The sequence below is a fragment of the uncultured Senegalimassilia sp. genome, assembly GCF_902464545.1.
GTDB lineage: Bacteria > Actinomycetota > Coriobacteriia > Coriobacteriales > Eggerthellaceae > Senegalimassilia.
In genome coordinates, this window is record NZ_CABQJR010000004.1 from 53,186 (window position 1) to 110,639 (window position 57,454).

The 57,454-nt window shown below is 64.2% G+C and carries 48 protein-coding genes, 2 tRNA genes and 1 pseudogene (1 of these 51 only partly in view); 19 read left to right on the top strand and 32 right to left on the bottom strand.

Annotation, left to right across the window (positions count from 1 at the left end):
* The 4 genes in view from RDW26_RS02080 to RDW26_RS02095 are tightly spaced (at most 11 nt apart) and all read left to right on the top strand, a layout consistent with a single transcriptional unit that may run on beyond the window.
* Positions 1–102 carry the 3' end of a hypothetical protein gene (locus RDW26_RS02080; protein WP_294418226.1) on the top strand. 240 nt of this gene lie to the left of the window's left edge, so 102 of the gene's 342 nt are visible here — the last part of the coding sequence; the start codon falls outside the window, past its left edge; its stop codon occupies positions 100–102.
* 11 nt (positions 103–113) lie between these two features.
* Positions 114–422, top strand: a complete 309-nt coding sequence (locus tag RDW26_RS02085) for a hypothetical protein (protein WP_294418223.1) — start codon at positions 114–116, stop codon at positions 420–422.
* A gap of 2 nt (positions 423–424) precedes the next feature.
* Positions 425–1,075 carry a C39 family peptidase gene (locus tag RDW26_RS02090; RefSeq protein WP_307982318.1) on the top strand — a complete coding sequence of 217 codons (651 nt, stop codon included), beginning with the start codon at positions 425–427 and terminating at the stop codon, positions 1,073–1,075.
* A gap of 1 nt (position 1,076) precedes the next feature.
* Positions 1,077–2,105 carry a GH25 family lysozyme gene (locus RDW26_RS02095; protein WP_307982319.1) on the top strand — a complete coding sequence of 343 codons (1,029 nt, stop codon included), beginning with the start codon at positions 1,077–1,079 and terminating at the stop codon, positions 2,103–2,105.
* A 324-nt stretch (positions 2,106–2,429) separates the two neighbouring features.
* Here the strand turns inward: RDW26_RS02095 and RDW26_RS02100 are convergent, their stop codons facing one another.
* Complete coding sequence (locus RDW26_RS02100; protein WP_294416675.1) at positions 2,430–2,840, bottom strand: GtrA family protein; 411 nt, start codon at positions 2,838–2,840, stop codon at positions 2,430–2,432.
* 335 nt (positions 2,841–3,175) lie between these two features.
* On the opposite strand from RDW26_RS02100, the gene RDW26_RS02105 reads away from it, so the two are divergent.
* From RDW26_RS02105 to RDW26_RS02125, 5 genes are all read left to right on the top strand, one after another.
* Entirely contained in the window at positions 3,176–4,153 is a 978-nt protein-coding gene (locus tag RDW26_RS02105) for a glycosyltransferase (protein ID WP_307982320.1), read from the top strand.
* A gap of 256 nt (positions 4,154–4,409) precedes the next feature.
* A tRNA-Glu gene (locus RDW26_RS02110) sits at positions 4,410–4,484 on the top strand.
* A 73-nt stretch (positions 4,485–4,557) separates the two neighbouring features.
* A complete protein-coding gene (locus tag RDW26_RS02115; RefSeq protein ID WP_307982321.1) occupies positions 4,558–5,901 on the top strand; it encodes a glycosyltransferase in 1,344 nt (447 codons plus the stop codon).
* A gap of 32 nt (positions 5,902–5,933) precedes the next feature.
* Positions 5,934–7,448 carry a DEAD/DEAH box helicase gene (locus RDW26_RS02120; RefSeq protein ID WP_307982322.1) on the top strand — a complete coding sequence of 505 codons (1,515 nt, stop codon included), beginning with the start codon at positions 5,934–5,936 and terminating at the stop codon, positions 7,446–7,448.
* Between the two features lie 90 nt (positions 7,449–7,538).
* Positions 7,539–7,871, top strand: coding sequence for a NifB/NifX family molybdenum-iron cluster-binding protein (locus RDW26_RS02125; protein ID WP_118350218.1), 333 nt, complete (start codon positions 7,539–7,541; stop codon positions 7,869–7,871).
* Between the two features lie 268 nt (positions 7,872–8,139).
* On the opposite strand, the gene rplT is transcribed toward RDW26_RS02125, so the two are convergent.
* From rplT to RDW26_RS02150, 5 genes are all read right to left on the bottom strand, one after another.
* Positions 8,140–8,493, bottom strand: a complete 354-nt coding sequence (gene rplT, locus RDW26_RS02130; protein ID WP_042434636.1) for a 50S ribosomal protein L20 — start codon at positions 8,491–8,493, stop codon at positions 8,140–8,142.
* Positions 8,494–8,517: 24 nt separating this feature from the next.
* Entirely contained in the window at positions 8,518–8,715 is a 198-nt protein-coding gene (rpmI, locus tag RDW26_RS02135; RefSeq protein WP_042434638.1) for a 50S ribosomal protein L35, read from the bottom strand.
* Complete coding sequence (gene infC, locus RDW26_RS02140; protein ID WP_042434641.1) at positions 8,708–9,313, bottom strand: translation initiation factor IF-3; 606 nt, start codon at positions 9,311–9,313, stop codon at positions 8,708–8,710. The genes rpmI and infC overlap by 8 nt, the downstream gene beginning before the upstream one ends.
* A gap of 399 nt (positions 9,314–9,712) precedes the next feature.
* Entirely contained in the window at positions 9,713–10,855 is a 1,143-nt protein-coding gene (locus tag RDW26_RS02145; protein WP_307982323.1) for a hypothetical protein, read from the bottom strand.
* 29 nt (positions 10,856–10,884) lie between these two features.
* Positions 10,885–11,295, bottom strand: a complete 411-nt coding sequence (locus RDW26_RS02150) for a hypothetical protein (protein ID WP_307982324.1) — start codon at positions 11,293–11,295, stop codon at positions 10,885–10,887.
* Between the two features lie 177 nt (positions 11,296–11,472).
* Here RDW26_RS02150 and RDW26_RS02155 point away from each other — a divergent pair, with 177 nt between their 5' ends.
* Positions 11,473–14,427, top strand: a complete 2,955-nt coding sequence (locus tag RDW26_RS02155) for an insulinase family protein (protein ID WP_307982325.1) — start codon at positions 11,473–11,475, stop codon at positions 14,425–14,427.
* A 161-nt stretch (positions 14,428–14,588) separates the two neighbouring features.
* On the opposite strand, the gene larC is transcribed toward RDW26_RS02155, so the two are convergent.
* The 3 genes and pseudogenes from larC to RDW26_RS02165 all read right to left on the bottom strand — a co-directional run bounded on the left by larC (position 14,589) and on the right by RDW26_RS02165 (position 17,397).
* Positions 14,589–15,185, bottom strand: a complete 597-nt coding sequence (larC, locus tag RDW26_RS09105) for a nickel insertion protein (protein WP_374110304.1) — start codon at positions 15,183–15,185, stop codon at positions 14,589–14,591.
* Positions 15,180–15,941: pseudogene (gene larB, locus RDW26_RS09110) on the bottom strand (nickel pincer cofactor biosynthesis protein LarB); the annotation flags it as partial. The pseudogene larB and the gene larC, both read right to left, overlap by 6 nt.
* Before the next feature lie 409 nt (positions 15,942–16,350).
* Positions 16,351–17,397 carry a transporter substrate-binding domain-containing protein gene (locus RDW26_RS02165; protein WP_307982327.1) on the bottom strand — a complete coding sequence of 349 codons (1,047 nt, stop codon included), beginning with the start codon at positions 17,395–17,397 and terminating at the stop codon, positions 16,351–16,353.
* Positions 17,398–17,755: 358 nt separating this feature from the next.
* Between RDW26_RS02165 and RDW26_RS02170 the strand changes: the two genes are divergently transcribed.
* Positions 17,756–18,511 (top strand): phosphoribosyltransferase family protein, encoded by a 756-nt coding sequence (locus RDW26_RS02170; RefSeq protein WP_307982328.1) that lies wholly within the window; start codon positions 17,756–17,758, stop codon positions 18,509–18,511.
* A 96-nt stretch (positions 18,512–18,607) separates the two neighbouring features.
* Here RDW26_RS02170 and RDW26_RS02175 read toward each other — a convergent pair whose 3' ends face one another.
* The 8 genes from RDW26_RS02175 to RDW26_RS02210 all read right to left on the bottom strand — a co-directional run bounded on the left by RDW26_RS02175 (position 18,608) and on the right by RDW26_RS02210 (position 27,568).
* A complete protein-coding gene (locus RDW26_RS02175) occupies positions 18,608–19,924 on the bottom strand; it encodes a glycosyltransferase family 2 protein (protein WP_307982329.1) in 1,317 nt (438 codons plus the stop codon).
* Positions 19,925–20,374: 450 nt separating this feature from the next.
* A complete protein-coding gene (locus tag RDW26_RS02180) occupies positions 20,375–22,234 on the bottom strand; it encodes a hypothetical protein (RefSeq protein WP_307982330.1) in 1,860 nt (619 codons plus the stop codon).
* Between the two features lie 185 nt (positions 22,235–22,419).
* Positions 22,420–23,349 (bottom strand): 4Fe-4S binding protein, encoded by a 930-nt coding sequence (locus tag RDW26_RS02185; protein ID WP_307982331.1) that lies wholly within the window; start codon positions 23,347–23,349, stop codon positions 22,420–22,422.
* A 14-nt stretch (positions 23,350–23,363) separates the two neighbouring features.
* Positions 23,364–24,005, bottom strand: a complete 642-nt coding sequence (locus tag RDW26_RS02190; protein ID WP_307982332.1) for a 4Fe-4S dicluster domain-containing protein — start codon at positions 24,003–24,005, stop codon at positions 23,364–23,366.
* Positions 24,006–24,073: 68 nt separating this feature from the next.
* The gene (locus tag RDW26_RS02195; RefSeq protein WP_307982333.1) at positions 24,074–24,787 is read right to left on the bottom strand and encodes a molecular chaperone TorD family protein; all 714 of its coding nucleotides are present in this window, start codon (positions 24,785–24,787) and stop codon (positions 24,074–24,076) included.
* A gap of 12 nt (positions 24,788–24,799) precedes the next feature.
* Positions 24,800–25,720: a hypothetical protein gene (locus RDW26_RS02200; protein ID WP_307982334.1), complete on the bottom strand. Its 921-nt coding sequence runs from the start codon at positions 25,718–25,720 to the stop codon at positions 24,800–24,802.
* A 78-nt stretch (positions 25,721–25,798) separates the two neighbouring features.
* Positions 25,799–26,713 (bottom strand): hypothetical protein, encoded by a 915-nt coding sequence (locus RDW26_RS02205; RefSeq protein ID WP_307982335.1) that lies wholly within the window; start codon positions 26,711–26,713, stop codon positions 25,799–25,801.
* A gap of 9 nt (positions 26,714–26,722) precedes the next feature.
* Positions 26,723–27,568 carry a hypothetical protein gene (locus RDW26_RS02210; protein ID WP_307982336.1) on the bottom strand — a complete coding sequence of 282 codons (846 nt, stop codon included), beginning with the start codon at positions 27,566–27,568 and terminating at the stop codon, positions 26,723–26,725.
* 187 nt (positions 27,569–27,755) lie between these two features.
* Here RDW26_RS02210 and RDW26_RS02215 point away from each other — a divergent pair, with 187 nt between their 5' ends.
* Together RDW26_RS02215 and RDW26_RS02220 are read left to right on the top strand one after the other, a co-directional pair.
* On the top strand, positions 27,756–28,958 hold the full coding sequence (locus tag RDW26_RS02215) for a 4Fe-4S binding protein (protein ID WP_307982337.1): 1,203 nt from the start codon (positions 27,756–27,758) through the stop codon (positions 28,956–28,958).
* A 23-nt stretch (positions 28,959–28,981) separates the two neighbouring features.
* Entirely contained in the window at positions 28,982–30,274 is a 1,293-nt protein-coding gene (locus RDW26_RS02220) for a trigger factor (protein ID WP_307982338.1), read from the top strand.
* Positions 30,275–30,344: 70 nt separating this feature from the next.
* On the opposite strand, the gene RDW26_RS02225 is transcribed toward RDW26_RS02220, so the two are convergent.
* On the bottom strand, positions 30,345–32,171 hold the full coding sequence (locus RDW26_RS02225) for a LuxR C-terminal-related transcriptional regulator (RefSeq protein WP_307982339.1): 1,827 nt from the start codon (positions 32,169–32,171) through the stop codon (positions 30,345–30,347).
* Between the two features lie 387 nt (positions 32,172–32,558).
* Here RDW26_RS02225 and RDW26_RS02230 point away from each other — a divergent pair, with 387 nt between their 5' ends.
* The 4 genes from RDW26_RS02230 (at position 32,559) to RDW26_RS02245 (ending at position 38,711) form a co-directional block, all read left to right on the top strand.
* Complete coding sequence (locus tag RDW26_RS02230) at positions 32,559–36,197, top strand: molybdopterin-dependent oxidoreductase (RefSeq protein WP_307982340.1); 3,639 nt, start codon at positions 32,559–32,561, stop codon at positions 36,195–36,197.
* A gap of 1 nt (position 36,198) precedes the next feature.
* Complete coding sequence (locus tag RDW26_RS02235) at positions 36,199–36,861, top strand: 4Fe-4S dicluster domain-containing protein (protein ID WP_307982341.1); 663 nt, start codon at positions 36,199–36,201, stop codon at positions 36,859–36,861.
* A 3-nt stretch (positions 36,862–36,864) separates the two neighbouring features.
* Positions 36,865–37,746 carry a DmsC/YnfH family molybdoenzyme membrane anchor subunit gene (locus RDW26_RS02240; RefSeq protein WP_307982342.1) on the top strand — a complete coding sequence of 294 codons (882 nt, stop codon included), beginning with the start codon at positions 36,865–36,867 and terminating at the stop codon, positions 37,744–37,746.
* A gap of 329 nt (positions 37,747–38,075) precedes the next feature.
* Entirely contained in the window at positions 38,076–38,711 is a 636-nt protein-coding gene (locus RDW26_RS02245) for a GNAT family N-acetyltransferase (RefSeq protein WP_307982343.1), read from the top strand.
* 180 nt (positions 38,712–38,891) lie between these two features.
* On the opposite strand, the gene RDW26_RS02250 is transcribed toward RDW26_RS02245, so the two are convergent.
* The 3 genes from RDW26_RS02250 to RDW26_RS02260 form a co-directional block, all read right to left on the bottom strand.
* Entirely contained in the window at positions 38,892–39,368 is a 477-nt protein-coding gene (locus tag RDW26_RS02250) for a hypothetical protein (protein WP_307982344.1), read from the bottom strand.
* On the bottom strand, positions 39,365–41,272 hold the full coding sequence (locus RDW26_RS02255; protein ID WP_307982345.1) for an HAD-IC family P-type ATPase: 1,908 nt from the start codon (positions 41,270–41,272) through the stop codon (positions 39,365–39,367). The genes RDW26_RS02250 and RDW26_RS02255 overlap by 4 nt, the downstream gene beginning before the upstream one ends.
* A 101-nt stretch (positions 41,273–41,373) precedes the next feature.
* Positions 41,374–41,448 (bottom strand) — tRNA-Thr (locus RDW26_RS02260).
* Between the two features lie 468 nt (positions 41,449–41,916).
* Between RDW26_RS02260 and RDW26_RS02265 the strand changes: the two genes are divergently transcribed.
* Positions 41,917–43,032, top strand: a complete 1,116-nt coding sequence (locus tag RDW26_RS02265) for a putative ABC transporter permease (protein WP_307982346.1) — start codon at positions 41,917–41,919, stop codon at positions 43,030–43,032.
* Between the two features lie 137 nt (positions 43,033–43,169).
* Here RDW26_RS02265 and RDW26_RS02270 read toward each other — a convergent pair whose 3' ends face one another.
* The 11 genes from RDW26_RS02270 to RDW26_RS02320 all read right to left on the bottom strand — a co-directional run bounded on the left by RDW26_RS02270 (position 43,170) and on the right by RDW26_RS02320 (position 56,248).
* Positions 43,170–44,087, bottom strand: coding sequence for a TIGR03915 family putative DNA repair protein (locus RDW26_RS02270; protein ID WP_307982347.1), 918 nt, complete (start codon positions 44,085–44,087; stop codon positions 43,170–43,172).
* Positions 44,084–45,556 (bottom strand): putative DNA modification/repair radical SAM protein, encoded by a 1,473-nt coding sequence (locus RDW26_RS02275; protein WP_307982348.1) that lies wholly within the window; start codon positions 45,554–45,556, stop codon positions 44,084–44,086. The genes RDW26_RS02270 and RDW26_RS02275 overlap by 4 nt, the downstream gene beginning before the upstream one ends.
* Positions 45,557–45,644: 88 nt before the next feature.
* A complete protein-coding gene (locus RDW26_RS02280; protein ID WP_307982349.1) occupies positions 45,645–46,604 on the bottom strand; it encodes a 4Fe-4S cluster-binding domain-containing protein in 960 nt (319 codons plus the stop codon).
* A gap of 339 nt (positions 46,605–46,943) precedes the next feature.
* Positions 46,944–47,915, bottom strand: a complete 972-nt coding sequence (locus RDW26_RS02285) for an NAD(P)-binding domain-containing protein (protein WP_307982350.1) — start codon at positions 47,913–47,915, stop codon at positions 46,944–46,946.
* Between the two features lie 3 nt (positions 47,916–47,918).
* Positions 47,919–48,854 carry a DegV family protein gene (locus tag RDW26_RS02290; RefSeq protein WP_307982351.1) on the bottom strand — a complete coding sequence of 312 codons (936 nt, stop codon included), beginning with the start codon at positions 48,852–48,854 and terminating at the stop codon, positions 47,919–47,921.
* Positions 48,855–48,914: 60 nt separating this feature from the next.
* Complete coding sequence (locus RDW26_RS02295) at positions 48,915–49,817, bottom strand: DegV family protein (protein WP_294396544.1); 903 nt, start codon at positions 49,815–49,817, stop codon at positions 48,915–48,917.
* Between the two features lie 51 nt (positions 49,818–49,868).
* Positions 49,869–51,332 carry a nicotinate phosphoribosyltransferase gene (locus tag RDW26_RS02300; protein ID WP_307982352.1) on the bottom strand — a complete coding sequence of 488 codons (1,464 nt, stop codon included), beginning with the start codon at positions 51,330–51,332 and terminating at the stop codon, positions 49,869–49,871.
* Positions 51,333–51,392: 60 nt separating this feature from the next.
* The gene (gene ricT / locus RDW26_RS02305; RefSeq protein WP_307982353.1) at positions 51,393–52,994 is read right to left on the bottom strand and encodes a regulatory iron-sulfur-containing complex subunit RicT; all 1,602 of its coding nucleotides are present in this window, start codon (positions 52,992–52,994) and stop codon (positions 51,393–51,395) included.
* Positions 52,995–53,008: 14 nt separating this feature from the next.
* On the bottom strand, positions 53,009–54,184 hold the full coding sequence (locus RDW26_RS02310) for a DNA polymerase III subunit delta' (protein WP_307982354.1): 1,176 nt from the start codon (positions 54,182–54,184) through the stop codon (positions 53,009–53,011).
* 5 nt (positions 54,185–54,189) lie between these two features.
* Positions 54,190–55,089 carry a dTMP kinase gene (tmk, locus tag RDW26_RS02315; RefSeq protein ID WP_307982355.1) on the bottom strand — a complete coding sequence of 300 codons (900 nt, stop codon included), beginning with the start codon at positions 55,087–55,089 and terminating at the stop codon, positions 54,190–54,192.
* A gap of 4 nt (positions 55,090–55,093) precedes the next feature.
* Positions 55,094–56,248, bottom strand: a complete 1,155-nt coding sequence (locus tag RDW26_RS02320; protein ID WP_294380158.1) for an NADP-dependent malic enzyme — start codon at positions 56,246–56,248, stop codon at positions 55,094–55,096.
* Between the two features lie 503 nt (positions 56,249–56,751).
* Here RDW26_RS02320 and RDW26_RS02325 point away from each other — a divergent pair.
* Positions 56,752–57,454 (top strand): fumarate hydratase (locus tag RDW26_RS02325; RefSeq protein WP_307982356.1); only part of this gene is annotated, 703 nt, incomplete at its 3' end.

Consider the following 57,454-nt stretch of genomic DNA (forward strand, 5'->3'; position numbering starts at 1 on the left):
AAACACCTCGAAAACGTCTACGCCGCCTACCACGGGCTGGGCGGCAACGGCACCGGAACGCGCCTCTACGAAGACGCCATGAAGATGCCCGTAATCGACTAAAGGAGCAGACCATGACCACGATCCAGGCGGCTCTCGCCGTTATCTCTTCCGTAATCCTTCCGTTCATCATCCAGGCGATCAAGTCCGAGGCCATGGGCGGCAACGCCGCGCGTTGGCTCGCCATCGCCGCTTCGGCGCTCTTCGGCGCCCTAACCGCAATGGCCAACGGAATCCCGACCGACCCCGGCGCGTGGGTCACCGCGATCTTCGCCTGCGTCGGCGGCGTGCAGGTGGCATATGCGGCCTTCAAGGCGGTCGGCGTGACCGACAAGTGGCTCGACGCACTGCTTGCCATGGGCGCTCCGAAGAAGGACGACTAGGAATGGGCGGCAAGCGCCTCGCACGCATCGCCGCCACCGTCTCGCTGCTGGCCCTGCTCGCCGCCTTCGCCGACGTGGCGCTTATAGCCTCTAACGTGCCGAAGGTGCCGAGGGAGGAGCCTTTGCCCGTCATCTATGACAAGCCGCTCGACAAGCCCGCCGAGGTGCCCGTCTACCTCCAAGCAGACGAGCGCTGGGGCGGGCTTTCGTATGCGGGCGAAGACCTGGCCGCTGCCGGCTGCGGCCTCACGTGCGCGGCCATGGCGTGGGAATGGCTCTACGGCCAGACGTGCACGCCGGCACAAATGCTGGGATTCGTTGGCGAATCGTGCCTCACGGACGGCGTGAACGACATGGAAAAGTTCTGCCGTTGGATGAACGCGAACGACCAGGCTTTGGGCTACACGCCTATCCACGACAACGCCGACGACGCCTTGGACGAGGCGGCTGGCGGATGGATGGTGTTTTGCAGCCTAACTGGCCAGCTCCGCGACGGCGGCAAGAGCTACGGCGGCCACATCGTCCTGCTCTACGGGTGGGACGGCGAGACGGCGACCTTCCACGACCCCTACGAGGGCGTGGTGCGGCTGAGCCGCGAACGGTACGAACAAGTTGATTGGGCTTATTTCATAGCGATAGGGAGCGCTGAATAGAATGAACGGAATCGACATCAGCAATTGGCAGAACGGCATCAACCTCGCGGCTGTCCCGTTCGACTTCGTTATCTGCAAGGCTACCGAGGGCACGCGCTACGTGTCGCCAGACTGCGACCGCCAGATTCAGCAGGCGATCGGCCTTGGCAAGCTCGTGGGCGTGTACCACTATGTCAACGGCGGCGATGCCGAGGCGGAGGCCGAGTACTTCTACGAGCACTGCAAGGGCTACGTCGGCAAGGCCGCGTTCTTCATCGACTGGGAGGATCAGGGCAACAAGGCATGGGGTGACACGTCCTACCTCAAGGCCATGGCCGAGCGCCTGGCCGAGCTTCTTGGCGTGAGCGTGGATCGCATCGGCATCTACGCCAGCAAGAGCGTGTTCCCGTGGAACCTCACCGACGCCAAGACGTGGGTGGCGCAGTACGCCGACATGAACGCCACGGGCTACCAGGACGCGCCTTGGAACGAGGGCGCTTACGATTGCGCCATCCGCCAGTACTCCTCATGCGGGCGCTTGGACGGCTGGGCGGGCAACCTCGACATCAACAAGTGCTATATCTCCCGCGCGGAGTGGGAGGCCATGGCTGGCGGCTCCAACGGCGATCCCGACTCGCTTATCCACGGCATCGACGAGACGCCAACGGCAGACCTCGCGGCGAAAGTGCTCGCTGGCGAGCTCGGAGACGGCGACGACCGCAAGCACGCGCTTGGCGACCGCTACCAGGAGGTGCAGTCGCTCGTGAACCACATCCTCACGGCATCCGCCGAAGATCTGGCCGCTGAGACATGGGCGGGCGATTACGGCAACGGCAGCCGCCGCAAGGCCGTGCTGGGGCCGCGCTACGACGAGGTCATGGCGGTAATCAACGGCCAGACCGAGACCGAGCAGGTGTACGTGGTGCAGAGCGGTGACACGCTTTCAGCTATCGCCGCCAAGTACGGCACGACCTATCAGGATCTCGCCGCCAAGAACGGCATCTCAAACCCGAACCTGATTTATCCCGGCATGCGCCTGGTTGTTTCCTAGGCCGCTCGTGGTATCCTAACGAAAACGATTGTGCCGACTGCGCATACCTCGGTTCGAGGAGATGCGCAAACGGTGCACCATTCCGGTTTTCCTCGAACCCGCCAGGTACCAAGCCTGGCGGGTTCGTCGTTTCTCGCGTCGTGGTTCAGCGTCGCCGGCATGTCTTCACCCGACGCGCTCACTTACCAGACGAAGGCCTTGATCAGCGTCAGGCACTTCACCTCCCAACGCACACACCTTTAGCGTGGGGCACTCCATCGCCCGACGCACGTACCCGCCAGACAATAGCCTTGAGCGAAGCGCGCCTTCGGGCGTAGCGCCGCGTTACGCCTGCTGCCCCTGCGGGGCATCGCCGGCATCCAGAAAGATCTTGCGGGTGACGAAGTTCCACACCATGACCACCGCCGTGGCGAAGATCTTGGTGATCAGGTAGTGCACGCCCAGAAGCTCCACGCCGGCCCACATGCAGGCGTTGTTGATGCCCAGGCCGATGACCGACAGCACCACGAAGATGATGAACTCACGGCGACGGGACATGCCTTCTTTATGGGTAAACACGTAGCGCATCGACGCCACGTAGTTGAACACCACCGACACCGTGAACGAGATGGTGGCGCTGACCAGGTAGTTCACACCGAACGCCTCGGTAAGCAAGGCCAGCAGGCCGTAGTCGATGACGAACGCAATCACGCCGACCACGCCGAACTTCATAAGCTGCGCGATAAGCTTCTTCACGCAGGGCTCCTCTCCATCGCAAGCGGGGGCATCCCGCATCCGCTGGGCCTTCGACCAAGGCCCGGCTCGGTACATTCCCAAATGCCGTCACGCACGCGCCGCCAACCTTGCATGCCGGAACACGGCGCCGGCAGCAGGCCGAGCAACCCATGAGCAAGGCGAAAGGCACTCTCAGCGCAACCCGTCGATTATGGCACCCCTTGCCCCATCGGCACAACAATCCCACGCCATCCGCGCATATACTGCGGAAAGCACAGCATTCACGTAGCGAAACCGCGCGGTTTCGAGTAGCATGCCTAGTAATTGTGCATTCAACTTTCACGAAGGAGCGCCCGGTGACTGAAACCGATAAGGCCGCCCTCACGGGCAAAGGCGTGGCCGTCATCATACCCTGCTACAACGAGGCCGTCACCATCGGCAAGGTGGTCGACGACTTCCGCCGCGTGCTGCCCGAGGCGGACGTGTACGTCTACGACAACAACTCCTCCGACGGCACCGGCGACATCGCGCGCGCCCACGGGGCCACGGTCAAGGTGGAGCGCCGCCAGGGCAAGGGCAACGTCGTGCGCCAGATGATGCGCGACATCGACGCCGAGGCCTACCTCATGGTCGACGGCGACGACACCTACCCCGCCGAGGCCGCGCCGGCCCTGCTCGCGCCGCTTTTCGCCGACGAGGCCGACATGGTGGTGGGCGACCGCCTCTCGAACGGCACCTACGGCGAGGAGAACGACCGCGCCTTCCACGGCTTCGGCAACGACCTGGTGCGCTTCCTCATCAAGGCCATCTACGGCTTCGAGTTCTCCGACGTCATGACGGGCTACCGCGCCTACAACAAGGTGTTCGCCAAGACCATGCCCGTGCTCTCGCCGGGCTTCGAGATCGAGACCGAGCTTTCGATCCACGCCGTCGACAAGCGCTGGCGCATCGCCGAGGTGCCCATCGACTACCGCGACCGCCCCGAGGGCTCGGAGTCGAAGCTGTCCACCTTCTCCGACGGCTTCAAGGTGCTCATGATGATCATGTCGCTGTTCAAGGACTACAAGCCGCTGGCGCTGTTCTCCTGGGTGGCGCTGCTGTTCGTGGTGCTGGGCCTGGTCGCCGGCGTGCCGGTCATCGCGCAGTTCGCCGCCACGGGCCTGGTACCGAAGCTGCCCACGGCGCTTCTGGCGGTGGGCCTGGTGTTCGTGGGCCTGCTGTGCTTCGCGTGCGGGCTCATCTTGGACACGGTGGTCAAGGGCAACCGCAAGCAGTACGAGATCGAGGTCACGGAAGCCTACGAGCGTTACGGGCGCTCAAGCGCCGCGAAGTAGGCCGACGGCTTCCCGTGTCCCCCTTTTCCCGTCGAGAAGGGCGTCCCCCATCAGCGCAGGCCAATGCACCCGATCGTTTCACGCCCTCATCGACGATCATCAGTTTACGGGGATTTGCGCCGAGCGAGCCCATCCGGTCTGTTGAAATGGGGCCAAGTTGTGTAAGAAATATGCACAACCCCGCAATCGGGTCTTGCGAATCGGATTGCTTTTTGGCATACTGAACGGGCTGCTTTTCGACACGGAAGCGCAACCCGTCCCCATAGTCTAGAGGTCAGGACGCGGCCCTTTCAAGGCTGAGACACGAGTTCGATTCTCGTTGGGGGCACCATTCGAACGCTAGGGCTGGTCGAGTACCGGCCCTTTTTGTTAGCAAAAGCCGGTTCGCCGGCTTTTTCGCTATCTTGAAGGGAAAGGCATCCATCATCGCTACCCCCGCAGAAACCGATCCGCACAACGAGCAGGCCGCACCGCTGGTCATCGTCATGCACGCTTCGGTGGGCTCGGGGCATCGCAGCGCGGCCAACGCCGTGGCCCAAGCCTTCGAATATATGAAAGCCGAGCAGGCCGAAGGGCGCGAGCAGCCCACGGAGGCCTTCCCCGTTGTGCCGAAGCTCCCCGACGGTCTTGAGGTCAAGGTGCTCGATGTGCTCGATTACGGCCGCGTTGTGTTCAACGGCGACAAAACCGCTTCCATGTTCACCGGCCCCACCCGTCCTATCTACGACCTGACGTGGCGCTTCACGCTTACCGGCAGGCTTTTGTGGGGAGGCGGCAGCATCTGGTCGCACCTGATGTACGGCAAGTTCACCGAGCTGGTGCGCAAGCGCCGTCCGCTTGCCATCATATGCACGCACATCACCGCAGCCAACGTCGCCGTGGCAGCGCGCATGCTCACCGGGCAGCACTTCCCCATCGTGTGCGTTCCCACCGACTACGAGACCGAGGGGCTGTGGCCGCATCTGTCCACCGACCTGTTCTGCGTCGCCACGGAGAGCATGGCCGAAACGCTGCGCCCGCGCCTGGTGCCTGAACAGCGCATCCGCATTACCGGCATCCCCACGCGCGAGGACTTCCGCACAAGCTACGACCGCGCGCAAACCCGGCAAAGTCTGGAACTGCCGCAGGGCAAGCGCATCGTGCTGGCGCTTGCCGGAGCCTATCTACCCCGGCCCTACGTGCACTTCCGCACGGCGCTCGATAACCTGCTGCCGTATCTGCACACGTTCAGCGACACGCTGCACTTCGTGTTCGTCGCGGGAAACGATGCCGAATATGCCGGCCATCTGCGAAGGGCCTGCAGCGACCTGGGCATTTCTGATTGCGTGACGGTGCTCGAATACGTCGAGGGCATGGCAGGCCTTATGGCGGCATCGGATTTGGTCATCTGCAAATCCGGCGGCCTTACCGTCACCGAGTGTCTGTGCGCGAAGGTGCCCATGATCTTGCTCGGCCGTGCATACGGCCAGGAAAACGCCAACGTCAGGCTGCTTACCGCACACGGTGCCGCCATGCACGTCACCACCTGGCGAGAGCTGCTTGAAGCGCTCCGGCACATCTCCCGCAGCCCCGAAAGCGCACGTTCGATGTTGGTCAACGGCAGCTTCCTTCGCCACCCCGACGCCGCACGCGACATAGCGTGCGCCGCCATGGAGCTTGCCAACGCCGAGAAAGACCCAGCCAACCCGCTGTACAAGAAGCACTTCCTCCATTTCTATTGGGGGCATAAACCCGCGCACGTGCGATAGAGCCGCGCGCATCTGGAAAGGATCTACCTTATATGACGCATTTCGACGACCTCGGCCTTTCGGGCCAGGCATTGCAGGCTGTGGCCCAGCTGGGTTACAGCACCCCCACTCCCGTGCAGGAGCAGGCCATCCCCAAGGTGCTGGAGGGCCGCGACCTGATCGCCGCCGCGAAGACCGGCACCGGCAAAACCGCCGCGTTCAGCTTGCCCACCATGGACAAGCTCGGCCACGCCAAGGGCAACAAAGGTCCGCTCATGCTGGTGGTCACTCCCACGCGCGAGCTTGCCGAGCAGATCGGCGAGGTGTGCGGCACCATCGCGAAGAACACGCACCATCGCATCCTCACCGTAGTCGGCGGCGTTTCCTACAACCCGCAGATCCAGGCGCTCAACCGCGGCATCGACGTGCTCATCGCCACGCCGGGCCGTCTGGTGGACCTTATGGACCAAGGAGCCGCTCATCTGAGCAGCGTGGAGGTGCTCGTGCTCGACGAGGCCGATCGCATGCTCGACATGGGCTTTTGGCCTGCCATGCGCAAGATCATCGGCGCCACGCCGCACAACCGTCAAACCCTGCTGTTCAGCGCCACCATCGACCGCACCATCATGAGCACGGCCGGCAAGCTGTTGCACGACCCCGCCATGGTCGAGATCGCTCACAAGGGCGAGACGGCCGACACGGTGGAGCAATACGTCATGCACGTGCAGCAAGCGGTGAAGCCCGAATTACTCAAGGGTCTCATGAAGGAGCGCGGCCACAGGCGCGTCATCGTGTTCTGCCGTACGCGCAGCCGCGCAGACGCTACGTGCCGCCGCCTGAAGAAGGTCGGTTACTCCGTCGAGGCCATCCACTCCAGCCGCAGCCAGAACCAGCGTCGTCGCGCCCTTGAGAACTTCGCCAACGGCACCACCGACGTGCTGGTTGCCACCGACGTGCTCGCACGCGGCATCGATGTGGAGGAAGTCGAGTACGTGGTGAACTACGACCTGCCCACACAGCCCGAGGACTACGTGCACCGCATCGGCCGCACGGGCCGCGCAGGCGCGTCCGGGTTCGCCGTCAGCTTCGTCAGCCCCGAAACCGCCGATGCGCTTCGCGACATCCAGAAGCTGCTCAAGCGCACCATCCCCGAGCTTGAGCTTGAGAACTTCGATATGCACGAAGCCGAGAACGAGGCCGCTGCCAGGGCGCAGCGCGCCGAGGCACGTCGCGATCCCGAGATCCAGCAGGCTAAGAAAGAGCAGGCTGCCCGCACGCGCAGGAAGAACAAGGCGCGCGAGGCCGCACAGGCCGAAGAGGTGAACACCCGCCGCGCCAAACGGGGCGGCCGCAAAGTCGCCGAAAAGCCCGCCAGCGGGACGGCGCACGCCGCAAGGAAGCACAGCAACGCCGATCACAGCTCGCAACAGAAGCGCGGCAACGGCTCTAGGAACGCTTCCGCCCACCGCGCCAAGACCAGCAATGCGTCCGGTGCGCAAGGCGGCGATTTCCGCCCTGGACGCGCCCATCGCGCCCAAGTTGCGCACCAGCGCAACAGGCGCCGCTAACAGTTGGTTATGCGCCGGTTAAGGGGCCGGCGCATAACAGCCCGGTAATCTATCGGTAAAGTGTATATCGTCTTTAGGAGGGAGGACGCCATGCGCATAGCGGTAGCTTGCCAGGGGCTTGATGTGGCGCCAAGATTTGCACGCAGTTCAAGTTTCATGTGCTATCGCGTTGACCGTGGCATGTTCGCCGATTGCCAGAATATGCCCAACCTTTCGTTCCCTCCGGCTCAGCTGGCTCAGGTATTGAAGGACCTTGATGTCAGCGTTATGATCGTCGACAGGATCGACCCAACCTCGGAGACGGCCCTGAAAGCAGCCGGCATCGAGGTTCAAACCGGCTATACCGGCACCGCATCCGCCGCTGCGCGCACCTATATCGGGCGCACGCTGTCCGGAACGCACGAAGAGCTGGAGGCATCGTAAGCGCTTTAGCGCTACGCGATAGCATGGCACGTGGAAAGCGCCTTGGGGCGCTTTTTTCGTATCTACAGCCGTGATGCCGCGGCACAGCAAACCTGGTTCGACGGCATGCAGCCTTCGTATCGCGCAGTCTTTTACCATAGCGGCATGCAAGCACTTCTTTGCACGCGTGCGGCAGTGGGAATCGACCGATGTGAAACCCATGCCCTAACGCAAAACACCCCGCTTGGATTCCCAAGCGGGGTGTTATACATTTGAAGCTTGAAACAGCTTACAGGGCCTTCTTGGCGACCTCGACGATTGCGGTGAAAGCCGCGGGGTCGTTGATGGCCATGTCGGAGAGCACCTTGCGGTCCAGCTCCACGCCGGCCTTCTTCAGGCCGTTCATGAAGGCGGAGTAGCTCATGCCGTTCAGACGGGCGCCGGCGTTGATGCGGGTGATCCACAGACGACGGATCTCACGCTTCTTGTTGCGGCGATCGCGGTACTGGTACTGCAGGGAGTGCTGGACCTGTTCCTTGGCAGCGGTGTAGGAACGGGACTTGGCACCATAGTAGCCCTTTGCACGGTTAAGGACGGTGCGGCGCTTCTTCTTGGCGTTGACTGCACGCTTGATACGAGCCATTGATTATCACTGCTCCTTTAAAACTTAGCGAAGGCCGAGGTTGCGGGCCACGACGCGACGGTCGGCGGCAGCCAGCTCGGTCTCGTGACGGAAATTACGCTTACGCTTCTGAGACTTCTTCGTCAGAATGTGGCTCTTGTAGGCCTTAGCACGCATGATCTTGCCGGAGCCGGTAACGCGGAAGCGCTTTGCCGTACCGCGATGGGTCTTCATCTTAGGCATTGCCTTCGTCCTTTCCTTCGTCTTTCTTGTCGTTTGCCTTCTTTTTCTTCGCCGCCATGCTTGCGGGAAGCGGGGCGATGAGCATGTGCATGTTGCGGCCTTCCATCTTCGGCTGGCTCTCGATGACCGCAATGTCCTTCAGGTCGTCGGCCAGGCGCTCCAGGATGGTCAGGCCCTGTTCCGGATGGGCCATCTCGCGGCCGCGGAACATGATGGTGATCTTGACCTTGTTGCCAGCGGAGAGGAAGCGAAGCACGTGCTTCTTCTTCGTGGTGTAGTCCCCCACGTCGATCTTCGGGCGGAACTTCATTTCCTTGGTCTCGATCTTGCTTTGGTTCTTGCGAGCCTGCTTCGCCTTGATGGCCTGATCGTACTTGAACTTGCCGTAGTCCATGATGCGGCACACGGGCGGTTCCGCATTCGGGGCGATTTCAACAAGATCAAGCCCCTGGTCGTCAGCAACGCGCTGCGCCTGGGCAACCGGGTAGATACCCAACTGCGTTCCGTCGAACCCGATCAGGCGGCACTCGCGCACCGTGATCTGTTCGTTGAGCCTAGGCTCTTGAGCGGCTATCGCACTCACCTTCCTTCCTTGCATGCGGTATCGCATGGCATAAAAAAACCCACAGCTTCAAGCATGCGGGCGTGATGAACGAACCATGTTCAGGTATTCATACGACCCATCAGCAGCTTGAAAGCGCCGAACTAGGTGGGAGGCGCTACGCCCCCGCTTGTGAACAGCTCGTTTATTATAGCGCGAACGCCGTCCGGTGCAAGGGACCGCCCTTCTCACCGGCCGGCGTTCACAAGATGGACACAAGAAGCGAAAGCCGCGGGCAGGAACCAGGCTCGCCGATCGCCGACACGCGCTGCGGAAGGCCCACCCAGCTCCAGCCCCAGGCCATCAACCGAGCCCTTGCGTTCCGACATGCCCAGCGCACGGCCCCGGGTCCCTGGTCGAAATAGCACCGGCGGCCATTCGGCCGCCGGTTACCTGCTACGCGTTGATGTAGATATAGATGATGCGCACGGTGTCGGCCAGGTTTCCCGAAGCGTTGGCCGTGCTGTAGTCGTACATGAGCACGCTCGACCAGGTGTGGGCGGCGCCGTTGATGTCCACGGTGCCGTTGAACGAGCAGTTCTCCTTCACCAGCGTGGTGCCGTCCGATGCGTACGTGGAGTACGAAGTCTTGTCGGTAGGCAGCTTGGCCGAGCCGTCTGCCACGTTCACGCCCGCCTCGCGCAGCGTCTTCTCGACGATGTGCTCGTTCTTCACGGCGTCGGCGAAGCTGAGCGAGCCGTAGCCGAGCGACGCGGTGGCGGCGGAGTAACCGGCCTGGATGACCTTGCCGTCGGCGTCAAGCCCCAAATAGACCGTGGGCGTGCCCGAACGGGAATCGGCAGGCTCGGCGGTCAGGGCCACCGTGACGCTTTTCTTCACGGAATTGCCCTCTTCGTTGACGTCCTTGGAGGACGTGACCGTGGCACCGTGCGCAAGCGCGGTGATGGCCGCATCCTGGGTTTGCCCCAGCACGCCGACCAGGTTGGGAACCTCGGTCTTCTTGGTGGTGGTGGCGCTTGCCGCGTCCTTGCCGGAGTTTTCCTGGGAAAGGTTGCCCACGTCAGTGGACTGCTGCTGGGCCTGGGTCTGCTGCACCATGGCGCGGCTGGACTCGTTCCACAACTGGAAGGCGAAATACCCCAGTGCGCAGGCGAGCACCACAAGCAGGGCCACGATGATCACGAGCACGCGGCGGACACGACGCGACTTCTTGAGGTGCGGATGCTCCAGCGGCTCGGGCCTGCCGTGGCGGCCACGGTTCTGGGCAGGCGCGGCGGCAGGGATCTCGTCGCCGAACACGGGCTCATCGCGCGGCTCGAGGCTCTCTACCGGGTCGGAATAGTCCTCCGAGGTGTCGCCTTGATAGCTGAAGCCGGCGGCATGCGCGCCGTGGGAGGCCGCGACGGGCGCGAACGCCTCGGTCAGGCCAAGCGACGTATCGCCGTCGGCCGCGCCGCGCTGCCCATCGGCGCCGGCGGCGCCGATGGGCGCGAACGCCTCGGTCAGACCCAGGGACGCGTCGCCTTCGGGCTGCTGCTTGCGGGCGCCGCGGGCGATGTTGAAGCTATGTTTGGACATGGTCAGGCCTTTCTCTTGAAAACAGCCGATCAGCGCATGAACAGGGCGAAGTAGACGATCGCCGCGATGATGACGACTCCGACGCCGACGAGCACCGCCTTCTGCATACCCGACATGGGGCCGGCGTCCAGGTCCTCGAGCGTCTGCTCGGCGCAATGGACAGGCTGCGAACGGCTATCGGACGCAACGGTTTCCGGCTTGCGGGCGTGCGCGGCATGCGGCTTGGCGGCATGGGCATGGTCCTGAGCAGGCGCCTGCTGGGCCGCATGCTGCGGGCGGGACGTCTCAACGGAAGCGATTTGCGGCTCGGGTTCTGCGTAAACGGCCTCTTCGAGAACATCTTCGCCCTGATGACGGCCGTAGGCTCCCGCCTGGATGACCACGTCGTCGTCATCGGCGGCATTGACCGTGATATGAGAGAAGCGCTGGTCTTGCGCCATGCCGTACCTCCTGCCTTGTGCGTTTCCATGCTGTGTATGCCATTGATTATATAGGATTGGCCGACAGGCCCCGGCACCTAGGTAGAAAAACCACGGAGCAGCCCCGGCACCTTGCCCGGCTACGCCACCAGTGTGCGACAATAGCGGGCGAAACCAGTAAAGAGAAAGGCGGCTTGCATGAACCTTGAACAAGGCCAGGAACTGCACGGGTTCACCGTGCTCACGGCCGAGCCCTTGCCCGAGATCGACGGCGATGCCTACACGCTTTCCCATCCGGTAAGCGGGGCGAAGCTTCTGTACCTGCGCAACGACGACCACAACAAGGCGTTCTCCATCGCCTTCCGCACCCCTCCCGCCGACGACACCGGCGTGTTCCACATCCTGGAGCACTCGGTTTTGTGCGGTTCGGAGAAGTTCCCCGTCAAGGAGCCCTTCGTCAACCTGCTGAAAACCAGCATGCAAACGTTTTTGAACGCCATGACCTTCGGCGATAAGACGCTCTACCCCGTAGCATCCACCAACGACCAGGACCTCATGAACCTGGCCGACGTGTACATGGACGCGGTGCTGCACCCCGACATCTACCGCAAGCGCCAGGTGTTCGAGCAGGAAGGCTGGCACCTTGAGGTGGCCGACGCCGATGAGGCCCAGGCCAAGACCGGCCGCCAGCTTACCTATAACGGCGTGGTATACAACGAGATGAAGGGCGCGCTGTCCGATTCCACCAGCGTGCTGTACGACCAGCTGCAGGCAAGCCTGTTCCCCGACACCCCCTACGCGTTCGAGTCCGGCGGCACCCCCGAGGCCATCCCCACGCTCACCTATGAGCACTACCTCGAGGAACACGAGCGGCACTACCGTCTGGACAACAGCTACATCGTCTTGTACGGCAACCTGGACCTTGACCGCATGCTGGCGTTCCTGGATGGGCGCTACCTGACGCCCGTGGCCGCCGAGCAGGCGAAACGCCGCGAGCAGCGCGCAGCCGAGGGGCTTGCGGAGCTTGCACCGCGCACCTTGCCCGTGCAAGGGCCCGTGCGCGCCCTGGGCGTGCGCCGCGAGATGGCAACCGCGCCGGAAAACGCCTGCATGGGCCTGGGCTGGGTCATCGGGCACGTGCGCGAGCGCACGCGCATCGTGGCCGTCGATATCTTGCTCGACGCCATCGCCGGCAGCAACGAGGCACCGCTCAAGCGCGCGCTTCTGGACTCCGGTATAGCCGGGGACGTGCAGTCCTACCTGGCAGATTCCGTGCAGCAGCCCTTCGCCGTGCTGCAGGTGCGCGACCTGGGCGAAGACGCCGCGAAGCGTTTGCGCCCTGCCGTGGATGCCGAGCTTGAGCGCCTGGCCGCCGGCGGGCTTGACCACGCGCTCGTGGAGGCGTCCATCTCCCGCGCCGAGTTCGTCATGCGCGAACGCGACTTCGGCATGGCCGACGGCGTGGCGCTTGCCATGACGTCGTTGTGCGGCTGGCTCTACGACGACGATCTTGCCACAGCCTATCTGCGCTACGAGGACGACTTCGCCTACCTGCGCCGCGCGCTTGACGAGGGGTATTTCGAGGGCCTCATCCGCGAGGTGTTCCTGGACAGCGCCCACATGGCCGAGGTGGAGGTTGTCCCCGTCGAGCAGCAGGACGACCCCGGGCAGCGGCACCTGGCCGAACTGGCAGCCGGCTTCACCGATGACGACTTCCAGCGCGTCGAGGACGAGGTCGCGCTGCTTCGCCGCATGCAGGAGACGCCCGATGCGCCCGAGGATGTGGCGAAGCTGCCGCAGCTGACGGTCGCCGACATCGGGCCCGCGCCCATCGAGCCCGCCTACGGCCTGGCCGAGGGCACGCCCGTTCCCTGCATCCGCCATCACCTGCCCACGCGCGGCCTGGTCTTCGCCTACCGCTACTTCGATATGAGCTGCCTTGATTTCGAGGACCTGCCCTATGCGGCGGTGCTCGGCATCGTGCTGGGAAAGCTGGGCACCGACGCGCATTCGGCGGCCGAGATCGACACGCTCACCAACGGCAAGCTGGGCAACTGCTCGTTTTTCTGCGAGGTGTACGAGGACGAGCACGACCCCGATGCCGTGACACCCACGTTCGTGGCGAGCGCATCGGCTTTGGCCGAGAACGTCGAATGGCTGGCCGAGCTGCCAAGCGAGATCTTGGCGAGGACCGACTTCGCCGACACCGGCAAGATCCGCGACGCGCTGCAGCAGCGCCGCATCGGCATGGAGCAGAGCTTCGCCAACGCCGGCCATGCGGCGGCCATGGCGCGCCTGACGTCGTACTTCCTGCCGGCAGGCGTGGTGCGCCAGCAGCTTGGCGGCGTGGACTTCCACCGCTTCCTGGTGCAGCTGCTGGACAACTTCGACGAACGAGCCGATGAACTGGCCGAGCGCCTGGCCCAGGTGGCGCATAAGCTGTTCGAGGGATCGAACCTGCTGGTGTCGTTTGCCGGCAGCGACGAGTGTTTCATGCGCTTCTGGCAATGCGCCGGCATCACGGCGGGCACGGGCAAGGCCCCGGCCGCGCTGGAGATCCCCAAGCCCAAGGTGCGCAACGAGGCGTTCATCGTGCCCACCGACGTATGCTACGCCTCCACGGGCTTCGACCGCCGCTCGCTCGGCGCGCCCTACTCCGGCGCGTGGCAGATCGCGGCGCGCGTGCTTTCCTACGACTACCTGTGGAACGAAGTGCGCGTGAAGGGCGGCGCCTACGGAGCGGGCTTCCAAGCGGTGCGCAGCGGCACCGTGCGCTTCTATTCGTACCGCGACCCGCATCTGGATGAGACGCTAGAGCGGTTCAACGGCACGCCCGCATGGCTTGCCGCGTTCGACCCCGCGCCCGAGGAGATGGACGGCTACGTGGTCAGCACCGTTGCCGGCTTCGATGCGCCGCTCAAGGAGCGCATGCAGATCCGCCGCCAGGACGGCGACTTCCTGAGCGGGCGCACCCCCGAGGCGCGTGCGCAGACGCGAGCGGAGATGATCGGGGCCACGCCAAAGAAGCTGCGCGAGCTTGCGGGCGTCATCGAAAGGGCGCTTGACAAGGAAGCCGTCTGCGTGTTCGGCAACAAGACCATCCTTGAGGGCGCGAAAGCCGATCTGGACGTGATCGACCTGCTCAACGGCTAGCGGAGAAGACAGCAACGCTCGAAAGCCCTGAAAACGGCGAAGCGCCGCAGGCAAGGCCCGCTGCAAGATGCGGGACCGCGCCTGCGGCGCTTTTCGTTTACGCAAAACGAAGCTGCGGCCCGAATGCGATGGCCCCGGGTCGCAGCTTCGCAAACCTTCGATTATTCGAACTCGTCCACGAAATGCAAGATCATGGCCGCGCTGGTAGGCGTCATGCGCTCGCCGGGCAACGTGCGATCGCACACGGGGATGCCGCGAGCTATGATAGCCGCCGTGGCCGGAGCCGGGATGGAAAGCGTGCCATGGGCGCATTCAACTTCGCCCTGCCCCGTTTGCGCCGCCGTGGCCACGATGCGCTTGGCGCCCGTGGCTTCCACCGCCAGGCAGACGAGCAGCGTGTTGCGGATACGGGAACCGTCGCCGACTTCATGGAAGTGGGTTTGCTCGACCGCGCAGCCGTGCGCGGCGGCCTCGGCTTCGGCCAAGATGGTGTAGATGGCGCGCATATGGCCGCGCACCGCCGGCGATACCGCCAAGCCGTCGATGGTGGCGATGACCTCTCCGATATCATGATGGTGCCGATCGGGAACGCCCGCGGCATCGGCCGCAGCCTCAAGACGCTGCCGGGCATCGCGCGGCAGCTGCAGCAGCGTGTCGCCCAGAAGCTGGGCACGCGTGGCATTTTCGCCAAGGTTCCATCTGAGGGTGTTCATGTCAGGTTCTCCTTCTCCACGTTGGCCGCCCGCGCGCTCGATCATGTGCGCCTGATATCCCGCGCCGAAGCCGTTGTCGATGTTGACCACGGAAACGCCCGACGCGCACGAGTTGAGCATGGCCAGAAGCGCCGCCACGCCGCCGAAGCTGGCGCCGTAACCCACCGACGTGGGAACGGCGATCACGGGGCATGAGGCCATCCCGCCCACCACGCTGGCAAGCGCGCCCTCCATGCCCGCAACCGCCACCACGCAGCTGGCGCCTGCGATGTCCTCCCGGTGCGCCAGCAGACGATGGATGCCCGCAACCCCCACATCGTAGAGGCGCACCACGCGAGAGCCGAGCACCTCGGCGGTGACCGCCGCCTCCTCGGCGCAGTACAGGTCGCTAGTACCCGCACACGCTACCGCGATGTAGCTATCGCGCGTGGGCTTTGCCGGCGCACCGAGAAGACCCAGCTGTGGAGTTGAACGATACTCGAACGCCGCCGCAGCCTGCGGGTCGCGGGAGAGCAGCGCAGTCCGCACCGCTTCGGCCTTCTGCGCTTCAAGCCTGGTCACGAGCACGCACGTCTGGCCGGCATCGCGCAGGGCCAGGCAGATATCGGCGACCTGATCGGCCGTCTTGCCAGCGCCGTACACCACCTCGCCTGCGCCCGTGCGCCGCGCGCGATCGGTGTCGACCTTCGCGAAACCCAGATCCGAGTAGCCCTGGTCGGCAAGCATGCCTTGCGCGGCGGCCGGGCTTACCGAACCCGACGCCACCTGCTCGAGCATGTGCAGGACCTGCTGCGGTTCCATATGACCCGCTCCTTCCCCGCCCGCCAAACGCGGACCATCGTTGTTTTCCAACCATTGAAGCACCGGAAGTTGACTTCAGGTCAAGCACGAGCGAAGGGCTGCACGCTTTCGCCATAGACGCTGACGAAATGCAGCGGGCCCGACAGCCGCCGCACCGCGACGCGGCCGAGGCACGGCGAGTCCCCGCGATCGATGACCGCCGCCCGATGCGGCAAGACCTTGTAATCGACTGTAGCTCAGTGCGGCGAGGCTCTCGCGACGCAACCGCAATCCGGTACAGCAAGACCCTCGCGATCGACCGCCGCCCAGCACGGCAAGCCCTCGCGATCGTCTGCGGCCCTCTACAGCAAGGCCCTCGCGATTGCGAGGGCCTTGATCGGAGATGAAGCCGAGTTCAGCTTGCTATCGATTAGTTCGACGCAGTGCTTGCGGCGCCGTTCGAAGCGCTAGAGTCGCTGGTGCTGCTGGAAGCGGCGGAGCTGCTATCGGAATCGGAGCTGGTGGTCTTGCTGTCGGAGTCGGTCTTGCTGGTGCTGGAGCCGGTGTTGCCCGTGAGCGTGCCGATGGCCGCGTTGGCGGAGTTGAGCACCTCGCCCATGTCGTCCTCGTCATCGGAGGCGCCGGCGGTCAGCTTGATGCCGGAAAGGTCCATGGTGGTGCCGAGCCACTTCTTCTGGATGATCGAGGACACGCCGTTGGAGTTCATGGCGGAAAGCGCGTTGGAAACGGCCTGCTTGAGCTGGGTGTTGCCGTCGAGCACGCCTACGCAATAGCCGCTGGCCTGCTGCATGAGCGCGACCATGTGAACGTCCATGCCGGCGTTGTTGGAGACATAGGAACCCACGACGGCGTCGGCGGCCACATACTGCACCTTGCCGGACTCAAGCGCGGAGAAGGCGCTCTTGAGGTCCTCGGTGGTGGTGATGGTGGAGTTGTCGAACTCGTTGGTGACGGCCCAGGCGCTGTTGGAAGACACCTGCGCGGCGATCTTGGTGGAGGCGGAGTTAGCCGGCACCGTGGAGTTGGAGGACTGGGCGAACAGCGCCACAGCGGTGGGCAGGTACGTGTCGGAAGTCCAGAAGCTGGGGGAATCAGACTTGTTCACGCCCATGACCACGTCGACCTTGCCGGAGGTGAGAGCACCCGCGGCGTCGGTGGACACGTCCACGACCTCGAGCTTCAGGCCGAGCTGGTCGGCCAGGGCGGCCGCCATGTCGACGTCGATGCCGACGATCTTCGTGGAAGAGGAGGGCTGACCGGCCAAAGGCGCGTTGTTTGCGTTGACGCCGACGCGCAGGACGCCTTCCTGGGCGATGACGGGCTTGCTGACCGCAGGCGTGGCCTCGGGCGGCGTATACGATTCCTGCTGCTGTTGGCAACCGGTGGCAAGCAGCAGCATGGCGGCGCAGCAGACGGCCGCGGCGCAGCATGCGGCAAAGCGCTTGAGATGCTTCATGTTCCGACTTCCTCCATCTCGTGCATTGAAAACAAGCTTCTTCCGACTGACCTAGTTTTCGACCCCACACTCGCGCACCGGGGCTTGGCTTTCGCGCCACCCTCTCCCCCGTCGCGACGGTATGCCGCTCGTATAAACGGAGGGTGCGTCTTACCTCTAGGATACGCCGTGCTCGCCTTCGCGGACGCGCCGCGGGACTTACGTGGATCCTTTCGACCGCATCTGCCATGGACTAGGGCCTTCGTGGAAAGCCCGCAACTACAGACTCGAAAGAAGCCTTAGTAGTGTATCAGATACGCAAGGAGCGGAGGGTTTCACGGCGCGTTTTTCGCAAGGGTTTCGCAAGACGGCGCGCTCTATGCTTCCAGACATGGGAATGCTGTCGAACATAGCAGGGGCCTGCGCCCCGATCGCCGCCGAAGCCGCGGAGGCCTTGGCCGAGACTGTATGGCCTACGCGATGCGCGATCTGCGATACGCCCGGGCACGTGCTGTGCGATTCCTGCCGGGCGGCGCTCGCCTACGTGGACTGGTGGCGCGCCTGCCCCCGCTGCGGCGCGCCGTTCGGGCGCGTGCAGTGCTGCGAGTGCAACGAGGTGATGCTTGCGGCGCAAGGGCGCACGCGCCCGGCGTTCGACGGCATGGCGGCGGCTGTGTCGTTCGAGGAAGGCGCCGCGCGCATCGTGCGCACCTGGAAAGACGCCGGGGAAAGGCGCTTGGCGACCGAGATGGCACAGCTCATGCTTCCCCAGGTGCCGCCCGCATGGCTTGCCGGCGCGGTGGCGGCGCCCATACCCGCGAGCGCCGCCGCACGCCGCCGGCGCGGCTTCGACCACGGCCGCGAGCTTGCCTGCGCCGTTGCCGGCATGGCGGGGATCCCCGTGGTCGAGGCGCTGGCGCGTCCCCGCACCTTCGACCAACGCGCGCTCGGACGGCGCGGGCGCATCCATAACCTGCAGGGGCGCTTCCAGGCGCTGCCGGGCGCCACGGTGCCTGCCCGCATCCTGCTCGTCGACGACGTGTGCACCACGGGTTCCACCATGAACGCGGCTTGCGACGCCCTACGCGCGGCAGGCGCGGTGGAGCTGCACTGCCTGGTGTTCGCCCGCGTATAGCGAACGCGCCCACGCATGCCAAATACCACCCACCACGCAAGGAAGGCGGCCCGCAGGCCGCCTTCCTGATTTCGTACGTTGTTTCGCCGTTCAGCGCTAGGCGCGTTCGCGGCGGGATTCGCTTTCGGCGAACTCCTGCACGTCCACGTTGATGGAGTGTTTGATGGGCTTCCAGTTGCACTTCTTCACCAGCGCCACCAGCGCGATGGGCACGTAGGTGAGCATGAAGAACGGGAACGTGAACATGTAGCGGATCTTCTTGCCCGTGGTGGAGTGGATGGAATCCCATTCCACGAACGTGGTGAGCACGCCGAACATGAACATGAACACCATGTAGTTCATCAGGCAGAAGCAGATCGACGACACCGAGGAGGCGACCATGACGCCCGTGGACATAAGGCCCGCCGCCGCCAGGGCGATGATGATGGCGTTGAACGTCACGCTGATGATGGTGAGCAGCATGCCCGGGGCGATGGTCATGAGCATGTCGTAGCAGGCGAAGCGGCTGCCCTTGGGGTTGGTGGCGATGCCCTTGGCCAGTCGGGCTCCGTAATGCCAGAACACCTGATAGAAGCCCTTCGCCCAGCGGAAACGCTGGTTCCAGGAATCGCGGAACGTGATGGGCTGCTCGTCGTAGAGCACGGCCGTGGGCGTGTAGCTGATGCGCTCGCCCTCCAGGATGGAGTTGGCGGAGAACTCGATGTCCTCGGTGAGCAGGTGCCACTTCCAGCCGCCGTTGCGCTCGATGATCTTCGCGGACACGAAAAAGCCCGTACCGGAAACGGCACAGCTGGTGTTGAGCGTCAGGCGTGCCTGGTTGAGGAACTTCGCCTCACGCAGGAACCACACGGCGTAACCGGCGGAAATCCAGTTGCTGTCGTAGTTCTTGGAGTTGCGGTAGCTGGTGGATGCCACGGCGCCGTTGTCGAAGGTCTTGTTCATCTCGCGGAAGTAGTTCACATCAAGCACGTTGTCGGCGTCGAACACGAAATACGCCTCATACCCGCGATCGGCATACTGGCTGCGGATGACGTTGAAGCCGTAATCGAGCGCATAGCCCTTGCCCACCTGCTCGGTGTTGAAGCGCGGGAACACGATGGCGCCGGCCTCACGGGCGACCTCGGCGGTGTTATCGGTGCAGTTGTCGGCGATGACGAACACATCGATAAGCTCGCTCGGGTAGTTCTGCACCTTGATGGAGTGGATGAGCTGGCCGATGACCGCGCTTTCATTGCGAGCGCTGATGACGGCGGCGAACTTGTGGTTCTTCTTCGCGACAAGCTGCTTGGGCTTGCGGGTAAGCACCACGAACACGTAGTAGAGCTGGTACGTGTAGCAGATGGTGAACGCCAAGAAGACGCAGAAGTTGAATATGTCCACGAACGAGACATGCGAGAAGAACTGATCTAGCACCTTTGCTCCTTTTACGGGCCGCACCCGCTTCGCGGCCAACCTCAGGCGCCGCCTTCGGCGCCCCCCGGATACCCATACGGCATCAGGCAACGTCCCGCGCGCATGTGCTGTAGTTGTAGGTTCGTTGTAAGCGGAACGTTTCAAACCTAAAGAAGTATAGCGGCATGCGGCCCGTTTGTCGCGCGTGCTGCGCCATTTGGCTCAGTATACGACCGCCAACAGGCGTAATCGCCCCATTTGCACACAGGGTGTGCACACGCCCTTCATAAAAATCGATGTTCGTAGAGGTCGGGGATACGGCCCCAGCAGGCCGAAAAGCCACGCGCGGCAGCCACCCCTTGCCCGATTCGGACGCCGACGACCCGCAACGACCTTGATCCCCGCCTGTCCACCGGCAATGCCATCGCGCACCGTCGTGCGCAGCCTCGAGCGGCTCAGCACGCCTGGGGCCTAGAGCAGCAATCGCGACACCTCGCTGGCCCGGGTGTAGGCCATGCGCACGCCGCGGCGTAGCTTGATGCTGGCGATATGGACGCCCATGGTCTCGGCAGCCTGCAGGCTGCACGCGGAAAAGCCAGTGAACAGTATCCGCCTACGTGCGCATGATGCCACGGTATAGGCCGATCTGACAGCTCGCGTGCGCTCGCGCAGGCGAGCGCTGCCGGCAAGGCCCGCCGGATCGAAATACGCGCGGCAAGGGATAAGACCGTCGACGAACCCGCCGAACAGCACCGTATCGGCGCGCATCCCCGCCGCCCGCTGCGGCGAGCACACGGCAACCGTGCCCGCGCAGGGAAGCTGCGAAACCCGCGCCGGCGCAGCGGCTCGCCCTTTGCCGCCCGACGCCGCGCCCAGGCGGCCATGCTCCTGACAGACCCACCGTTTTGCCTGGCTATAGGCCTGCAGCAAATCGTCGAACAGCGGGGCGTCAAGCTCGCCGCACGCGATCTTGCCCGCCGCGAGCAGCTCAAGGGCCTTGTGCAGGCCCACCGGTTCCCCATCGGGATCAAGGCACGCGGCCTGGCGCAACCGGTCGATGGCCGCGCTGCGCCCCACGGCATCCCCTAGCGCCACAAGGGTGCGCCAGGCAACCCCGTCATCGGGGTCGACGGCAAGGCGCGCCAACGCATCACGGCGCAGGCGCTCGCAGACCGCCGGATCGCGAAGATCCCCCAGGCGCAAGCCTCCTTCCGCCAGCTCGTTCACGGGCAAGCCCGCACGCGAAAGGTTCGCCGCCACGTTTCTGCGCCATAGGCGGTTCGTGCCCACGATCAGAACGCTCTCGCCGCGATCGAGCGCCTCAGCCGCGGCCAGGGCAAGCGCCTGCATCTCGGCTTCCATGCTCGGCAGCATGCGGACCGCTCCCTCGCAAGCCCGCGCAGAGCCGCATCCCCCCGCGCCGGAAACCGGCTCCAAACCGGCCCGGCCTCCGGGAAGGCTGGAATCGCCACCGCCCCGGAAGCACTCGCGCCCTTCGCAAACGCCGTCGAAGGCCAGCGCGTCAAGGGCTTGATCGGCGGCAAGCGCCTGCAGCACGCCCGATACCTGCTCCGACGCCGCCGACTCACCGCATGCCTCGATGCGAGCGCCGGGACACTCTCGCACAAGCTCCGATGCACCTTCGAAGCACGGATTGTCCTCATCGCCCGGCAAGCTCGGCCGCACACCCGAGGCGACGATCAGCTTGCGGCCCGCCAACATGCGGACCAGATGCTGGGAAGCGCGGCTGAGAAGCTCGTAGTCGTCCACCACCACGCAATCCCAAGCGGCCTGCGCACGCTCTTGCGCGCCCTGCCGCAACACATGTACAGCGAGGTTGGACGCCTCGCACGGAAGGACCCCGCCGATAAACCGAAGGTCCGCATCGATGCAGCGCATGACCAGGTCCTCTTCAGGGGTAGTCTGCCACGTATCGTCGGAAAGGCTTTGCCAGCCGGCACATATATAGGTAAGCACTTGGCGAAGACGGCGGCTCCGCATCCGGCACGCCTTGAGATCTTCCCGCAAAAGCGCCTCTTCATAAGGCGCCAGCACGCGCGCGCGACGGCCGAACATCCGGCCCGCCAAAGGCAAGGACAGCACTTCGACGGCCAGCTGCTCGCAGGTTGCCGTTCTTACCGTGCATCCCCCCGCCGTATCCAGGCGCGCACGGCATGCCGCCAGGTCGCGTTCTCGAGCCGTCACGAACAGGACGCGCTCGCCTGCCTTCGCGCACCGGCAGGCGAACTCGACCAAGCGCCCGGTGCGCCCCGATTGCGGCGCGCCTATGAAACACGTAACGTCCAATCCATTCGCAACGTCTGGCCACATGACCGCACGCTCCTTAGCTTCAAGGGCCCTCGCGTCCTGCACGGGTAAGGCGGCCCAGGACGAGAAAAAGGCCTGTGATATGGGGAGAGGCTCCCGAGCCGCCTTGCGATCGGGCGCGCAGGCGCGCCCGATCGCAAGGCGGCCGGGCGGAGCCCGAACGGCCCCGCCCGGCTACGCCGGCCTCCCTACTGCGTCGGCGGCTCCTGGGTTTTCGGCTCTTTCCCAGCCTTCACCAGCGCCTTGATCTTGATGGCATCGCCCGGGCAGCCCTGGATGCACTCGCCGCAGCGCGTGCACTCGTTCCACGAGGCTCCCCGCTCGGGGTGGCGCGGATCGATGCCCACCTCGCAAACCTGCGCGCAGCGCCCGCACGTGCGGCCCGTCTCGCCCTCGACGCATTTCCGCTCGTCGACCTGCGGTCGGAACGTGCGGTTCGCCTTTCCGACCAAGCTCATAAGCGCCGATAGCGGGCAGAGGTGGCTGCACCATTTGCGGAAGAAGACCACCTCGACGGCCAACAGCGCCGGTATCGCCACCACGGACCAGGTCACATCCCCGGAGCCGAACAGCGCGATGAGCACGAACACCAGGGCGAACGTCAAGCCTATGGGGCAGATCAGGCAGAACACCGGGAACCCGAAGATGGCCGCCGAGAGCAGCGCCGACCCCAGCACAAGGTTGCGCGAGTTGCTCGGCTTGCAGCCCGCGGCGCAGGCGTGCTTGCCGCACGCCCCCTTGAGCAGCGCGCGCTCCTCGTCGGTAAGGGCGCCGGCGTCATCGGGCACCTTAGGCGCCGCGGCGTCGCGTTCGGCCTTGGCCGGACGGGAAAACGCCCCGCGCAGCTTCGATACCACGGGCACGGGGCAGATCCAACCGCAGAACGCCCGCCCGAGCAGCACTATCGCGATCAGGGCGATGACCAGCGAGATCACCGCACGGGGAACCACGGTCTTGCTTGCCAGCATGGTTCCCAGCGCGCCCAAGGGGCACAGAACCGATATGCTCGACCATCCGATAGCGGACAGGTCGCCCAGCCCCGTGTGCAGCACATAGCCCACCCCGGCCGCTACCAGCACGGCAAGCGGGACGAGGACACGTAACGTCTTCAACTTCATATTTCCACGCCCCCTTACGCCTCAGCCTGATCGAGCGGCACCACGCGGATGGCGCGCGCCGTGGCGCCCTCCACGATCGAACCTTCCTTCAACGACACGCACGATGCCTGGCACGCGCCACAGCCGTTGCACTTGTCGGCCACCACCGAAGGGCGCTTGTTGCCGTCCAGGACGATCGCGTCATAGGGGCAGGCATCGTAGCAGAACCTGCACCCGTTCAACCGGGCCCAAGCCAAACACCAGTCCTGCCTGAGCACGGCCTTTCCCAAAATGGTGCTCTGAGCAGTCGCACCTTCGTCAAGGCGCAGCGCGCCGGTGGGACAAGCCTGCACGCACAGCGGCACGCCGCCGTTTTCCTCGGTGCAGAAATCGCACCAACCAGCATCGAAACCAGCAGTCGGAAGGCGCACGCCCAGGATGCCGTCCTCCAGATGACCGGCGCGCAGCGCGCCGCGCGGGCACACCTCGATGCAGCGCTCGCAACGCACGCACGCGCTTATCACATGGTCCTCATCTTGACCGCCCGGCGGGCGCACCTGAGCGGCGGCGGGAACCGCCTTCAGGCCTCCCACCGCCAACAGCGCCGCAGCGCCCGTGCAGCCGATGGCAAACGAGCGCCGTGTCATGCCGGCATATGATTTGCCTTCCTCCTCCATGGATCTACCCCCGTTTCCTCGCCTTCGCAGCAAGCGCTCTCCCGCCTTGCCGCAACCTACTCGACTCCCTACGCCGGCATCTGCCCGTCATCGTCATCGGAGAGCATGTCGGCCATCAGCTCGGAGTCAACCTGCAGAAAGCCCTCGGTCATATACGAAAGCCCTTCGTAAAACGCCGTTCGGGAAAAGCCGCGCATCTGCTCGCACAGAAGCGGGGCCCATGCGCCCAGATGGTCCTCCATGAAGTTGTACTGGCATTTCACCAGATCGTAGGCCTCTTCCCCGCGGTCGGCGCGCAACGCCGCCACAGTTCGCTCGATGAGCACCTGCAGGTACTCCATCTCGAGGGCGATATGGTCCTCGCCCTCTTTCCAGCTATCCTGCTTGTCAAGCCCTGCGGCTCGGTAGAGCGCCAGAACCTCGTCGCGCGCTCCCTGCATGAGCAGGCGCTTCTCCGACGCATACACGCTTTCGAAGGGATACGCGGCCGCATGGCCGGAATAGCCGTGGCCGAAGAACGTGCGCATGTAGTCGGCGGACAGCTCGGTCCGGGAGTTGTCCCATAGCCCCGACAGCCACGTGGCCATCAGCTTATGGCCGCGGTCGAGCGCCTCGTTGCCCGTGGATACGCGCCACTTCAGCCCATACAGCTCGTCGATGAGCTCTTGGCTGCATTCCTCGCGGAACAGCCGCGCCAAAAGCCCGTAGGTCTTCGCGCGCCCCTCGTTGATGGCGATCAGGTCCTCCACGCCCGCCTCGGGGGCGACAGTGCTCTCGGTCATTTCCATCCTCCTCTACCAGTTCACGCCATCGGATTCGGTCTGAGCCGGCGAAGCGCCCTCTTCGACCGTATAGGCGTCCACCACATCGGACAGGTTCTCGGCAAGGGCTTGGGCGCCCACCTCGGTGATCTTCCAAGCGCTACCGTCCCAGGCGACCGCCTCGGCGCACTCGAGCTCCTCCACGAAATGCTGCACGAAGTAGTTGCGCGGCTCGGTCGCCACGAGCGGGTCGTTGTCGACCGCCGCCGACATCTGCTTCATGGACACGCCGTCGGCCTGCGAACACATGACGAGGATGCGCTTGTACAGCACCAGGTACTCCTGCTCGCCGGCGAACGTGCGCTCAAGCTTCTCGATGGGATGGTAGGCATCGAGCTTCGCCTGCCCTTCCTCGGTGATCTGCCAGTACGGCATCGGAGCAGGTTGGGCCTGCCAATACTCCACGCCGTCTTCCACCACGATCTTCGGCTCGGGGGTGAACCGGCTGTAGGGCGTGCCATCCTCGAGCACGCGGGCGATCGCGCCGGCGGTCTCGAGCATCGTGCAGATGTTGGATGTCGAGTACACCGAGAACTTGTGAGCGCGCGCGGCGTCCACCACCGCGGCCATCTCGTCGTTGCCAACGGGATCGGGCAGGGAGCGCAGCACGGCGTAGAGCACGCGGCGATGCGGGTTCATGTTGTTGAACAGCTCGTCGATGCGGTCGGCCGCCGGGCGCGCGGCGTATTCCGGCGCCGCTTGATCGGTTGCCGGCATCTGCGGCACGCGATCGGGGTCGGGCGGCAGAAACTCCGAACGGCCCTCGGTGTTGGGAAGGAAGATGCCCGGGTCGCCCGGCGCATCGTCCATGGTGGTGGGGCCCTCGCCGCCACCGAAATCAAACGCTCCGTCCTCCAGGGAGAACGTGAAGTTCTTCAAATCGAAATCCGCCATGATCTTCTCCTATCCCCTCCCCGCCGAAACCACGGCGGGTCGCGACGGCGCCTAAAGCGCCGCGATCAAATCCATCGATCAGTTCAGACCGTACATGCGCAAAAGCGCTTGCGAGCCAAGCGTCGAGGGCCTGTCCGCCCCGAAAAGGCTGAACAGCGGGGTGACGCGCGTCACCGCGAACTCGACGCCGTCCTCGTGGCGGGTGCGCGCGAACCGGATGTTCGCGCGTCGGGCAAGCCCCGCCTCGGCCTTTGCGAAGCCCGAGAAATATAACCGCTTGCTTACGTGCTCGCTCACCTGGGAAAACGCCCGCTCCTCAGCCTCTGTCGGCTTGCCGGCCCGTCGCGGATCGTCGGCGCCGCCTTGCGAGCCGGGCACCAGCCCGTCCACGCAGCCCACGAAAAACGCCTGCGAGAACATGCCGCTCACATGCGTATAGGGCACGATGGCCGCCACCTGCAGGCCCTGCGGGGCCGTAGGCCGCTCAAGCTGCTCCATGAGCGTGGCGTGAAGCTGCCTGGCGGATTCGTCCCCGCACACGTGCAACAGCCCGTGAGCCAGCTCCGGACAAGAGCGAAGGTCTGCCAAACGGATGAGCGCCGAAGCCTGCGCGCCGCCATAACTTGCGCGCAGCTCGTCAAGCTCGGAACGCGAACGCCCCGATGCCTCCCACCGCGCGGCAAGCGATGCATCGTCCGGATAAGCGATGGTCTCCAGCAACGCCAGGCGGTTTCTCGTCGCTTGTGCAAGATGCACATGCCCGGCGCGCACGGAGGCCTTCAAGCCCGCCGCATCGCAGGCGCGCTTGGCCTGCACCGCCCATGCCATGTTCGGCACCACGATAGCCAAGTCGTTCGCCTCGTCGATGCGACGGAAGCGGAACGTCTCCAAAAGCCGCGCCACCCCGGCAAGTTCCTCTTCCGGCGTGGGCCATTTCACGAAGATGCGCTCGGGTGCGCCAGCCGACGCCTCCCGCACCTGCCTCCCCTCCATGGCGCGCGGCTATTCCACGAAGGCGAGCGCCGAGGAATCGAAGAGACGCTCGGCGCCGTCGGCGAACTGCACGCCCCACACCGAGTAATCGACCTCGAAGCTGAACGGCTCGGGCGGCTCGACGACCTCCTCGCGTTCGATGGGAGGCAGGTCGTCGGAATCGGTCACGGGAACGGCGGTGTTCTCGTAGCTTTTCATCCTGCGGTCGTATTCGATCCACTCCGGGTCGTTGTAGTCGATCTTGGGCGCCTGATCGCCAGGCTGCTCGACGGGCGTCTCGTCGTTGGGCTCGGGGTGCTCGGCCTGCCAGGTTTCCCAGGCGGCGCCACGCTGGCGCTCGTAGGCCTCGTCAGCCGGGATGCGCACACAGCAAGCCCCGGCGAACGTGCCGTCGTTGAGCAGCGCGCGCGCCAAACCCACGGCGGCGTTGAGCTCCTCGGGCACGAACCCCAGCAAGTCGGGATGCAGGCTGACGGTGAACTCGCCGCCGCCCAGCTCGATATCGAACTTGTCGAACACCACCTCGGGCAGGCCGATAAGGCGCTGGCGCCGGTTGAACGCCTTCATGTTCGAACCTGTTTTATGCAAGATGTTGCCGATCCAATGCTCGACCACGTCATCCCACAGCTCGTCGGCTCCCTCGTCGGCGGAACGCAGATAGCTGCGCTGCCCGAAGTTGACGATGGCGCGGGCGGTGTTGCTCACGGGCTCATTCTGCGATTGCGGCGCATGCTTGCGCACGAGCGGCGAGCAAATGTGCATGTAGCAGCGTTTCAGCTCCAGCACGGTTTCCTCAGACGCCAGGCGCTCGTCGACGTCGAGCACAAGCGTCAGGGACGGTCTTATCAAAGCCATGTTCCCAGCCTCCTCGATTTTCCTCGTTTCGTTTCCCCATAACGTGTCACGAGTATATGAGCGCAACGGGAGCGCAAATAATACCAGCCCTATGATTTTGCTCGCCAAAAACCCTCTATGATTTAGAAAAGCGCAGTTCAGAGGTCATATAGCATGCTGCGCCACAAAGCTTTAGGGGGAGAGGGAGATGCCGAGCATATCGAACATGCTGGGGTTGATCGAGAAGGTGGACAGCCCCTATATCACCGTCCATCAGGACCGCTGCGCGCTGGTGCGCAACCGTCACGCCGACTGCCTGCGCTGCGCCGAGGCGTGCACCTCGGGCTGCATACGCTACGACGAGCAGGCAGAGCAGCTCGTCGTGCAACCCGAGCTGTGCATCGGCTGCGGCACCTGCGCCACCGTGTGCCCTACCTGCTGTTTGGAAGCGCACCACCCCAACGACACGCAGCTCATCGAGCAGTGCCGCGCGGCCGCGGCCGCCGCACAAGGCACGTGCACCATCGCCTGCGGCGCACTGCTCAGCGCCGCCGCGGGACTGTACGACCCCGATAAGGTGGTGCGCGTGGAGTGCCTCGGCCGCATCGAGGAGTCGGTGCTCACGCTCATGCAAAGCGAGGGCGCGAAGACGGTGCTCGTCCACGGGAGCTGCGCCGAATGCGAGCATCGATGCGGCTGGGAGATGCTGCAGAAGGTCTTGGACACGGAAAGGGCCCTGCTTGAAGCCTGGGGGCAGCCCATGGAGGTGCACGTGTCCACGAAGCTGCCCGGCATCACGCGCGCAAACGACGACAACGCCTTCGACAAGGCGAAACGCCAGGCGCTCGAGCAGTCGGGCAAAGAAGCCGCACGCGTGGGCGGGGTGTTGGCCGAGTTCGCCGTCGCAGAGGCGACAGGAGAGCAGTTCAGCCCGCAGAAAACGAAGAACTACGTCAAGGTCATGTCGGATGGGACCCTGCCGCACTTCCTGCCCGACCGGCGCGAACGGCTGCTCGACGCCCTGGCAAGCTTCGGCGACCCTGAGGATGTGATGATGAGCACGCGCTTGTGGGGGCACGTCATCATCGATACCGACGTCTGCCAGTCATGCCGCATGTGCGCGGTGTTCTGCCCTACCGGCGCTCTGCGCAAATTCGGCGAGGACGAGGGCCCCGGCAGCGTGTTCGGCGTCGAGCACTACCCCGGCGACTGCGTGAAGTGCCGCAGCTGCGAGAAGATCTGCCCGGCAGGCGCCATCACCATCTCCGAGGAGGTGTTCGCACGCGAGATGTTCGCCGGAGCCACCGACTCCTACCAGATGAAGCCCGTGCCCGTCAAACGCAGCCAGGCGCACACCATCTGGAAACTGCAGCAAACCCTGTGCAACACCGATCAAGTCTACGAGCGCTAGCCACGCCGCAAAGGAGCAACCCCATGTCCATCGAACTCGTGAACTCGAAGACCCTCATAGACGGCGCGAAAGTGCGCATGACGTTTTCCATCACCGGCGCCCACAAGGTCGCGCTGGCGACCGAGGCCCTCACGGGGCTGGCGCGCGAGCTGGAGCAGCCCGCACAGCCCGACCTTCAGGCGCTTTACGACTCCCTGGCAACCAAGGTGGGCCGGCAGACGGTCGATGCGCGCATCGCGTCCTTGGCCGCCATGCGCGCCGGGCTGGCGGAGATCCGCCGCCAGAACCTGCGCGTGCTGTTCAATCCCGAGCCCGTCAAACCGGTCCTCGCCGATGCGCTTTCCAAAACCGACGCCTCCTTCGAGGTGGACGTGTTCACGCATCCTGGGTTCGAACTATCCTCCTATGAACCGGTCTACGTCCGCGAGCAGGCGGCCAAAGTGACCGAGGAAATGGTAAACGCCCAGCTCATGCGCGAGATGAACCGTTTCGCAACCTTCGAGGGGACCTCAGGGCCCGTAGAGGCCGGCGACGTGGTGCAGGTGAACATGTCCACGCTGGCCAACGGGGTTCCCGAGCCGCAGCTGTCCGGCGACGGGCTTGCCATCGTGGTTTCCGACGAGCTGATGCCGAAAGGGTTCGTGGACGCGGTGTGCGGCATGGACGCAGGGGAGCACAAGGAGTTCCAGTTCACGAACGAGGAAGGCGACCAGGGGCTTATCCATTACAGCGTGGCGCTCGACGTGCTGGACAAGCGGCGGCGCATCGTGCCCGAGCTGACGGACGAGTTCGTGGCAACCCATCTGTCGGAGCAGGACAAGACGGTGGAGGAGTTCCGCCAGCGCATACGGCGCCACCTTGAGCTGCGCTCGGGGGAAACCGACCAGAGCCGCCGCGAAGAGCTTGCGGACGCCGAGCTGGGGCGCAGGCTGCGCGGCGCCATACCCGACGAGCTCATCGAGCGGACCGCTGCCGAGATGATGGGCTCCATCCGCTCCAACGCCGCCGCACAGGGGCTTTCGCTTACCCAATTCGCCCGATTGCAAGGCATGGACGACCAGCGGTTTCAGATGAGCATCATGATGCAGGCGCGCGAATCGCTTCGCCAGGGCCTTGCCCTCGACGCGCTGTTCGATCACCTGGGGCTGGAACTTGAGGAGGCGGACTATGACCGTGCGCTTGCCGAGCTGGCACCGGGAGACGAGGCGCAAGCGCGACGCAACCTGCAGAATAACGATGCATGGTACCTCGTGCGCAACATGGCCGCGCGCCTGAAGGCTCACGACCGGCTCATGGAAACGGCGGTGTTCGCCTAAAACCGCACGTCGAACGCATCATACGGCGAAGGGAGGCCCGGCAGCTTGCTGTCGGGCCTCCCTTCGCTTTTTACCAGTCCTCGTCCTCGACCTCCATGGAGTCCACCATGCGGATAAGGTCTTGCTGAGAGTGCACATCGAGCTTGCGATACACGTGCCGCATATGGGTGTTCGCCGTGCCGGCGCTGATGAACAGCTGCTCTTGAATCATCTTGGTGTTGTAGCCCTTGGCCAAAAGGAACAGCACCTCGGTCTCGCGGCGCGACAGCAAGCACATGTCGGCAAGCGCCAGGCATCGGCGCTTGTAGCGGCCGACGCGCTCCTCTTCATGGTCGCAGGAAGAGCGAGCCTCCGCATCGTCGCAGGCCCGCGCCTGAACAGCGGCCACGTGCTGCTGCGTGAGCACGCCTGCCGTTCGGCTTTCGCAGCCCTCGGCGTCATCCGGAAGCGCCACTGCATCCGCAAGCCCGAGCGAATCGGAAGAGGCATCCGCGCCCGTAGGCGCCTCCTGCCTGCAAACCTCATCTCCATCCGCAAGAACGCTCACGGAGGCAGCGTCCGCGCGATCGTCGCCGGCGTCGGCCGCCTCCACCCGGGCAGCCTCCATGGTCTTGAACGACTCGTTGTGCGGATCGAACGGATCGAAAAACGCCGGGCAGCACGTGCCGCGTCGCAGCACGCCCACCACTTCGGCATCGCGCGGATAGGTGCTGGAACCGAACACCAGGAGCACAAGCGCCACCGGCAATATGGCGTCGGCGCTCATCAAAGATGCCGACCATGGGCTGGCCGGAAGCATGAGCAACGTGGCGACGACCCCGCCGACGGCGACCATGCCACGGCCGGCGCCATACACGTGGAACGGGCTGATGCGGAACTTCTGCGACATGTCCGTGTACGAGATCCACAGACACCCCTCGATGAGCATATAAGCCACCAGGAACAGGCAATGCACCACCGTGGTGATGCCCGATGCCAGAAGATGGGCGACCAACACGACGACCAGGGCGATAAGCGGGCTGAGCGCACGGAACGCGTAATTAGCGCGCTGGCGCATGGTCAGCATGACCGTGACCACCGATACGCACGTGATGATGCCAGCGGCCATGACGCTCCAGGTGAACGAGGATGCATCGACGGCAAGCTCGGACACGCCGTGGAAGGCGTGCATGCCCAGGAAGCCGAACAGAAAACCGAACGCCAGCGCGCTGGGCATGATGCGCGCGAAGAAGCGCCCCGTATGCACGGGCATGGTGGTGGATGCGAACTCGGTGCGGTCCACCAGCTGCTTCGACGACACGTTCAAGCAGAACAACTCCGCCCAGGGCGTAAGCGCGCATAGCACCACGCCCAACGGGTGCATATTCACGTTCGCAACCATGATCAGGGCATATGCCGCGCTGGTAACCAAACACGACAAGGCGAACTGCATAGCGGACGCGGCGGTATCGCATACGCTGAACGATACGCCGTAGCTCATGAGCAGCGCCGCCGAACCCACGCCCGTCGTCACGCCGCCGAACACGCACGCCGCAGCACATACCGGCGCGTTCCCGAAAGCTGCGCCGACCGCCACGCATAGAAGCCCGACCGAGGTGATGGCCGCGGCCACGAAGCGGACGCGCCTTCTGTCGGCGATGGTGCGGAACAGGCAGCGGACCTTGCTCGTGAACAGCGAGTAGCACAGAAGCGTCAAAGCCATGGACGCCATGGACGTGACCACCATGATGGAGGCCATGCCGGCCATGCTAAACGAGAACAGCTCACCGGCGCTGAACATGGCGGAAAACACCCAGGCCCAATGCAGGCCGAATCCTGCCACCAAGGCCGGCGAGATCTTCCCGACGCCCGCGACCTCTTCGTCACGATACTCGATAGTGATATGCGGTAGCCTCAAGAATCCCCCTCCGAAGCTCTCAGGCGGCCCTTGCGCCGCCGTGCGCCCGTTCCCCTCGGGCGCGGCACCGATTCTACCACACACACGCGGCGCACCCTGCCCGCAAGCATCCGCAGCACCTCATATACGGCTTTTTGACCAGGCATTCCTTTGAAAATCATAAGGTGCCTATGATGCCTTGCCGCCATGGTTTCCCACCCCGCCTCCAAACAAATAATAGCAACCCTATTAAGAGCGCCGTGCACGCGGCGCGTACGCTGCAAAAAAGCGCATCGGCGGCGGGCGGATCGATTGCGAGGAGGTCGAGAAGAGGGGTTCCGCACCGCAATCGAAACGCCGATACGCCACCACCTGAAACGAGGAGATAGAGGAAGGAAAGGTGAATCCATGGCACAGCTGACTATGTCACGCCGCAGCTTCATCGCGACCGTTGCGGCAACCGGCGCAGCATGCGCCGTGAGCGCTTCGGTCACAGAGCCCATGAAGGCTCTTGCCGAGACGTCCACGACGACCACGGGCGAAATCAAGCACGTCCGCACCTGCTGCCGCGCGTGCGGCAAGGTCGAATGCGGCGTCTGGGTGACCGTGATGGACGGCAAGGCCATCAAGGTCGAAGGCGACGAGAGCGCCCCGCAATCCCGCGGCCATTGCTGCGCGAAATCGCAGTCCTCCATGCAGGCTGCCTACCACCCCGACCGTCTGCGCTACCCGGTCAAGCGCACCAACCCCAAGGGCGTCGAGGACCCCGGTTGGGTCCGCATCACCCTTGACGAGGCGTTCGAGCTGGTGGCAAAGGGCCTCGGCGAATGCGTCGACAAGTACGGCGGACAGTCCATCGTGGTCATGTGCGGCACGTCCCGCGTATGGTCGCTCGGCCCCTACCAGGGCATGAAGCAGCTTTTCGGCACCCCCAACGCCCACTTGGCGTACCAGGTGTGCAAGGGCCCGCGCCACTGGGCCGGCATCATGACCGACGAGATGGGCTCCCCGTGGATGGAGGTGGAGGCCGAGCCGAAGGTGTACCTGCAGTGGGGCACCGCGGTGGAGTACTCCAACTACGACACCACGAACCGCACCATCTCCGACGTGCGCGCCCATGCCGACTACCACATCGTGGTCGACCCGCGCATGACCCCCATCTCGAAGGAAGCCGACTGCTGGCTCAACGTCCGTCCCTCCACCGACGGCGCGCTTGCCCTGGGCATGATCAACTGGATCATCGAGAACGAGGCCTACGACGACACCATGGTGCGCCGCTGGTCCAACGCCACGTTCCTGTACTGCGACGATAAGCCGTGGCTGACCACGTCGCGTCGCTGGGAGGGCAACGGCGGCATCGACATGCGCACCAAGCTCATCACCGAAGCCGACGTCAAAGAAGGCGGCTCCGTTGACCGCTTCATGGTTTGGGATGAGAACAATCAGCGTCTGACCTGGTGGGATTCCAAGGTATGCAAATGGGAGGGCGAAACCTCCAAGATCCCGACCACCGGCTCGTTCATCAAGCACCCGCTCACCGGCCTGGTTGCCGACTGCTGGCTGCCCGACGAGTCCACGTGGGCGGACCCCGCAGACGCCGCCTACGACAAATACTGGGACGAGGGCAACGAGAAGGGCGCCACGACCAACCCCAAGGGCCTGCCGAAGAAGCCCGCGCTGTTCCCCGGCGAGATCGAGGTCGAGCTCATCGACGGCAAAAAGTACAAGTGCCGCACCGTTTGGGACGGCTTCCATGACATGACCAGCCAGTACAGCCCCGAAAAGGTCACCGAAATCACGGGCGTGGAGTGGAGCAAGGTCGAGGAGGCCTGCAAGCACTACACCACCCGCATCGACCCGCGCCACGGCAACGGCGGCGTGCACTTCCAGCTGGCAACCGACATGAACGGCAACTCCATCCAGAACTGCCGCGCGCTGCAGATCCTGTCCTGCATCACCGGCAACTCCGACGAGCCCGCCGGCAACCGCGGTTCGTGCAAGAGCCAGTTCGACGGCAACCCGGGCCGTTCCAACATGCAGAAATCCTCTGAGATCCCCGAAGAGCAGCGCATCTCCTGGGATGGCCGCGACTACTCGCTGGAGGATGTGGCGAAGTACATGCAGGACTTCGTGCAGTACCTCATCGACGAGAACTCGCCGCTGGCGGAGCGCTATGGCAACCATGTGCCCACCGACGACGAGGCCATCATCATCGCCAAGCGCATGGGCGGCGCCATGAACCCGTCGAAGTACTATCCCAACCCCAAGTCCATCTTCACCCGCCAGGCCGGCATGGTCGACGCCGACCGCTTCCCGCTCAACCGCTTCTGGGCGCGCTGGGCTGACGCCAACACGGTGTGGGATGCCTGCCTGCAGGATCAGGATTGGACGAAGGCCCAGGTCATGAAGGACGTTCTGCACAACGAGCCGTTCGATATGCACGTCAAGCCCACGCTGTACGCCATCCATGGCGGCGTGTGCCAGTCCGGCGACGTCATGAACATGGCCAACACCGTGCGCGCATGGAACGCTATGGCGCAGATGGACTTCTTCACCGAGATCAACCTGTGGTTCATGCCCACCAACGGCAACGCCGACGTCATCTTCCCCTGCCAGCACTGGATGGAGCTCGACTCCACCCGCGTGTCCCAGGGCGCCGGCGGCATGTTCGGCTGCTGCTGCAAGGCCATCGAGCCTCCGGGAGAGACCATCTACGACCCCGACTGGAACTGCGGCATGTACCGCGCCATGGGCGTTCCGTGGAACACCAAGGACACCTCCGCGGCGCCGAGCACCGAAGAGTACATCCTGAAGCCCAAGGTTTCCAGCCAGAGCAACATCGAGAAGTGGACGGCGTCGATCGGCGAGGAATACACCAAGGCGCTGGCCGGCAACCCGAGCTACCTGTGGCCCGACCACGACCGCATCCTCAAGGACAACGTGGACGCCTGGAAGACCGAGAAGTTCCCGAACGGCCCCACCTGGGCCGAGGCCAAGGAATGGTTCACCGAGCACGGTTGGATGGACTGCCGCGAGTGGCATCCCGAGCGCTGGGGCACCTACCGCCGTCACGAGATGGGCTGGCGTCGTCAGCAGGGCGGCTTCAACCTGTTCTCGCTCGTGGACCTCAAGCCCGGCTTCACCACCGCCTCCTCGCTTATCGAGATCTGGTCCCTCACCTGCGAAGCGTACATCTGCAACGCAGGCGATGCGGGCACGCTCTACGATGGCAAGGAGTTCAAGGAGAACGGCTTCAAGGGCGATGCCCGCTGGGCGCATACCGATATCGAGGCCTTCCAGGGCGACGATGACCGCTTCCCGGTGTACCGCGAGGCGACCGACTCCCCGGTGAACATGCCCGAGCTCTACCAAGCCGACAAGATCGACGAGGTTTCGGACGATTATTTCCAGAACCAGTGGTACAAAGACGCCATCAAGAAGTATCCCGACAACGTGTTCCTGCAGACCACCGGCTCCCGCCAGCCCGTGTACTTCCATTCCGAGCACAGGCAGCTGCCGTGGTGCCGCGAACTGTGGCCGGTCCCGCGCGTCGAGATCAACCCCGAGGAAGCCAAGCGCATCGGCGTCGAGCAGGGCGATTGGGTATGGATCGAAAGCCCGTGGGGCCGCATCCGCGAGGTCGTCGACCTGTACTACGCCGTGAAGGCCCGCACCTCCGGCGGCACGTTCGCCAACAACCTGCCGGTGGCCAACGCCAACCATCAGTGGTGGTTCCCTGAGTTCGAGTACGCCTCGCACGGCTTCGAGCTTGTGGGCGTGAACTGCCTGAACAACCCCTACGGCCAGGATACCGTGGGCGGCTGCCACACCATGCGCGGCTACCCCGTGGTCATCTACAAGGCCACGAAGGACAACAGCCCCTTCGGCAACCCCGTGCCCTGCAACCCCTACACCGGCGAGGAGTGCATCCACGATGCATCCGACGAGCGCCTGCGCAAATGGATGAAGGCCGGCATGCGCAGCCGCGTCGAGGGCGAGCCCGAGGTTGAGTCTTGGACCCACACCGGCACCGGGAGCGTGATCTAATATGACGAAATATGCAATCGTAACCGACCTGAACCGTTGCACGGGCTGTCTTGCATGCTCGACGGCCTGCAAGACCATCAACGGCGTGCAGCCCGGCGACTTCTGGATCAAGACGCTGCGCATCGGCCCCTTCCCCATCACGGGCGGGTCTGGCGAGTGGCCTGATGTGACGATGTACTTCATCCCCATCCAGTGCCAGCACTGCGAGCATCCCAAATGCGTCGAGGTGTGCCCCACGCAGGCGTCCCACGTAGCCGCCGACGGCACCGTGCAGATCGACAAGTCGAAGTGCATCGGCTGCCAGTTCTGCGCCATGGCCTGCCCCTACGGCGTTCGCTACCTTAACGAGGAGGAGCGTGTCGTGGAGAAGTGCACGCTGTGCGAACAGCGCACGGCCCAAGGCGAGCTGCCCCAGTGCGTCACGCAATGCGGCTCCCGCGCCCGTTTCTTCGGCGATTTGGAAAAGGGCATCGACACGTTCGAGGCCCCGGCTCCCACCCACGACAAGGCGACCTCTTACGAGGACATGCTGCACAACCGCACGACCGTCAAGGAGTGGCTGGAGCCCTACACCGACAACGACATCTATCACCTCACCGACGTGGGAAACGGCCCGCACCTGGCCTACATCCTGCGCGATCGCGAGTGGCAGGGAAAGGAGTAAGACATGGAACTGCAATGGCCCCTTATCCTGTTCACCACCATCGCCGCATGGTCGGTGGGCGTGTTCGGCGCCCAGAGCCTGCTGGCGTTGAAGGGTGAAGGCAAGAAAAGCCAGATGACCTGCTGGATCGTGTCCGCCGTGCTGTTGGCGGTATCCGGTATCGCGGTGTTCATGCACCTGCAGCACTGGGAGCGCATCTTCAACGGCTTCGGCCACATCACCTCCGGCATCACCCAGGAGCTGATCGCCATCGTCGTGCTGGCCGTCATCGCCATCGTCTACCTGGCGTGCCTGCGCCGCTCCGAGGACGGCGGCAGCGTTCCCGCATGGTGCGCCATCGCCGGCATCGCCATCGCCGTGGTGTTCGATGTGGTTGCCGCCCACTCCTACATGATGGACGCGCGCCCCGCGTGGAACTCCATCCTGGAGATCTTGAGCATCGTGGGCGCAAGCTGCATCCTGGGTCCGGCCACTGTGGCGGTGGTGGAATCCGTGAAGGACGGCGACGTGAGCCCCATGGGCGCCACCGCCACCTTCGCCGGCTCGATCGTGGCCGCCTGCACCACCGTTGCGTACATCATCGGCATGACGCTTTCCAACAGCGCCTTCACCCAGATCGATTACTACTTCGACCCGGTGCATCCCACGCACGGCATGGTCGACTTGGCGGGCTTGACTCCGTTCGGCTCGGGGTCGATCGGCCTGACGATCGTCACCATCGTATGCGCCATCATCCCGGTGGCCGCGGCCTATATGGGCAAGAAGAGCGGCAACTGGAAGCTGTGGGGTATCATCGGCCTGGCGGCAGGCCTGGTCTGCGCCATCTGCCTGCGCGTGGTGTTCTACCAGATGGGCGCTTCGGTGTACGCACTGTACACGCTGTAGCCCCTATCCGCTCGGCGTCCTGGCGGCGTCGCCAGCCAACCTATAGCGCCCGGCCCTGACCCTCCCTCCCTCCTTTCAAGACCGGGCGACCCGGAAGACGCCGGCTGCAAAGCCGGCGTCTTCTTCATTTCGGACTTCAAGACGCAGCGGGCTTCGAGACGATCTTTTGCCAACGCTCTCTGGATTTCCCCAAACCCCCTTCATGGGCGGAGGAATGCTTGTAAGGCGAATATGTGCCTTACAAGCATTCCTCCGCCCTATTTGATATAGTCCGCTACCATACTAGTTGGTCTGATATTGGACTATTCGTAAGGAGCACTGAGGTTTTTATGGAGCACGTTGAATATCGCACGCTTCGGGACGAGGACATCGAGGCGCTTGGCGCCATCCTCGGCGACACGTGGCACAGCTACACCGACGGCAGAAAACGCATCGCCTCTGGAATCATCGATTTCGCCAACTTCGCGAAGCGCAACACCTTCGCCGAAGTCGCCGTTGTCGACGGCTCCCCCATCGGCGTGATCATGGCAAGGGCAGGCGCCCCTAACGAGCAAACGCAGGCGCATTGGAAGGCCATCGAGCAAGATGCGCGCAAAGAGCTTGATGAGCTGGGCGGCAGCAGCGCAGACCTTACGCGATTTCTTGAGGCTATGGAGCAAGCCGACCGCGACCTGCTTGAGCAAAGCGGCTGCAACCCCGATTTCGAACTGGTTTTGTTCGCCGTATCCGGCAAAGCAAGAGGCCTGGGAATCGGAAGCACGCTTATGAAACACGTTCAACGTTACCTGGCAGCTGAAGGGGCCTCGAAGGCGTTCATCTTCACCGACACCGACTGCACGTGGGAATACTACGAGCACCGAGGCATGAGGCGTGCGGCCGAGCAGCCTTTCGCCGACGACGAAACGCGGATCCTTCCCGAGCGCATGTTCGTTTACGAGATGGACCTGGAGGGCATCGGGCGATAGCGCCGGAAGCCGCACCGTACGCGGGGGCATAGGAGCTAACGAGCGGTTTGCCGCCCTTGCCCCCGATGGGACGCAGGCTGCCGCCCGTCGCCTTCGCGAGGAGACAGGCCGCCATCCTCCCCCCGTCGGGGCGAATCAGCGGCGCAGGTCGCCATCCGTTCCCCCGCTGAAATGGAGACCCTATTCAGATTCACAGATACGCGCCGCATGAAGCGCATCCAGCTTGAGGTAGAGCGCGTGGAACGCCACGGCGGATAACGCCGCGACGATGCCGTGAAACACCCACATGCCCGGTGTGAACGGTGCAATGCAGAACACGCCGGGCATGAGCAGGCACGCGCCAGCGGTGCCGCCGATCACCACGACAAGCAGCGCCGTGCGGATAGCCGTGAACGGTATGGATAGGCGGATCACCAGGTTGCATCCGATCCAGGACGTCAGCAGCACGCACAACGTGGACACCTGCTCGTAGTCAAGGCCCATGAGGCAATAGCCCACCACGTTCGCCGCAAGGATGCAGCACACCGAGCATACAGCGCCGGGAATCGACTTGACGATGACGTTGTCCAGGAAACGACCCCGGATGCGCTCTCGGTTCGGTTCGAGTGCAAGCACGAACGACGGTATGCCGATGGTAAATGCGCTGATGAGCGTCATCTGGATAGGTTGGAAGGGATATTGCCACGGCGCAGCGATGAACAGCAGGGCGGAAGCGATGGACGACAGCGTTTCACCAAGAACAACGATGCGGAACGCTGCAGGTTGTTGATGGATCGACGCCCTTCGGCCACCACCTTCGGCATGCTGGCGAAGTCGTTGTCGACGAGCACCAGCTGCGCCACGTTGCGCGCGGCATCCGAGCCTGCCGCCATGGCGACGCTGCAATCCGCAGCCTTGAGCGCCAGCGTGTCGTTCACGCCATCGCCGGTCATGGCAACGGTGTGGCCGGCCTTTTGGAGCGCCAAGACGAACTGCTTTTTCTGCTCAGGCTTCACGCGGCCGAACACGCTGTCGCACGCTAGCGCGCGTTCCACATCGGATTCGGTTTTCAACGTGGAGGCGTCCACAAAACGATCGGAGCCTTCCACCCCCACCTTTTCGGCGATGCCGGAAACGGTGCGCGGATCATCGCCGCTGATCACAAGCACGCGCACGCCCTGGTCTTTGAAGTAGGCGATGGTTTCCGCCGCCGTTGGGCGGATCTGATCCCGAATGCCCACAAACCCGAGCGGCCGAAGATCGCCCCGAATGTTCCCGAACTCATCGAATCCTTCCACGCGAGCGATGAGCAGCAGGCGCGCTTCGGCCGCAAGCCGTTCGACCTGCAGTCTGACGCGCTCATAAGCGTCGCCGAGCACGAACTGCGCAGCGCCCATGACATAGCACGACCCATTCGAAAGCTGAGCGCCCGACCATTTCTTGTCCGAGCTGAAAGGAATCATGCGCGAACACGTTTCGGGACGGCCTTCTGCATCCTTGAAATATGCGGCTATCGCTCGAGATGCCTCGTTGGGGTCATCGTCGGCGCAGGCGATGGCGCGCAACGCGCGGCGCGCTTCCCGATCAATCGCATCGGGCGCATCCTGGGCGGCTTCGCCCTCTACAGGCCGCACCCAGGCAACCTCCATGTCGCCAGTGGTGATGGTGCCCGTTTTGTCCAGGCAGAGCACATCCACGCGCGCCAGCGTTTCAATACAGTACAGTTGCTGCACGAGCACCTGGCTTTTCGACAACCGCACGACGGCCACGGCTAGAACCGTTGACGTGAGAAGGATCAACCCCTCAGGAATCATGCCCACCAGCGCAGACACCGTTGATAGGATGGCGCTGTTCAGCTCCGAGTTGCCCGATAGATAATCCCGCGCGAACAGCAACGCTCCCAACGGGAACATGATGCAGCTGACGAATTTGATGATGCCGTTGAGGCAGCGCATGATCTCCGAGCGCACGGCCTTGCGCTCCTTTGCCTCAGCGGAAATCTTCGCCGCATAGTTCTCAGCGCCAACGTGGACCACGCGCGCGTACACCGTGCCGGAATTGACGAACGATCCGCTCATGAGCGCATCTCCAGGCTGTTTGCGGATAAGATCGGCCTCACCGGTAAGCAGGCTTTCGTTGACCCGGCATTCGCCGCTCACGACCTGCGTATCCGCAGGGACTTGATCCCCGCGACGCAATACCACAACATCATCGCGCACCAGCTCATCGAGCGGCAGCTCCGCTTCCATGCCATCGCGCAACGCATGCGCTTTCGAGCCGGCTATGATCGACAGCCTGTCGGTGATGCGCTTCGAACGGATCTCCTGAACGATGCCGATAACGGTGTTGCATACGATGACCACCATGAACAACATGTTCTTGTACGACCCCGTGAACAGCACGATAAGGGCCAAGACAGCGTTCACCAGATTGAACAGCGTGCATACGTTGTCATGGACGATCTGCCCGACCGATCGCGTTTTCACGCCCGCATCGACATTGGCCTCGCCCGCGGCGATGCGCGCCTGCGCCTCCTCGGATGCGAGACCAAGCGAAGCCTCTATCCCAGCAGCCTCGTTCATTCCGCTTCCCTCCAACCGACGCCGCGTCAATACAGACCAAGAACCCGAACAACGTGTAACAAAAAGGCCACCGCAGGAAAGCGATGGCCTTGACGTAACGATGGAGCCGGCAACAGGACTCGAACCTGCAACAGGCAGTTTACAAAACTGCTACGCTACCATTGCGTCATGCCGGCACACGAAAGTGCATGTCGAGCCATTATACGACAACAACCCGGATTCTCAAAGCTCATCCCATAAAAGGTACAACCATCAACACCAAAATACAGCCGAGCACGTTAAGCACCCGAATACGGCTGAAGGCATATGGGACCTCCCCCCATAGGTTCTTGCGTGTTTCGCTTAAGCCATCGCTTTCGTTTATCATTCTTAATGCAAATTAATGCACGGATGCTCTTGTTTTGCGCATCGCAACCGAACCGTAAACCGCTCTTGTCGAACTGCCGCCAGTATCTGGTTATACTGGTTCGCGGTAAGAACCCGCTATCCTACGAACGCGATATCTCATTTGGAGTGTTATGACTAACGACGAACGACAATCTTCCCCTAACACAACGTCCTCCCCCAGGGTAAGGAAACGATTCCGAGCCGACCGAGACGCCATCGATCGCAAACGCCTTCCCTTGGCGGTGAAGGTATTCGGCGTGTTGTGCCTTGTGGCAGGCGGAGCTACCGCGGTGCTTTTGACGATCACCATCGTCACCATGGTGCTGGCATTCACCTCCGGCAACCTTGACATCGAAGCCTCCACCGCCACCGTGGTCATCTATGTGGTGGAATCGGTGCTGTACACGGCACTGGCCTCCATGTTCGCCATCTTCGGCATCCGCTTGCTGCGAAACAAACGCAAACATGCCGCACGAGGCACCGAGGCCATGATATTCATCTTGGCCGCCATCATCATCTGCTCCATCATGCTCAACGGCCTGGGAGCCAACGTGATCCCCCATGCCGTGGTGGCGGTGTTCCTGATCGTCATGCAGTCCTACCTTGACCCGGCGCTCGCCGGCGAGCGCGAGCTTCGCCGCAAGCTGCGCGACATGGAAACCAGGGAGCAAGCGGAAGACGGCACGCTCGGCCTTGATCCCACCGGTCGCGGCTACATCACCCTGAACTTCTTCAATCTGTTCTGGATATTCGTGGTGTGCAGCGTGCTTGGCCTTGCCATCGAGACCGTCTATCACGTGCTGGTAGTGGACCCCGGCGTTTACGAAGACCGGGCCGGATTGCTGTTCGGGCCTTTTAGCCCCATCTACGGCGTTGGCGCGATGCTGATGACCATGGCGCTCAACCGCTTCCATAAAGCGCCTTTCCCCGTGATCTTCCTGGTAAGCGCGGTGATCGGCGGTGCGTTCGAATATGCGGTCAGCTGGTTCATGCAGTTCGCCTTCGGCATCGTTGCCTGGGACTACACCGGAACGTTCCTTTCCATCGACGGCCGTACCAACGGCATGTTCATGGCCATGTGGGGCGTGCTGGGCCTGTTCTGGGTGAAACTATGCCTTCCCTGGATGTTGCAACTGGTCAACCGCATCCCCTGGAACTGGCGCTACTCCCTAACCACCGTATGCGCCGCCTTGATGATAGCGGACTGCGGAATGACGTTGATGTCGCTTGACCGTTGGTACCAGCGCGAAGCCGGTGTAGCCCCCGACAACGCCATCTCCCGCTTCATCGACGACCACTTCGACAACCAATACATGGAGCAACGCTTCCAAAGCATGTCGATCGATCCGGACAACGCAGCGCGTACGCTGTAGGTTAAGCCATGCCGCCGATGCTTGTCCGCAGGCATCGGCGGCACCCCAAACGCAACGCCCCTTCCAACCGACGCGTTCTCACCTGCCTTCCCGAAGATATTGCGGCAACAAAAAATCGCCCGTGCGCGCTCGCGTTTTTACAGCCGCTTATCCAGGGGCAGCGCAGCAACAGAAGCGCATCGCCCGCGCATGCAATCGCGGTTTTCCTGCCGTCGACCTGAGGACATAGCTGCCTCGGGTAAAGCGCTCTTCCCACTGCCGTCCGACAGCTCATCACGCACCTCCACGATGTTGCGCCATAACCGCTTCGGCATGAACTGCCTTCGAAGCTCAGGGTGATAACGAGCCGATATGGACATGGCATCGTAGAACCCCCTCCATGCCGCTTGCATAGCGGCTTCATCGGAGGCATGTTCGGGCAGATGTACCTCATCGGTTTGCGCCAAATACCAGCCTGCGCCATCGTAGATGCCCGCGACCTGATGAACCTCGTCGTATACGACGAAACGCTCGGTGTTGAACCGACCTGCAAACCAGTCCATGAGCAACGGCACCACATTTGCCTTGGGGTTGCATTTTGCGAACCATATGCCGTTTTCAAAGTGCTCGAAACGCAGGAACTGCATCATCAAATGCCGCTCGTTCATCACCGAACGGTCAAGACGGGCAACGGGGCCGGCGACGGGATGGGTCAAGTTGCGAATCAAACCGCTGTTCGCGGCAGCAGGCCGCGCCATGACATGCCGGACGAACCGATATACCGCAACGCCGGCGGAAGGGTCATCCGACAGCGACGCGTGCAACACCGCATCCCAGGCATCCCGCCCTGCTTTTCGCACGATCCCCGCCTTCACGCGCGAGGCCAACGCCGCATCGGTTTCGATATAGCGCACGCTTTGCCCTAACCGAGGCTGCAACGCGGTCTCGGCGGAAAAGTCTTCAGGCTGCTCATGCAACGCATAAGCCTGGAATATCGCCGTTAGCAGCCCTTCGGTAGTGCCATCGTGTACATACGCCACGTTGCTCAGCGGCTCCCTGCCGACATCCAAGCTCATGCGGGCACCTTCTGCCGGCCCTGCAACGCATGCTGCCAACCGAAGACCCCATCGGCCACGCCTTCCTGAACCGCCGGCGCCTGCAGCTGCTGCGTTCCACTCGCGCTGCCGCCCAGCATGGCCGCCTTATCCCCTGCTCCTATGGCTGCACGCCCGACCTCAGACCCGAACAAGCTAAGCTGACCGGGCAACACCTTCCCTGAGCGGGCACCGTGCCGACCGCCGTCTATAGGACTTGCCAACTGCGCCCGTAGAGCCTCGGGGCTAAACTCTACCCCGTTGCCTTGATATTTTCCGTTGCAAGTGATGAAGTAACGCGCCCGCTTGAACGCGATTCCCAGCTTGCGAAGCTCCCCTTCCCGCAAGCACGAGGTGCGTCGAGCGCGTATGATCAAACGAGCCCCGCGTGGACCTATCCCCGGCACGCGTAGCAGCACTTCCAACGGCGCGGTGTTCACTTCCACCGGAAAAAGATCCAGATGATTCACCGCCCATGCAGCTTTCGGATCCACGTCCATCTCCAAGTTCGGCGCGTCGGCGCTGATGATCTCCGATACGTCGAATTTGTAATAGCGCAGCAGCCAATCGGCCTGATACAGCCTGTGCTCACGGTTCAATTGCACTGCCGTGTTCTGCGGCAGGCGCTCATCGGAGCTTACCGGCAGATAGGCACTGAAGAACACGCGCTTGAGCTGCAGCGTTTTATAGAGCGCCTGCGACAGGTTGAGAATCTGGAAATCGGTTTCTGGCGTGGCCCCTATGATCATCTGCGTGGACTGCCCCGCCGGCACGAACGCACGCCCCCGCTCCTTCGGGCGAGTGGAGGGCAGATACGTTGTGCTTCGACGCGACATCCCGCGCGACTCCCGGTCCTGCGCCATGTTGTCTCGGATTTGACGCATAGGAGCTATGATGCGCTGTTTGGTTTTCTGGGGGCACAGCAAGCCCAAGCTTGTCTGACTGGGCAGCTCGAGGTTCACGCTCATACGGTCCGCAAGATGCCCAAGCCTGTCGATGAGCTCCGGCGAGGTTCCCGGCACGGCCTTTGCGTGGATATATCCGCGAAATCGATGGTGATCGCGTAGCAGCTGCAACGTGCGTATCATGAGCTCGGTGGTGTGGTCGGGCGACCCGATGACGCCCGAGCTGAGGAACAGCCCCTCGATATAGTTACGACGGTAAAACGCCATGGTGAGATCGGCCAGCTCTTCGGGCGTGAACGCGGCGCGAGGCACCTCGTTGCTGCAACGGTTGACGCAATACGCGCAATCGTACACGCATACATTGGTCATGAGCACCTTGAGCAGCGATATGCAGCGACCATCGGGCGTGAAGCTGTGGCAGCATCCGGCGCCGAGGGCATTGCCGACATAGCCGGCCTTCGAGCCGCGCTGCAACCCCGACGATGTGCAGGCGACATCGTACTTCGCCGCATCGGCGAGGATATTCAGCTTCTCCTGCACATCCATGGTCTGCCCTTTCCACAAACATCCGTACGTATAATAGGCACATACTATACTCGTACGCTTGTTCGTGGTCAAGAACGTTTGTGCGATATTATCGCGGAACCCCGGTCAAATCGAATGCGGGAATGAAGCTGTCCTTCGCCGCGCCCCCTTGCTGCCAGAAATAGTCCTCGATGCCTAGCGTATCGGCATAGTCCAGCAACTCCTCGTATTCGCCATCAGATACGCGTCCGCCCAGCTCGGGGCAGCGCTGAAGCTGGCGCTGCGCCCAGACATCCCCAGCTTGGGCAGCATCGGCGAGCACCGGCGTGTACTGATTCATGAGCGACAGCAGCACATCGCTTCCGAAGCGCTCCCATATCGCGCGCACCACGCGCTTGGAATCTTCCAGGGCACCGGGCAGCATCAGGTGGCGCACCACCACCCCGCGCGTAAGGCGCGGCTGCCCGTCCACCTCGTCGCCCTCGGGAGCGCCCACGCAACGCACCATCTCCTCAAGCGCCGCCATGGCCACCTCGGGATAGTCGGACGCAGCGGAGTAACGGCGGGCAAGGCCGCTCGAGCAATACTTGAAATCGGTCAGGTACACGTCCACCGTGCCGACGTTGTCCCGCACGGCCTGCACCGTCTCGTACCCCGAGGTGTTCCACACCACGGGCAGCGTCAAGCCACACGCACGGGCACGGGATACGGCGGCGCGGATGTGGGGCGAATAGTGCGTCGGCGTGACGAAATTGACGTTCAGCGCGCCCTGCCGCTGCAGGTCAAGGCACATGTCCGCCACGTCATCCACCGTAACGGGCACGCCAGCGCGCCCATCAGCGATCACCTGGTTCTGGCAGTACACGCATCGCAGCGGGCAGTTCGAGAAGAACACGGTGCCGCTGCCGCGAGAGCCGCTGATAGGCGGCTCCTCCCACATGTGCAATGCCGCGCGGGCAACCACCAGCTTCCCTTGGGCCCCGCACACGCCGCGCTCGCCGGCAGCGCGGTCGACGCCGCACGCCCTCGGGCACAGCCGACAGCAAGCCAACGCTTCTTCGAACTCCATAGCAGATCCCTTCCCCGCTTCTCTACGCGATTGCGCGTCGAAACCGTTCGCACGCGCCACCGCTTGCTGCGACGTAGCGCCCGCCCCACCAAACGACCGCTCAGCCGCCCAGCCGGCAAAACGGGCCCGCATAGCGCAACCCGGCTCTGCGGCGCACGGCTACGGCATCCGCCCAGATCAAGGAAATGCGCAATCGCCCTTACCGCTAAAAAAGGCCCGCAATGCGCGACCCGGCCCGGGACGAGCAGCACGCATCAGCAACTGCGCCCTTCCAAGCAGCCGGGCCGCCGCCTTGCGGGCCCTCGTGCATCATTCGATCGCCCTTTACGGGCAAGACGCCTAGTTAAAACCGGGATAGGCGCCCGTCATGCCATCGTCGTCCATGATGCCGGCATCGCCGAAATCATCGCCCCAATCGGCATCCTCATCATGGTCGTGATCATGATCGCCGTACGTTTGCTCGGCGCGAGTCCAGTCCAGACCCTCCTTCGCGCATGCGTCCTCCTCGCGGTAGACCAGCGACAACGCCGAAGGGGCCTTGTCCGAACCGCCGATGATGGCCAGAAGCTCCAACAGACGTTGGATGGCCTCGGCCTGCGGCAGGATAAGGTCGGCATCGTCGGCAGTGGTCAGGGCCGCGGTCAGCTCGCCCATGAGCATCTCCACCGTGTAGGTGCCGTCGAAACGGCCATCGGTGACGGCGGCCAGCAGCGCATCGCCGGCCGGCGTGATCGCGCCGGCGCGCATGCCGGCGATCTCGCCCATGTCGGATGACGTGCGCACCGCGTGATACAGTGCATCGGCCTCCACAGCGGCGACCAGCTGCGCCGTCGCCTGCAGGCTGTATGCGGCGCGGGCAAGCTGGGCCGAGCCCGGGCCGCCGGCGTCGGTCACGTGGGCAACCAGCAGGTCGAGCACCTCGCGCGCGGCCTCAACGCAGTCCTCTTCGCCGCCAACGAAGCAGCCCAGGTTCTCTCGCACCGCGAACGCGTCGGGCACGGCTACGTCGGTGACCACGAGCGGCGCCTCGACGGCGACCAGGTCGGCGACGCAGGCCATGGCGTTGAGCTCGCGTGCGAAGGTGGGCGTGGTGCACGAAAGGTCGATGAGCAGCGTGCCCTTGCGCGCGCCCTGAACGATGCCGTTGTCGCCGAAGTACGCGTCCTCGAGCGCGGTTTGCGTAGTGAAGTAGGTGAGGACGGCGTCGGCGGCGCCCGCATCGCCTACGCGCTGCCAGCCCGCACCGCACAGGCGATCGGCCACCATATTCCCTACCGTATCGTTTCCTGCGAACACGAAAGCCTTCGTCATGGCTTAACCCTCTTTCTTGATCTTGCGGGCGATGCGATCGGCCACTGAAAGCTCCTCGCGCCTATCGCCTCCCCAAAACACCACGGCCAGCATGCCCGGCCCAACATGGCTGCCGATGACCGGCCCGATGCTGCTTTCCAAAAACAGCAGGTTGTCGTCCTCTTTCGCCAGCAGCTCCTTCAGACGCGCCGCATCCTTGGGGCAGTCGGCGTTGCCGATGACCACGCAACGGCCCGGCATTTGATCGGTCATGCGCTTCGAGCAGTACTCAGCCAGCTGCCTGATGCCCTTCTTGCGCCCGCGCGCCACGCCCGTCAGCGCAAGCTTGCCCTCGATGCTGATGTTGAGCAGCGGCTTCACATCGAGCTTCGCACCCGCGTAGGCAACGGTGCTGGGGATGCGGCCGCCGCGGCGCAGCGATTCCAGATCGTCGACCATGAACTCGGCGTCGACGAAGTAGCGCGCCTCCTCGGCCCACGCTGCCAGCTCGCGCGCCGTCATGCCGTTGTCGCGCTGGTTGAGCGCCTCGTAAACCAGAAGCGCCTCGGCGACCGATGCCAGATAGGTGTCGACCACGTACAGCTCGGCCTCGGGGTGCTCGGCGATCAACTGGTCGCGCATCATCACCGCCGTGTTGAAGCTGCCGGAAAGGCCGCTGGTGAAGCTCAGATACACCGTGGGAACGCCGCTTTCGATGGCCTTCGAGAACACGTCATGGAACACCGTTACCGGTACCTGCGCCGTGGACGGCTGCGAACCTGCGCGCATGCCCTCGTAGAACTCATGCGGCGTGATGGTGCAATACAGATCGTCGCTATGCTCGCCCTTTTCGTCGATATAGGGAAACTCCAGCAGCTGCACGCCGGGACGATCGATCACCTCGAAAGGGAGGTCGCAGCAGGAGTCGATGATCAGATTGCATTTCGGCTGGGCTTCCATGCATCTCCTTTCGTTGGAACGCCCGCGCCCGCAGGCGGTGGGCGGGTTTTCGCTTCGCGCCTAGGAAGCGCAGGTCAGGGCCGCCTTCGACCCTGTCAACTTGCCCGATATGGCATGCGCGCACTCGTAGGCGACGCCGACGGCCGGGCCTACATGCAGCCCCACCACCGGGCTTACCGGCAGCACGCTGACCTTGCGGCCGAGCATGGGCTCGATGACCTCGTGCGCCCATTTCACGGCCGGGGCCTTGTCGCCGATATAGTGCACCACCACATCGCGCAGGCCATGCTCCTCGATATCGGCCTTCATGGCAGCCACGATCTTATCCAACGCCTTCTTGCGCGTGCGCACTTTGGCGAAGGTGACAGGCGACCCATCGCGCACGGTAAGCACCGGCGCCAGCTGGATGAGGTTGCCCAAAAGCGCCGCCGCGCCGCCGATGCGCCCGCCTTTCTGCAGAAACGTCAGACTCTCCGGCGTGAACAGGAAACGAGTGCGCTCGATAGCATCGAGGGCCGCCTGCGCCACGCCGCGCAGATCCTCGCCCCCATCGCGCGCCGCCACGGCCTCGAGCACAGGGAAGGCCTCGTCGAAGCCGCACGACTGCGAGTCGATAAGCTCCCATTCAAAGCCGATGTTGCGCGCGGCCACCGCGCGGATAGCGCGCAAGGCGCCATCATAGGCGCCCGAAAGCCCCGTGGAGATGAAGATGCCGCACACCTGATCACCGGCGCGGGCCGCATCCTCGAACACCTCTTCCAGCAACTGCTGGGAGGGCTGGCTTGACGTGGGGATATCATCCACCATGTCGTAAATGTCAGCATAGAACGCATCCAGGTCCATGGTTGCGTCCTCGTATTCCATGCCATTGCGGTTCACGTACAGCGTGACCACCTGGATATCAAGCTGGGCGGCCATCTCCTGCGTGATCGAAGATACGGAATCGGTGATGATCCTGATCATGAATCCCCCAATCGGAAGCGCGGCTTGAGCGCGCATGCATTACATTCAACCCTACGCGATACCGCGAAGCTTGCCAACAAGCGCGCGGCGGCGCTCACAAAGACCATACTCCAGGCCCACCGGATAAGTGTGGGGGTTGAGCATGCGCTTCTGGCTCTCATCCAAGCAAGCCAAGCCTTCACGGCAACGCCGTTGCGCCTCCATGGCGCTGCGGCCGCTTGCGTCGAGCACTACCTGCCCGTTGCGGGCCAGAGGCTCGAGCATCGTGGAAAACCGCTTGCCCGCAAGCTTCTTGCGGCGCATGGAGTCGAGCGGGTCCACGATTACCTGGCCCTCGTCCACGCCGGCGTTCACATCGAACACCATATCGCCGGCGATGGTGCCGTCGTCGTTATAGTAGCGGCGCACATCGAGCACGCCCGGCACCGTCAGCTTCGCCGCCGACTCGCTGATCTTCAGGCGATCGACCCACTCGGCCTGCCCCGGGGCGCGCGTCGCCGAAAGTTTGTACACGCCGCCGAGCGTGGGCTGGTCGAACGCGCAGGCAAGCTTGGTACCCACGCCCCAGCTGCTCACGGGAGCGCCTTCGTCCAAGATGGACTGGATGGTGTATTCGTCCAGGTCGTTGGACAGCACGATGCCGCAATCGTCCAAACCGGCCTCATCGAGCATGCGGCGCGCCATCTTCGCCAACCAGGCCAGGTCGCCCGAGTCGATGCGGATGCCCGCCAAGCGCTCGCCCCGGGCGCGCATCTCAAGGCCCACCGTGATGGCGTTGCGGATGCCCTGCTCCACGTCGTAGGTGTCCACGAGCAGCACGCAGTTGCACGGGAACTCGCGCGCATAGGCGCGGAACGCCTCCAGCTCGCTGGGAAACGACATGACCCACGAGTGCGCATGCGTGCCCGAAACCGGCAGGTCGTAGGTTTTGCCTGCAAGAACGTTGGACGTGGACGCACAGCCGCCCACCACGGCGGCGCGGCTTGCCCACATGCCGCCGCCGGCTCCCTGGGCACGGCGCAGGCCGAACTCGGCAACGGGCAGGCCATGGGCCGCCAGGCACACGCGAGCGGCCTTGGTGGCGATAAGCGTTTCGAAGTTCACGCAGTTCAGGAGCGCCGTCTCGATGAGCTGGCAATCCATGATGGGACCCATCACGCGCACGATCGGCTCATGCGGGAACACCACAGCGCCTTCGGGCACGGCATCGATATCCGCACGCAGCGAGAACGTGCGCAGGTAATCCAAGAACTCCGGCTTGAACAGCTTGCCCCCGCCCGGCGCGTCAAGGCTTGCCAGATACCCCACGTCATCGGCGCTGAACTCGAATCCCTCTATGAGCTCGGCGAGCTGATCCATGCCGCAAGCGATAGCGTAGCCGCCGCGGAAAGGATAGTCGCGGAAATACGCATGGAAGCACGCCTGCGTGGCGCCCTGCCCCGTTTCCCAATAGCCCTGGGCCATGGTCAGCTGATACAGGTCGGTGAGCAGCTCGTAGCCGTTTTCCCCGTGCACGTTGATACCTCCTGACGAAGGCGCCCCCGCTTCTTGCCCAAGCGGGGGCGCGAGATGCTGCTAGTTGCCCTGCGAGGCGCCCTGGCCTTCGCCGGCGCCCGCGGCTTTATGGCTGCGGCGGCGGGCACGGCGATGCTGACCGGGAGCCTGGCCCTCCTGGCCGCCCTCGCGCTGCTTGCGCTGACCGCCCTGGTCGGGACGGGGGCCCTGCGCCAGGCCCGAGGACTTCTGACCCGGGCGGACGCGAGCTTTGGGCCCTTGATTGTCGGGCTTGCCGCCGCGCTGGGCATCGGAGCCGCCCTTGGGGCCCTGACCGCGCTTGCCCGCCTGCTGGGAGGAGCCGGGCTGCTTGCCGCCCTGGCCCGACTGCTGCTTGGCGTCCTTGCCGCCCTGGCTGCGGCGCTTGCTCGGCTGCATGCCGCGACGCTTGGCCTGACCTTCCTTGGGCTGCTTGCCGCCCTGGTTGGACTGCTTGCCCGTAGGTGCCGCGTTGACCGACTGAGCGGAATCAGAGCGCGGGGCCTGGTTCTCCCCGGCCTGCGCAGCGCCGCCCGACACCTTGGTGGAGCGGCGGCGACGCGGCTTGCGCGCAGGCTGCGCTTCGGCGGCCTTCTGCTCGGCGCGCTCGCCCTTGCCGCGGCCGCGCCTGCTGGAACGGCCGGGCTTGGCCTCGCCCGCGCCGTCGGCCTTCTTGCCACCCGGGACGTGACGCACGCTGGCGCGATCGGCAAGCTTGTCCTTGCCCGACAGCTGCGGCGTAGCCAGCGCTGCAGCGGCGCCGAAGGCATCGCCGGGCTGTTCGCTCAAAGCACGCTCCCAAGCCTCGCATCCCACGCACTTCGGACGTACGCCTTCTTCGGGCGCATCGAAGTCGGCAAGCGGGACGCGCACGGGCTTTTCACCCTCGATGCGCAGCGACACCACTTCGCGCGGAACATCCAAATCCACTACCTTCGCCACGCCATCGGGGGTTTCCACCTGGGCGTTCTTCTTCGGCGCACGGCTTTTGAAGTCCTTATAGGCGTCATATTCGTAGCGAAGGCAGCACATGAGCCTGCCGCACACGCCCGAGATCTTCTGCGGGTTCAGCGACAGGTCCTGCTCCTTGGCCATGCGGATGGACACGGGGCAGAACTCGCCGCCCAGGCGCTTGCAGCACAGCTCTTGGCCGCAGTGGCCCAAGCCGCCCACCATACGAGCCTCATCGCGAACGCCGATCTGGCGCATATCGACACGCACATGAAGGCGCGACGAGAGCGTGCGTACCAGCTCGCGGAAGTCGACGCGGTTCTCGGATTCGAAGTAGAACACCGCTTTGTCGCCATCGAAGAGGTATTCCACCGAAACCGGGCGCATCTCCTCGGAGGCCTTCGCGGCAAGCTCCTTGAACACAGGGAGCGCCTCGGCGGCGCGGGCCTCGAGCTCGGCCTGCTTGGCGCGATCTTCGTCATCGGCCACGCGCAAGACGGGCTTCAGAGGGGTTTTCAGCTTCTTGACCTGGTCAGGCGTTGCCTCAAACGCAGGCTCGCCCATATGGCCGAACTCGGTTCCCCGGGCGGTTTGGACCACGACGTCGCATCCGGCGTGCAGTTCCAGCTCGCCCGCATCGAACCACAGCGTTTTGGGGTTGTAGGGCAGGTTGACAGGCGCTATGCGGACCATGGCGCTCCTTCTTTCTATCTGGCATACGCCCGCGGCGCCGCATTGGGCAGCGCACGGCCGTACAGAATGTCACGAACCTCGAGCAGCATCGCGTCGATGCACGTCTCGGGAGATACATTATAAGAGATGGCGACGTCGCAGCGGCGCACGGCCGCGATAGCAGCGGCGGCACGCGCGGCGTCGGTACGCGCCGCGGCTTCCTCGATAGAGGGCTTGACGTCGGCGTTGACCACTTGATCGGGCGCGCCCGCGGCCTGGGCCATGACGTCGCGCAGCCACGAGCGGGTGATGCCGGTGAGCTGGCGTAGCGACTCGGCTGTCTTGGCCGTGAGCTGGCGCTTGTTGCGCGCCTCGATCTGGCGGATGGCCGATTTCGCCAGGAAGTCGGCGTTCTCGGCAAGCTCGGCCTCCTGCTCGGCACGTACGGTGTCGAGCGGAAGCTTCACGCGCACTACCAGGTCGGCTGCGAACCCGATGACGTCCCAATCGTCGGCGCGGCGCAGGCACGCCAGCACCTCGAGCACCCGTGCGCGGAACTCCAAGCGCTCGTTTGACTTCAGGAACTCCACCGCGCGGGTGATGGAGCCGTCGCAGGCCTGCAGCGCCACGCGCGCCTGCTCGAGGCTTGCGCCCGAGTTCTGCACCACGATGCCCGCAGCCTCCGAAACCGGGATGGTACGGAACGGCACCACCTGGCAGCGCGAGACGATGGTGGGCAGCACGCTTTCGCGGGTACGCGCGAGCAGGATGAGCACCACGTCGGCGGGCGGCTCCTCGAGCGTTTTCAGGAACGCGTTTGCCGCCTGCACGCCGAGCAGGTCCACGCGATCGAGGATGTAGACCTTGCGATCGGCCTGGATGGGGGCCAAGGCCGTGTCGGCCACGATACCGCGCACCTGCTCGACCAGGTAGCCGGCAGCGCCCTCGGGCTCGAACATGCGCACATCGGGGTGTTTCTTGCGCATGATGCGCCCGCAAGTGTCGCACGCGCCGCAGTTGCCGCCGCGAGGGCCCTTGGGGCCTTTCGGGCACATGATGCCCTGGGCGAAGGCGAGCGCCGCAAGCGTCTTGTTCGAGCCTGCCGGCCCGCAGAACAGGTACGCGTGGCTGACGCGCCCCGATGCCACGGTGGCGCGAAGGAACTCGCGCACCTGAGGCTGGCCCAAGATGTTCTCGAATGCGTCTGCCATAAGCGCTACTGCTGCTCCTTGCCCGAACGCTCCGCACGAGGCGCCGATGCGGGATCCTCGCGATAGTCCACGCGGCCCTCATGGGTGCGATGCACGTCAAGGCGCTCGAAGTAGGCCTCGTTGGCGCGCACGAAATCGCCCATCCACGGAAACAGGTCCGCCAGCTGGGCGAACACCTGCACGGCCGTATGCGATTTGCGCCCGTTCGAACGCACCAGGCGCACACGGCGCGGGTTCTTTTCCGCTATTTCCAAAAACGCCGCGTTCACGCGGGCATGGAAGCCCTCGCCGGCGCGTTCCATGCGATCGGCCCCGGCGCGGCGCGTGGCGCGCTCGAGGCCCTCGGCGGCGCTTGCCGCCACCAGCAAGATGGTGCGATCGGGCACGATGCCCTGGCATGCGAACGCATTGGCCGCCTCCACGAACGCACGGTCAAGCCCGCGCCCATAGCCTTGATAGGCCACGGTGGAATCGGTGAAGCGGTCGCACAGCACCACAGCCCCGCGCTCGAGCGCCGGGGCTATGACCTGGCTGACCAGCTGCGCGCGTGCCGCCTCGAAGACGAGCAGCTCGGAAGCATCGCAGATATCGGAGTTCGCCGGGTTCAGCACCACGCCGCGCAGCTGCTCGCCCACCTCGGTGCCGCCGGGCTCGCGAAGGCACACGACCTCGCGGCCCATGGCGGTGAGGGCGTTGGCCAGAAAGCGGATATGGGTGGTCTTGCCGGCGCCGTCGCCGCCCTCGAACGTGACGAACACGCCGCGCTCGGGCGCCTGCTCTGCGGAAAGCCCCTGATCGGCAGCTTGTGCAGGAGCAGCCGGGTGCACCGGGGCGCCCGAGGCCGGACGGCCCTCGCGCATCATCGGCACCTCGCTCACGATGCCCGTGTTGCGGATATCGGCCACGTTGCTATCCCTGCACGGCGCCGGCCACGGCCGCCGCCACGGCTTCCACGGCGCGCGGGTCGAACGGCTCGGGCATGATGAAGTCCTCGCACAGCTCGTCATCGGAGACGAGCGCAGCGAGCGCCTCGGCGGCGGCCAGCTTCATCTGCTTCGTGATGCGCGTGGCACGCGACTCCAGGGCGCCCTTGAAGATGCCGGGGAACGCCACCACGTTGTTGATCTGGTTCGGGAAGTCCGAACGGCCGGTGCCCACCACGCGGGCGCCGGCGGCGCGGGCCACGTCGGGGAAGATCTCGGGCGTGGGATTGGCCATAGCGAACAGGATGGCGTCGGAGTTCATGGACTTCACCATCTCGGCGGACACGATGCCCGGGGCGGACACGCCCACGAAGACGTCGGCGCCGCGCATGGCGTCGGCCAGCGAGCCTTGCTCATCGTTGAGGTTGGTGGTGGCGAGCATAGCGCGCTGTGCCTCGTTGATGCCCTCGGAACGCGAGTTGATGATGCCGCACTTGTCGCACAGGATAAGGTTCCTGAAGCCGTAGTTGAGCAGCAGCTTGGCGATGGCGATGCCCGCCGAGCCGGCGCCGTTGACCACCACGCGGCAGGCTTCCTTCTGCTTGCCCGTCAGGCGAAGCGCGTTGATGACGCCGGAGAGCACCACGATGGCGGTGCCGTGCTGGTCGTCGTGGAACACCGGGATGTCGAGCTCGTCGATCAGACGGCGCTCGATCTCGAAGCAGCGCGGCGCGGAGATGTCCTCAAGGTTGATGCCGCCGAAGCTGGGGGCAAGGCGCTTGACGGTCTCGACGATCTCGTCGACGTCCTGCGTGTCAAGGCACAGCGGGACGGCGTTCACGCCGCCGAAGGTCTTGAACAGCGCGCACTTGCCCTCCATGACGGGCATGGCCGCGGCCGGGCCGATGTTGCCCAGGCCGAGCACGGCAGAGCCGTCGGAGACGACGGCCACGGTGTTGGCCTTCATGGTGTACTTGTACGCATCGGAAGGGTTCTCGGCGATCTTGCGGCACGGCTCGGCAACGCCGGGGGTGTAGGCCAGCGCCAGGTCCTCGCGCGTTTCGATCCTCATCTTCGGGACGGTTTCCAGCTTGCCCTGCCACTGCTCATGCAAACGCAACGATTCCTGCGCGATATCCATGCTGCTCCATGCACCTTTCCCTATGCACGGCGCCGGCGGCGCCGTTTAACGTGAGTGTTCCCGCCCCTTGCGGAAAGCGGTTGTCCTGCTAGGGATTATACCCCTTGCATCTTGCCGCCCGCACACCGTGCGCGCTCTCCCCGAAAAACGCCCATGAGGTGTGTTTCGCCCGATGAGCTGGGGGCGTACAAAGAATAAGCAAGCGAATGCGGGGAAAGGCGGTCGAGCCCTCGGGCCGCGCTATCGGCGCCGGGGCCCGATGGCGCGGCAAGCTGTTTGCGACATGCGATACGCCTGGCAAAAGCTACGACGGAGGAGAACGAAAACGCAAAGCGATACGCGGCGAGCCTCCCACTCGTTCGCGACGATACGGGCGCACGCTCCCTCCGCAGCGCGCGGTTGCGCGAAAAGACCCCGCCCCGCTCCCCGGATTGCATGGAATTCCCCCGCCGGGCCGCCGCATGGCGCACAATAGGGGCACGCATCAAAAGGAAAGGAACAACGTGGAAGACGAGAACATGCCCGCGGCGCAGCCCGGCGCGCTCACCGCCGACGCCGTGGCCGACGCCGTGTACCGCGCCGTGCGCCGCTGCGCCACGCACCTGCGCCCTGACGTGCTTGCCGCCATGCAGGCGGCGCACGCGGACGAGACGCAGCCGCGTGCACAGTCCGTGCTGGACTGCCTGCTGGAAAACGCCCGCATCGGGCAGGAGGACGGCGTGCCCATCTGCCAGGACACCGGCACCTGCTGGGTGCGATTGGAGGTCGGCGAGGAGCTGCTCATACCCGGCAACATCCTCTCGGGCGTCAACGACGCCGTGGCGCGCGCCTACACCGACGGCCGCCTGCGCATGAGCGTCGTAGCCGACGCGCTGCTCGACCGCACCAACACCGGCGACAACACGCCGGCCTTCGCGGAAATCGCTCTGCGCCCCGGCCGCGGCGCCACGCTGCACGTGCTGCTCAAAGGCGGCGGCTCGGACAACGCAAGCCGCGTGGTCATGCTCGCGCCCGGTGCCGGCTGGGAAGGCGTGAAGAAGGTCGTGCTCGACTGCGTACGCGAGAAAGCCGCCAACGCCTGCCCGCCGCTCATCGTGGGCGTGGGCGTGGGCGCCACGTTCGACAAGGTGGCGGGCCTGGCCAAGCACGCGCTGCTGCGCGAGGTGGGAACCCCCGCCGCAAGCCCGCAGGCCGCCGAGCGCGAGG

Coding starts and splice junctions, on each gene's coding strand:
- RDW26_RS02310 (WP_307982354.1), bottom strand. CDS start 54,184: ATGGCAGACGCATTCGAGAACATCTTGGGCCAGCCTCAGGTGCGCGAG.
- RDW26_RS02090 (WP_307982318.1), top strand. CDS start 425: ATGGGCGGCAAGCGCCTCGCACGCATCGCCGCCACCGTCTCGCTGCTG.
- RDW26_RS02170 (WP_307982328.1), top strand. CDS start 17,756: ATGCTTCCAGACATGGGAATGCTGTCGAACATAGCAGGGGCCTGCGCC.
- RDW26_RS02180 (WP_307982330.1), bottom strand. CDS start 22,234: ATGTGGCCAGACGTTGCGAATGGATTGGACGTTACGTGTTTCATAGGC.
- RDW26_RS02125 (WP_118350218.1), top strand. CDS start 7,539: ATGCGCATAGCGGTAGCTTGCCAGGGGCTTGATGTGGCGCCAAGATTT.
- larC (WP_374110304.1), bottom strand. CDS start 15,185: ATGATCGAGCGCGCGGGCGGCCAACGTGGAGAAGGAGAACCTGACATG.
- RDW26_RS02270 (WP_307982347.1), bottom strand. CDS start 44,087: ATGAGCTTGGATGTCGGCAGGGAGCCGCTGAGCAACGTGGCGTATGTA.
- RDW26_RS02220 (WP_307982338.1), top strand. CDS start 28,982: ATGTCCATCGAACTCGTGAACTCGAAGACCCTCATAGACGGCGCGAAA.
- RDW26_RS02230 (WP_307982340.1), top strand. CDS start 32,559: ATGGCACAGCTGACTATGTCACGCCGCAGCTTCATCGCGACCGTTGCG.
- RDW26_RS02185 (WP_307982331.1), bottom strand. CDS start 23,349: ATGAAGTTGAAGACGTTACGTGTCCTCGTCCCGCTTGCCGTGCTGGTA.
- RDW26_RS02280 (WP_307982349.1), bottom strand. CDS start 46,604: ATGGAGTTCGAAGAAGCGTTGGCTTGCTGTCGGCTGTGCCCGAGGGCG.
- RDW26_RS02120 (WP_307982322.1), top strand. CDS start 5,934: ATGACGCATTTCGACGACCTCGGCCTTTCGGGCCAGGCATTGCAGGCT.
- RDW26_RS02250 (WP_307982344.1), bottom strand. CDS start 39,368: ATGACGCTCATCAGCGCATTTACCATCGGCATACCGTCGTTCGTGCTT.
- RDW26_RS02320 (WP_294380158.1), bottom strand. CDS start 56,248: ATGGATATCGCGCAGGAATCGTTGCGTTTGCATGAGCAGTGGCAGGGC.
- RDW26_RS02145 (WP_307982323.1), bottom strand. CDS start 10,855: ATGTCCAAACATAGCTTCAACATCGCCCGCGGCGCCCGCAAGCAGCAG.
- RDW26_RS02215 (WP_307982337.1), top strand. CDS start 27,756: ATGCCGAGCATATCGAACATGCTGGGGTTGATCGAGAAGGTGGACAGC.
- RDW26_RS02150 (WP_307982324.1), bottom strand. CDS start 11,295: ATGGCGCAAGACCAGCGCTTCTCTCATATCACGGTCAATGCCGCCGAT.
- infC (WP_042434641.1), bottom strand. CDS start 9,313: ATGCAAGGAAGGAAGGTGAGTGCGATAGCCGCTCAAGAGCCTAGGCTC.
- rplT (WP_042434636.1), bottom strand. CDS start 8,493: ATGGCTCGTATCAAGCGTGCAGTCAACGCCAAGAAGAAGCGCCGCACC.
- RDW26_RS02195 (WP_307982333.1), bottom strand. CDS start 24,787: ATGACCGAGAGCACTGTCGCCCCCGAGGCGGGCGTGGAGGACCTGATC.
- RDW26_RS02205 (WP_307982335.1), bottom strand. CDS start 26,713: ATGGAGGGGAGGCAGGTGCGGGAGGCGTCGGCTGGCGCACCCGAGCGC.
- RDW26_RS02295 (WP_294396544.1), bottom strand. CDS start 49,817: ATGATCAGGATCATCACCGATTCCGTATCTTCGATCACGCAGGAGATG.
- RDW26_RS02155 (WP_307982325.1), top strand. CDS start 11,473: ATGAACCTTGAACAAGGCCAGGAACTGCACGGGTTCACCGTGCTCACG.
- ricT (WP_307982353.1), bottom strand. CDS start 52,994: ATGGTCCGCATAGCGCCTGTCAACCTGCCCTACAACCCCAAAACGCTG.
- RDW26_RS02290 (WP_307982351.1), bottom strand. CDS start 48,854: ATGGAAGCCCAGCCGAAATGCAATCTGATCATCGACTCCTGCTGCGAC.
- RDW26_RS02285 (WP_307982350.1), bottom strand. CDS start 47,915: ATGACGAAGGCTTTCGTGTTCGCAGGAAACGATACGGTAGGGAATATG.
- RDW26_RS02095 (WP_307982319.1), top strand. CDS start 1,077: ATGAACGGAATCGACATCAGCAATTGGCAGAACGGCATCAACCTCGCG.
- rpmI (WP_042434638.1), bottom strand. CDS start 8,715: ATGCCTAAGATGAAGACCCATCGCGGTACGGCAAAGCGCTTCCGCGTT.
- RDW26_RS02210 (WP_307982336.1), bottom strand. CDS start 27,568: ATGGCTTTGATAAGACCGTCCCTGACGCTTGTGCTCGACGTCGACGAG.
- RDW26_RS02255 (WP_307982345.1), bottom strand. CDS start 41,272: ATGAACGAGGCTGCTGGGATAGAGGCTTCGCTTGGTCTCGCATCCGAG.
- RDW26_RS02245 (WP_307982343.1), top strand. CDS start 38,076: ATGGAGCACGTTGAATATCGCACGCTTCGGGACGAGGACATCGAGGCG.
- RDW26_RS02085 (WP_294418223.1), top strand. CDS start 114: ATGACCACGATCCAGGCGGCTCTCGCCGTTATCTCTTCCGTAATCCTT.
- RDW26_RS02235 (WP_307982341.1), top strand. CDS start 36,199: ATGACGAAATATGCAATCGTAACCGACCTGAACCGTTGCACGGGCTGT.
- RDW26_RS02200 (WP_307982334.1), bottom strand. CDS start 25,720: ATGGCGGATTTCGATTTGAAGAACTTCACGTTCTCCCTGGAGGACGGA.
- RDW26_RS02275 (WP_307982348.1), bottom strand. CDS start 45,556: ATGGATGTGCAGGAGAAGCTGAATATCCTCGCCGATGCGGCGAAGTAC.
- RDW26_RS02190 (WP_307982332.1), bottom strand. CDS start 24,005: ATGGAGGAGGAAGGCAAATCATATGCCGGCATGACACGGCGCTCGTTT.
- RDW26_RS02240 (WP_307982342.1), top strand. CDS start 36,865: ATGGAACTGCAATGGCCCCTTATCCTGTTCACCACCATCGCCGCATGG.
- RDW26_RS02165 (WP_307982327.1), bottom strand. CDS start 17,397: ATGAAGCATCTCAAGCGCTTTGCCGCATGCTGCGCCGCGGCCGTCTGC.